General features: G+C 73.9%; 49 protein-coding genes, 1 pseudogene and 1 riboswitch. Of the genes and pseudogenes, 34 read left to right on the top strand and 16 right to left on the bottom strand.

The genetic code is table 11. The features are described from left to right. Positions 1 to 107: 107 nt before the first annotated feature. The 3 genes from AB0P35_RS16355 to AB0P35_RS16365 form a co-directional block, all read right to left on the bottom strand. Complete coding sequence (locus AB0P35_RS16355; RefSeq protein WP_095874069.1) at positions 108 to 782, bottom strand: Crp/Fnr family transcriptional regulator; 675 nt, start codon at positions 780 to 782, stop codon at positions 108 to 110. 147 nt (positions 783 to 929) lie between these two features. Then, positions 930 to 1,811, bottom strand: coding sequence for an aldo/keto reductase (locus AB0P35_RS16360; RefSeq protein WP_363511163.1), 882 nt, complete (start codon positions 1,809 to 1,811; stop codon positions 930 to 932). Position 1,812: 1 nt separating this feature from the next. Further along, a complete protein-coding gene (locus AB0P35_RS16365; protein WP_363511165.1) occupies positions 1,813 to 2,784 on the bottom strand; it encodes an NAD-dependent epimerase/dehydratase family protein in 972 nt (323 codons plus the stop codon). 89 nt (positions 2,785 to 2,873) lie between these two features. Here AB0P35_RS16365 and AB0P35_RS16370 point away from each other — a divergent pair, with 89 nt between their 5' ends. Further along, positions 2,874 to 3,776 (top strand): LysR family transcriptional regulator, encoded by a 903-nt coding sequence (locus AB0P35_RS16370; protein ID WP_363511167.1) that lies wholly within the window; start codon positions 2,874 to 2,876, stop codon positions 3,774 to 3,776. Positions 3,777 to 3,782: 6 nt separating this feature from the next. Here AB0P35_RS16370 and AB0P35_RS16375 read toward each other — a convergent pair whose 3' ends face one another. After that, entirely contained in the window at positions 3,783 to 4,073 is a 291-nt protein-coding gene (locus AB0P35_RS16375) for a hypothetical protein (RefSeq protein WP_363511169.1), read from the bottom strand. A gap of 281 nt (positions 4,074 to 4,354) precedes the next feature. Further along, entirely contained in the window at positions 4,355 to 5,386 is a 1,032-nt protein-coding gene (locus AB0P35_RS16380) for a LacI family DNA-binding transcriptional regulator (protein ID WP_363511171.1), read from the bottom strand. A 130-nt stretch (positions 5,387 to 5,516) separates the two neighbouring features. Here AB0P35_RS16380 and AB0P35_RS16385 point away from each other — a divergent pair, with 130 nt between their 5' ends. The 5 genes from AB0P35_RS16385 to AB0P35_RS16405 all read left to right on the top strand — a co-directional run bounded on the left by AB0P35_RS16385 (position 5,517) and on the right by AB0P35_RS16405 (position 12,054). Continuing rightward, entirely contained in the window at positions 5,517 to 6,827 is a 1,311-nt protein-coding gene (locus AB0P35_RS16385; RefSeq protein WP_363511173.1) for an extracellular solute-binding protein, read from the top strand. Between the two features lie 18 nt (positions 6,828 to 6,845). Next, entirely contained in the window at positions 6,846 to 7,778 is a 933-nt protein-coding gene (locus AB0P35_RS16390) for a sugar ABC transporter permease (RefSeq protein ID WP_363511175.1), read from the top strand. Further along, positions 7,778 to 8,596 (top strand): carbohydrate ABC transporter permease, encoded by an 819-nt coding sequence (locus AB0P35_RS16395; RefSeq protein ID WP_363511177.1) that lies wholly within the window; start codon positions 7,778 to 7,780, stop codon positions 8,594 to 8,596. Before AB0P35_RS16390 ends, AB0P35_RS16395 begins: the two co-directional genes overlap by 1 nt. Positions 8,597 to 8,603: 7 nt before the next feature. Next, positions 8,604 to 10,964, top strand: a complete 2,361-nt coding sequence (locus AB0P35_RS16400) for a glycoside hydrolase family 3 N-terminal domain-containing protein (protein WP_363511179.1) — start codon at positions 8,604 to 8,606, stop codon at positions 10,962 to 10,964. A 124-nt stretch (positions 10,965 to 11,088) separates the two neighbouring features. After that, entirely contained in the window at positions 11,089 to 12,054 is a 966-nt protein-coding gene (locus AB0P35_RS16405) for an acetylxylan esterase (RefSeq protein WP_363511181.1), read from the top strand. Between the two features lie 96 nt (positions 12,055 to 12,150). Here AB0P35_RS16405 and AB0P35_RS16410 read toward each other — a convergent pair whose 3' ends face one another. Next, positions 12,151 to 12,912: a CbtA family protein gene (locus AB0P35_RS16410; protein ID WP_363511183.1), complete on the bottom strand. Its 762-nt coding sequence runs from the start codon at positions 12,910 to 12,912 to the stop codon at positions 12,151 to 12,153. 13 nt (positions 12,913 to 12,925) lie between these two features. Beyond that, a complete protein-coding gene (locus AB0P35_RS16415; RefSeq protein WP_095874081.1) occupies positions 12,926 to 13,147 on the bottom strand; it encodes a CbtB-domain containing protein in 222 nt (73 codons plus the stop codon). A 32-nt stretch (positions 13,148 to 13,179) separates the two neighbouring features. Further along, a riboswitch (cobalamin riboswitch) is annotated at positions 13,180 to 13,341 on the bottom strand. A gap of 139 nt (positions 13,342 to 13,480) precedes the next feature. Here AB0P35_RS16415 and AB0P35_RS16420 point away from each other — a divergent pair. The 5 genes from AB0P35_RS16420 (at position 13,481) to AB0P35_RS16440 (ending at position 17,698) form a co-directional block, all read left to right on the top strand. Next, positions 13,481 to 14,014 carry a histidine phosphatase family protein gene (locus AB0P35_RS16420; protein WP_363511255.1) on the top strand — a complete coding sequence of 178 codons (534 nt, stop codon included), beginning with the start codon at positions 13,481 to 13,483 and terminating at the stop codon, positions 14,012 to 14,014. Between the two features lie 65 nt (positions 14,015 to 14,079). Continuing rightward, complete coding sequence (locus AB0P35_RS16425) at positions 14,080 to 14,730, top strand: DUF1963 domain-containing protein (protein WP_363511185.1); 651 nt, start codon at positions 14,080 to 14,082, stop codon at positions 14,728 to 14,730. Positions 14,731 to 14,875: 145 nt separating this feature from the next. After that, positions 14,876 to 15,739 carry an endonuclease III gene (gene nth / locus AB0P35_RS16430; RefSeq protein ID WP_095875566.1) on the top strand — a complete coding sequence of 288 codons (864 nt, stop codon included), beginning with the start codon at positions 14,876 to 14,878 and terminating at the stop codon, positions 15,737 to 15,739. Continuing rightward, the gene (locus tag AB0P35_RS16435; RefSeq protein WP_363511188.1) at positions 15,736 to 16,455 is read left to right on the top strand and encodes a CoA pyrophosphatase; all 720 of its coding nucleotides are present in this window, start codon (positions 15,736 to 15,738) and stop codon (positions 16,453 to 16,455) included. Before nth ends, AB0P35_RS16435 begins: the two co-directional genes overlap by 4 nt. A 58-nt stretch (positions 16,456 to 16,513) precedes the next feature. Beyond that, positions 16,514 to 17,698, top strand: a complete 1,185-nt coding sequence (locus tag AB0P35_RS16440) for a MarP family serine protease (protein ID WP_095874084.1) — start codon at positions 16,514 to 16,516, stop codon at positions 17,696 to 17,698. A gap of 401 nt (positions 17,699 to 18,099) precedes the next feature. Here AB0P35_RS16440 and AB0P35_RS16445 read toward each other — a convergent pair whose 3' ends face one another. From AB0P35_RS16445 to nhaA, 3 genes are all read right to left on the bottom strand, one after another. Further along, positions 18,100 to 19,119: an alpha/beta hydrolase gene (locus tag AB0P35_RS16445; RefSeq protein WP_363511192.1), complete on the bottom strand. Its 1,020-nt coding sequence runs from the start codon at positions 19,117 to 19,119 to the stop codon at positions 18,100 to 18,102. A gap of 89 nt (positions 19,120 to 19,208) precedes the next feature. Beyond that, entirely contained in the window at positions 19,209 to 19,670 is a 462-nt protein-coding gene (locus AB0P35_RS16450; protein ID WP_095874086.1) for a phage holin family protein, read from the bottom strand. A gap of 113 nt (positions 19,671 to 19,783) precedes the next feature. Further along, complete coding sequence (gene nhaA / locus AB0P35_RS16455; RefSeq protein ID WP_363511257.1) at positions 19,784 to 21,034, bottom strand: Na+/H+ antiporter NhaA; 1,251 nt, start codon at positions 21,032 to 21,034, stop codon at positions 19,784 to 19,786. Between the two features lie 408 nt (positions 21,035 to 21,442). Here nhaA and AB0P35_RS16460 point away from each other — a divergent pair, with 408 nt between their 5' ends. After that, positions 21,443 to 22,174: a serine hydrolase domain-containing protein gene (locus tag AB0P35_RS16460; protein WP_363511194.1), complete on the top strand. Its 732-nt coding sequence runs from the start codon at positions 21,443 to 21,445 to the stop codon at positions 22,172 to 22,174. Next, a complete protein-coding gene (locus tag AB0P35_RS16465; protein WP_363511196.1) occupies positions 22,138 to 22,368 on the top strand; it encodes a hypothetical protein in 231 nt (76 codons plus the stop codon). Before AB0P35_RS16460 ends, AB0P35_RS16465 begins: the two co-directional genes overlap by 37 nt. 110 nt (positions 22,369 to 22,478) lie before the next feature. On the opposite strand, the gene acs is transcribed toward AB0P35_RS16465, so the two are convergent. Then, positions 22,479 to 24,434: an acetate--CoA ligase gene (gene acs / locus AB0P35_RS16470; RefSeq protein WP_363511198.1), complete on the bottom strand. Its 1,956-nt coding sequence runs from the start codon at positions 24,432 to 24,434 to the stop codon at positions 22,479 to 22,481. A gap of 544 nt (positions 24,435 to 24,978) precedes the next feature. Between acs and AB0P35_RS16475 the strand changes: the two genes are divergently transcribed. Beyond that, the gene (locus AB0P35_RS16475) at positions 24,979 to 25,443 is read left to right on the top strand and encodes a hypothetical protein (protein WP_363511259.1); all 465 of its coding nucleotides are present in this window, start codon (positions 24,979 to 24,981) and stop codon (positions 25,441 to 25,443) included. A 28-nt stretch (positions 25,444 to 25,471) separates the two neighbouring features. Here AB0P35_RS16475 and AB0P35_RS16480 read toward each other — a convergent pair whose 3' ends face one another. Then, a complete protein-coding gene (locus tag AB0P35_RS16480; protein WP_363511200.1) occupies positions 25,472 to 27,850 on the bottom strand; it encodes a SulP family inorganic anion transporter in 2,379 nt (792 codons plus the stop codon). 395 nt (positions 27,851 to 28,245) lie between these two features. Beyond that, the gene (locus tag AB0P35_RS16485) at positions 28,246 to 29,259 is read right to left on the bottom strand and encodes an ATP-binding protein (protein WP_363511202.1); all 1,014 of its coding nucleotides are present in this window, start codon (positions 29,257 to 29,259) and stop codon (positions 28,246 to 28,248) included. Positions 29,260 to 29,449: 190 nt separating this feature from the next. Here AB0P35_RS16485 and AB0P35_RS16490 point away from each other — a divergent pair, with 190 nt between their 5' ends. Further along, on the top strand, positions 29,450 to 30,331 hold the full coding sequence (locus AB0P35_RS16490; RefSeq protein ID WP_363511204.1) for an oxidoreductase: 882 nt from the start codon (positions 29,450 to 29,452) through the stop codon (positions 30,329 to 30,331). A gap of 351 nt (positions 30,332 to 30,682) precedes the next feature. Here the strand turns inward: AB0P35_RS16490 and AB0P35_RS16495 are convergent, their stop codons facing one another. Then, positions 30,683 to 31,705: an HAD-IB family hydrolase gene (locus AB0P35_RS16495; protein WP_363511206.1), complete on the bottom strand. Its 1,023-nt coding sequence runs from the start codon at positions 31,703 to 31,705 to the stop codon at positions 30,683 to 30,685. A 639-nt stretch (positions 31,706 to 32,344) separates the two neighbouring features. Here AB0P35_RS16495 and ssd point away from each other — a divergent pair. From ssd to AB0P35_RS16535, 8 genes and pseudogenes are all read left to right on the top strand, one after another. Next, positions 32,345 to 33,457 (top strand): septum site-determining protein Ssd, encoded by a 1,113-nt coding sequence (gene ssd / locus AB0P35_RS16500; protein ID WP_363511208.1) that lies wholly within the window; start codon positions 32,345 to 32,347, stop codon positions 33,455 to 33,457. Further along, complete coding sequence (locus tag AB0P35_RS16505; RefSeq protein ID WP_363511210.1) at positions 33,454 to 34,836, top strand: TadA family conjugal transfer-associated ATPase; 1,383 nt, start codon at positions 33,454 to 33,456, stop codon at positions 34,834 to 34,836. The genes ssd and AB0P35_RS16505 overlap by 4 nt, the downstream gene beginning before the upstream one ends. Further along, positions 34,833 to 34,970, top strand: a complete 138-nt coding sequence (locus AB0P35_RS16510; RefSeq protein WP_363511212.1) for a hypothetical protein — start codon at positions 34,833 to 34,835, stop codon at positions 34,968 to 34,970. Before AB0P35_RS16505 ends, AB0P35_RS16510 begins: the two co-directional genes overlap by 4 nt. A 233-nt stretch (positions 34,971 to 35,203) precedes the next feature. Continuing rightward, the gene (locus tag AB0P35_RS16515; RefSeq protein WP_363511214.1) at positions 35,204 to 36,073 is read left to right on the top strand and encodes a hypothetical protein; all 870 of its coding nucleotides are present in this window, start codon (positions 35,204 to 35,206) and stop codon (positions 36,071 to 36,073) included. A 200-nt stretch (positions 36,074 to 36,273) separates the two neighbouring features. After that, positions 36,274 to 36,861, top strand: a complete 588-nt coding sequence (locus AB0P35_RS16520; protein ID WP_363511216.1) for a type II secretion system F family protein — start codon at positions 36,274 to 36,276, stop codon at positions 36,859 to 36,861. A gap of 265 nt (positions 36,862 to 37,126) precedes the next feature. Beyond that, on the top strand, positions 37,127 to 37,297 hold the full coding sequence (locus AB0P35_RS16525) for a DUF4244 domain-containing protein (RefSeq protein WP_257019304.1): 171 nt from the start codon (positions 37,127 to 37,129) through the stop codon (positions 37,295 to 37,297). A gap of 70 nt (positions 37,298 to 37,367) precedes the next feature. Beyond that, positions 37,368 to 37,724, top strand: coding sequence for a TadE family type IV pilus minor pilin (locus tag AB0P35_RS16530; RefSeq protein WP_363511218.1), 357 nt, complete (start codon positions 37,368 to 37,370; stop codon positions 37,722 to 37,724). After that, positions 37,712 to 38,077: pseudogene (locus AB0P35_RS16535) on the top strand (Rv3654c family TadE-like protein); the annotation flags it as partial. The gene AB0P35_RS16530 and the pseudogene AB0P35_RS16535, both read left to right, overlap by 13 nt. Before the next feature lie 276 nt (positions 38,078 to 38,353). Here AB0P35_RS16535 and AB0P35_RS16540 read toward each other — a convergent pair. After that, positions 38,354 to 40,705, bottom strand: coding sequence for a DEAD/DEAH box helicase (locus tag AB0P35_RS16540; protein ID WP_363511220.1), 2,352 nt, complete (start codon positions 40,703 to 40,705; stop codon positions 38,354 to 38,356). Between the two features lie 218 nt (positions 40,706 to 40,923). Between AB0P35_RS16540 and bldG the strand changes: the two genes are divergently transcribed. From bldG to AB0P35_RS16565, 5 genes are all read left to right on the top strand, one after another. After that, entirely contained in the window at positions 40,924 to 41,265 is a 342-nt protein-coding gene (gene bldG, locus AB0P35_RS16545; protein WP_030272780.1) for an anti-sigma factor antagonist BldG, read from the top strand. A 124-nt stretch (positions 41,266 to 41,389) separates the two neighbouring features. Beyond that, positions 41,390 to 41,809 (top strand): ATP-binding protein, encoded by a 420-nt coding sequence (locus AB0P35_RS16550; RefSeq protein WP_363511222.1) that lies wholly within the window; start codon positions 41,390 to 41,392, stop codon positions 41,807 to 41,809. A 188-nt stretch (positions 41,810 to 41,997) separates the two neighbouring features. Then, a complete protein-coding gene (locus AB0P35_RS16555; RefSeq protein WP_363511224.1) occupies positions 41,998 to 42,366 on the top strand; it encodes a cyclophilin-like fold protein in 369 nt (122 codons plus the stop codon). Between the two features lie 70 nt (positions 42,367 to 42,436). Then, positions 42,437 to 43,204 carry a small secreted protein gene (locus tag AB0P35_RS16560; RefSeq protein WP_363511226.1) on the top strand — a complete coding sequence of 256 codons (768 nt, stop codon included), beginning with the start codon at positions 42,437 to 42,439 and terminating at the stop codon, positions 43,202 to 43,204. A gap of 195 nt (positions 43,205 to 43,399) precedes the next feature. Next, a complete protein-coding gene (locus AB0P35_RS16565; RefSeq protein ID WP_363511228.1) occupies positions 43,400 to 44,935 on the top strand; it encodes a methyltransferase in 1,536 nt (511 codons plus the stop codon). A 120-nt stretch (positions 44,936 to 45,055) separates the two neighbouring features. On the opposite strand, the gene AB0P35_RS16570 is transcribed toward AB0P35_RS16565, so the two are convergent. Then, positions 45,056 to 45,691 carry a hypothetical protein gene (locus tag AB0P35_RS16570; RefSeq protein WP_363511230.1) on the bottom strand — a complete coding sequence of 212 codons (636 nt, stop codon included), beginning with the start codon at positions 45,689 to 45,691 and terminating at the stop codon, positions 45,056 to 45,058. A 366-nt stretch (positions 45,692 to 46,057) separates the two neighbouring features. On the opposite strand from AB0P35_RS16570, the gene AB0P35_RS16575 reads away from it, so the two are divergent. The 6 genes from AB0P35_RS16575 (at position 46,058) to AB0P35_RS16600 (ending at position 57,288) form a co-directional block, all read left to right on the top strand. Continuing rightward, positions 46,058 to 46,573, top strand: coding sequence for a DUF3592 domain-containing protein (locus tag AB0P35_RS16575; protein ID WP_363511232.1), 516 nt, complete (start codon positions 46,058 to 46,060; stop codon positions 46,571 to 46,573). A 437-nt stretch (positions 46,574 to 47,010) separates the two neighbouring features. Then, a complete protein-coding gene (topA, locus tag AB0P35_RS16580) occupies positions 47,011 to 49,872 on the top strand; it encodes a type I DNA topoisomerase (protein ID WP_363511234.1) in 2,862 nt (953 codons plus the stop codon). 129 nt (positions 49,873 to 50,001) lie between these two features. Beyond that, positions 50,002 to 53,265, top strand: a complete 3,264-nt coding sequence (tmk, locus tag AB0P35_RS16585; protein ID WP_363511236.1) for a dTMP kinase — start codon at positions 50,002 to 50,004, stop codon at positions 53,263 to 53,265. A 110-nt stretch (positions 53,266 to 53,375) separates the two neighbouring features. After that, positions 53,376 to 54,638, top strand: a complete 1,263-nt coding sequence (locus AB0P35_RS16590) for an acyltransferase (protein WP_363511238.1) — start codon at positions 53,376 to 53,378, stop codon at positions 54,636 to 54,638. A 60-nt stretch (positions 54,639 to 54,698) separates the two neighbouring features. Further along, on the top strand, positions 54,699 to 55,919 hold the full coding sequence (locus tag AB0P35_RS16595) for a DNA polymerase III subunit delta' (protein WP_363511240.1): 1,221 nt from the start codon (positions 54,699 to 54,701) through the stop codon (positions 55,917 to 55,919). Positions 55,920 to 56,160: 241 nt separating this feature from the next. Continuing rightward, positions 56,161 to 57,288, top strand: a complete 1,128-nt coding sequence (locus AB0P35_RS16600; protein WP_363511242.1) for a hypothetical protein — start codon at positions 56,161 to 56,163, stop codon at positions 57,286 to 57,288. Positions 57,289 to 57,469: the final 181 nt, after the last annotated feature.

Below are 57,469 nucleotides of genomic sequence, written 5' to 3' on the forward strand. Positions count from 1 at the left end.
TACCCCCCCCCCGGAACGCGCCGCCCGGGAACGCCCGGGAACGGCGAAGGGCGGCCCCGGGTGGGGCCGCACCTGTGCGGGCCGTGCGGGCCGTGCCGGGCCGGGCGTCAGCGCGAGCGGCGGGAGAGGCGCTCGACGTCCATCAGGACGACCGCGCGGGCCTCCAGCTTCAGCCAGCCGCGGCCGGCGAAGTCGGCCAGCGCCTTGTTGACGGTCTCGCGGGAGGCGCCGACCAGCTGGGCCAGCTCCTCCTGGGTGAGGTCGTGGGAGACGTGGATGCCCTCCTCCGACTGCACGCCGAAGCGGCGGGAGAGGTCGAGCAGCGCCTTGGCGACACGGCCGGGCACGTCCGAGAAGACCAGGTCGGACATGACGTCGTTGGTGCGGCGCAGCCGGCGGGCGATGGCGCGCAGCAGCGCGATCGACACCTCGGGGCGGGCGTGCAGCAGCGGCAGCAGGTCACCGTGACCGAGGCCGAGCAGCTTGACCTCGGTCAGCGCGGTGGCGGTGGCGGTGCGCGGACCCGGGTCGAAGAGCGACAGCTCGCCGATCATCTCGCTGGGGCCGAGCACGGCGAGCATGTTCTCGCGGCCGTCCGGCGAGGCGCGGTGCAGCTTCACCTTGCCCTCGACCACGACGTACAGCCGGTCGCCCGGGTCGCCCTCGTGGAACAGCGACTCGCCGCGGGCGAGGGTCACCTCGGTCATGGAAGCGCGCAGCTCAGCGGCCTGGTCGTCGTCGAGGGCCGCGAACAGCGCGGCGCGGCGAAGAACGTCGTCCACGTGCTTCCTCCTGCATCGTCCGGTGGTGTTTCTCACCACCAAGGATGGCGCATGTCGCTCCGATCATATGAGGAGGGGTCTGCCGTCGAGCGTCCTACGCGGCCATTCGCACCCGCCCGTACCAGCGCTGCGGCCCCGTTCGGGGCGTCAGCCGCCCGTCCGGGCGGGGAGCAGGGCGATTTCGGCGGGCTCCAGGACGGTGCCGGCGGCAGCCGCGGAGTCACGGATCGTGGCGGGCCGGCTCGCGCCGGGGATCGGGACGGCCACCGGGGAGAGGGCGAGCAGCCAGGCCAGGCAGATCCGCTGCGGCGAGACGCCGCGGGCGGCGGCGACCCGGTGGAAGGGCGTGTCCGCCGGGCCGAGCGCCGACGGGCCGTCCAGGGAGCTGCGGGAGATACCGCCGAGCGGGCTCCACGGCAGGAAGGCGAGGCCGAGCTCCTCGCAGAGCCGTAGCTCCGGCTCACCGGTGCGGTCGGTGGGGGAGTAGCGGTTCTGCACCGAGACCAGGCCGGCGCCCAGGATCGCACGGGCCTCCCGGATCTGCGCGGAGTCGGCGTTGGAGATCCCGGCGGCGCGGATCTTCCCGGCTTCCAGCAGGTCCCGCAGGGCGCCGACCGAGTCGGCCCACGGCACCCGCGGGTCCGGCTTGTGCAGCTGGTACAGGCCGATCGCCTCGGTGCCGAGGCGCCGCAGCGACTCCTCGCAGGCCCGGCGCAGGTGCTCGGGGCGGCCGTCGACCGTCCACGAGCCGTCGCCGGGCCGTCCGCGGCCGCCCTTGGTGGCCACCAGCACCCCCGAGCGGTCGCCGCGGCGGGCCAGCGCGCGGGCGATCAGCAGTTCGTTGTGGCCGCGCTCGCCGGCGTGCCAGTGGTAGGAGTCGGCGGTGTCGATCAGGGTGACGCCCGCGTCCAGGGCGGCGTGGACGGTGGCGATCGCCGCCTCCTCGTCCGGGCGGCCCTCGACGGAGAGCGGCATCGCGCCGAGGCCGATCGCGGAGACGGCGGTGCCGCCGATGGTGCGCCGGCGCATGTCAGCGCTCCCTTCCGGCTGTGACGGCTGCGGCGGCCGCGGCGGCCTCGACGGCCTCGTCGATCGCACCGGGCAGCCAGTCGGCCGTCCGGGCGAGCGGGAAGCCGAGGGCGAGGGCCCGGCCGTTGTCCATGGCGTACGAGCGGTCGAAGGAGAACGGCGAGGCGTCGGCGCCGTCCGCGGCGCGGTAGCGGGCCGTGGTGCCGATCCGTTCGGCGACCAGGTCGGAGATTTCGACGGCGGTGAGTGCGCCGTGCGAGCAGGCGTTGAGCGGGCCGACGGCGTCGGACCCGGCCGCCCGGGCGAGGACGGCGGCGATCTCGCGGTGGTGCACGAAGGAGGTCGGCCGGGCGTCCGGGTGGACCGCGACCGGGTGGCCGGCCGCGACCAGGTCCACGTAGTGCGCCAGCCGGCCGGTGAAGTCCCGGGCGCCGCCGCCGAGCACGTGGGCGCTGCGGACGCTCGCCCAGGAGAACGGCGCGGACCGTGCCAGCACCGCCTCCGCCTGCCGCTTGCCCTCCGCGTAGCCGGTCGCCGCGTCGAAGTGCCGGGCCAGCGCCCGCGGATCGTGCCAGGGCAGCGTGAGGTCGACGGCCCAGCCGGCCGGGTCGACCAGCCCCTCGGCGACGGGCGCGTCCGAGGCCGGGACGAGCGGGGAGGTCGCCGGGTCGTAGACCTCCATGGTCGAGGTCATCACGTAACGCGGGGTGCGGTCGGCGAAGACCCGGCAGGCCACGGCGGCCTGCGCCGGGGTGTAGAGCACCTGGTCGACCACCGCGTCGAAGGTCCGCCCGCCGAGCGCGGCGGTCAGCGCGGCCTCGTCGGAGCGGTCCGCGCGGATGTGCTCGACGCCCGGGGGAGGCGCGGCGGAGCCGCGGTTGACCAGGGTGACCGCGACGCCCGACCGCTGGAGCAGGGAGACCAGGTGCAGACCGAAGTACCGGCTTCCGCCGATGATGCAGACGCTTCTCATGGCTCCACCCTGCTGGCGTACCGTCAGCAGCGGAACTGGCGACCTGCTGAACCGGTCGTAAGCCGAACTGTCGACGAGGGGAGACCGCGGTGATCGACGTCCAACGGCTCAGAGTGCTGCAGGCGGTCGCCGAGCACGGCAGCTTCAACCGGGCGGCGGCCGCGCTGCTGATCACCCCGTCCGCCGTCTCCCAGCAGGTCGCCGCCCTCGAACGGGGCCTCGGCACGCTGGTCGTCGAGCGCTCCACGCGCGGCGTCACGCTGACCGAAGCCGGCCGGCTCATGGTCGAGGCGGCCGCCGCGATCGGCGCCGAACTGCGGCACGCCCGGGAGCAGATCGACCGGCTCGCCGCGCCGCGGCCGCGGCTGACCGTGGCCACCTTCACCACCGGGGGCCGCCACCTGCTGCCGGCCGCCCTGGCCCGGTTCGCCGCCGCGTACCCGGAGGCCGAACTGCACGTGCTGGAACGGGAACCGGAGGACAGCCTGCCGATGGTCCGGCAGGGCGTCGCGGACCTCGCGATCGCCTACCACTTCGACGGGCCGCTGCCCGTGCAGCCCGGCGACCGCTCCGGCCTCGACTGGACGCCGCTGATGGACGACCCGCTCTCCGTGGTGCTCCCGGACACCCACCCGCTGGCCGGCCGCGAGGAACTGGACCTCGCCGAACTCGCCGACGACCGCTGGGTGGTGGGCTGCTCGAAGACCGAAGCCTTTCTGCACCGGCACGCGGAGCTCGCCGGCTTCGACCTGCGGGTCGCCGGCAGTACCACCGACTACTTCTTCGCCCGGTCGCTGGTCGCCGCCGGGGTCGGCGTCTCCCTGGTGCCCTCCGTGGCGCTGGAGCCGGCCTTCCCGGGCACCCGGACGGTGCCGGTGCGGCCGCCGCGGCCCGTCCGGCACTTCGGCATCGCCGTCGCCCGGCGGCGCCGCCCGCAGCCGTACGCCGAGGCGCTGGCCCGGCTGCTGCAGGCGCAGACGGGCACCGGCTGAGGGCGGTCAGCGGTGCAGGACGGCGCTGGCGTTGCGGAAGTCGACACGGGCGCCGCGGCGACGCGTCCGGGCGCTGTCGGCGTGGGCGCGGCGGCCGGCGGTGGCCATCGCGTCCTGCGCGGTGAGGGCGCGGACGGCGAAGCTCTGGGTGCCGGTGCGGCCGTCGTGGTGGGTGGTGGGCACGGTGACCAGCCACAGCGGGTGGTGGTACGCGGGGCGGCCGGCCCGCGGGGCGGTGGCGGCGGTGGTGGCGGCGGGGCGCGGACGCGCCCCGGCCGGTGGGAGGCCGATGGTCATGGGGGGCTGGCCCTCCTCGGACGGCACAGGCGGTCGCGTGGGGGCGCGACCGTCAGCGGGTGGGGCGGCTGACCTGCGGGGATGGCACAGGAGGAGGGGCCGCGCGGGGTGGTGGCGGCGTAGTCCCGACCATGCGCCCGGCCGGTCGGGGAGTCAAGTGTTACTCGGCAGTATGAATGTAACTTTCTGCAAGACCTTGCTGTCGCGTGCCGCGGCGGCCTGCGCCCGCGCCGGAAAGGCGCCGCCGGCCGGGTCGACCGTTTTCGGAAACGGCCGAACGGTCAGGCCCCGGGGGGCGGGGCGGTGCTCTTGCGGACCACCAGGCTGGTGGCGAGCTCCAGGCGGGCGGCGCTGCCGCCCTCGGCGCGCATCCGGATCAGCATCTGCGCCGCCTCCTCGGCCATCTGGCGCAGCGGCTGGTGCACGGTGGTGAGCGCCGGGCTGGTCCACTGGGCGATCGGGACGTCGTCGTAGCCGACCACCGAGAGGTCGTCCGGGACCTTCAGCCCGTGCACCCGGGCGGCCTCCAGCACGCCGAGCGCCTGCAGGTCGCTGCCGGCGAAGATCGCGGTCGGCCGGTCGGGTCGGGCCAGCAGCTCCGTCGCGCGGCGGCGGCCGCCCTCGACGTGGAAGTCGCCGAAGGAGACGTACCCGGCGGGGATCTCCAGCCCGGCCATGCCCATCGCGGAGCGGAAGCCGTCCAGCCGGGCCAGGGAGCAGAGCATGTCCTCGGGTCCGGTGATGATGGCGATCCGGCGGTGCCCGCACTCGATGAGGTGGCGGGTCGCGGCGAGGCCGCCGGCCCAGTTCGCCGAGCCCACCGACGGGACGTCCGGCTCGGGGTCGCCGGCCGGGTCGATGATGACGAACGGGATGGCGCGGGACCGGAGTTGCTGCTTGACCTCGAGCGGCAGGCTGGAGAAGACCAGCACCACGCCGAGCGGCCGGCGGCGCAGCACGCCCTCGATCCAGCTCGGGTCGGGCGCGTGCCGGGTGCCGCTCTCGGTGAGCACCACGCTGGCCTCGTGCTCCTTGGCGACGTTCTCGACGCCGCGGATCAGCTCCATCGCCCAGAGGTTGTCGAGCTCGGGAAAGACGATCTCGACGAGCGGGGCCTCCCAGGCCGATTTGGGCGTCCGCTGGTAGCCGTGGATCTCCAACAGGCGCTCGACCTTGAGGCGGGTCGGCCGGGAGACGTCCTGCCTCCCGTTGAGAACTTTCGAAACCGTGGACACGGAGACGCCGGCCTCCTCGGCCACCTGGGCGAGGGTGACGCGACCGCTCTCCTCCTCTTCTCGCATGGCGTGCAGCATAGGGCACGTGTCCAGGTCACGTTCTGGTAACTGTGCGACCGGGGGTTGACCCCCCTCGGAGCGCGGTTCTAGCGTCGCAGCGCGCCAAGAATTTCGGTAATGATGCCGAAAGATTTCGAAAGGCACCGCGATGAGAAGACACGCTCGGCTCTCCCGTGCACTGGCCGCCGGCAGCGCGGCCGTGGTTCTGGGGATGACCCTGACCGCCTGCGGCAGCGGCTCCGGCTCCTCCGGGGACAGCGGCTCGGGTGAGATCCACGTCCTGGTCTACGGGGACGCCACCAACAAGGTCGAGAAGCAGATCGTCGACACCTTCAACAAGACGTCGAAGGTCAAGGCCGTCCTGGACACCATTCCGGGCGCGGACTACCAGCAGAAGCTGCAGACGATCATCAACACCAAGCAGGCCCCGGACGTCTTCTTCAACTGGGGCGGCGGCAGCATCAAGCCCTTCGTCGACGCCGGCCTGCTGATGCCGCTCGACGACATGATCGCCAAGGACCCGGGTCTCAAGGCCAACTTCCTGCCGTCCGTCTTCGACACCGCCGTGGTCGACGGCAAGGCCTACGGCGTCCCGATGCGCGGCACCCAGCCGGTGCTGCTCTTCAGCAACACCAAGGTCCTCGCCGACGCCGGCGTGGCCGCGCCCAAGACCTTCGACGAACTGCTCGCCACGGTGCAGACGCTCAAGGCCAAGGGCGTCACCCCGATCGCCCTCGGCGGCGGCGACCAGTGGCCGACCCTGATGTGGTTCGAGTACCTCTACGACCGGGTGGCCGGCCCCGAGCTGTTCCAGAAGGCGCTCGGCGGCGACAAGGCGGCCTGGGCGAGCGAGGACAGCCGCAAGGCGCTCGGCATGATCAAGCAGCTGATCGACGCCGGCGCGTTCGGCACCAACTTCGACTCGGTGAAGTTCACCGACGGCGGCTCCCCGGCCCTGCTCGCCCGCGGCAAGGCGGCCTTCGAGCTGATGGGCTCCTGGGAGTACTCCACCCAGCAGGACGCCAACCCGGACTTCACCAAGGCCAGCCTCGGCTACGGCTCCTTCCCGACCGTCGCCGGCGGCAAGGGCGACCCGAAGAACGTGGTCGGCAACACCAACAACTTCTACTCCGTGCTGAAGAAGACCAAGCACCCGGAGGCCGTCGCGGAGTTCCTCAAGCTCCAGTACTCCGACGAGTTCGTGCAGGGGCAGATGGCGATCGGCAACCTGCCGACCACCACCAACACCCCCAAGTTCCTCAGCGGCGCGGCCAACCCCGCCTACTCCACCTTCCAGTTCGACCTGGTGAAGGCCGCGCCGTCGTTCCAGCTGTCGTGGGACCAGGCGTACCCGCCGGCCGCGATCACGCCCATCCACCAGGCCGTCCAGCAGTTCTTCAACGGCCAGATCGACGAGAACGGCTTCGTCAAGGCCATGCAGGCCCTGCCGTCCTCCTGACACCAGACAGGTCGCACCATGACCACAACTCTTGCCACCGGGGCCGTGACACAGCGGCGGCCGGCGAGCCGGGCGGGCACCGCGGTGACCCGCCCCGGCTTCGCCTGGGCCCTGCCCGCCACGGTCTTCTTCGTCCTCTTCGCGATCGTCCCGCTCGTCCTGGTCGCCGTCCTCTCCTTCACCCGCTGGAACGGCCTCGGCTCACCGGAGTTCGCCGGACTGGACAACTGGAGCCGGCTGTTCGACGACCCCGTGATGGTCAAGAGCCTGTGGCTGAGCCTGCTGCTCACCCTGCTCGGCGTGGCCGTCCAGACCCCGATCAGCATCCTGCTCGGGGTCTGGGCGGCCGGGAACCAGCGCAACCGGGCCGTGCTGTCGGCGATCTACTTCGTGCCGCTGCTGCTCTCCGCCACCGCCGTCTCGGTGCTGTGGCGGGCCCTGCTCGACCCGAACTTCGGCATCCCGGCCGAGGCCGAGTGGCTGTTCGGCGACGGCAACCTGTTCGGTACGCAGACCGGCGCGATCGGCGTGCTGGTGCTCGTCGGCGCCTGGCAGTTCACCCCGTTCCACACGCTCATCTACCAGGGCGCCGCCCGCGCCGTCCCGCAGGTGCTCTACCAGGCCGCCGCGATCGACGGGGCCGGCACGGTACGGCAGTTCTTCCACATCACGCTGCCGCAACTGCGCAACGCGATCATCACCTCGGTGATCCTCATGGTGGTCGGCGGCCTCACCACGTTCGACACGGTGCTCATCCTCACCCAGGGCGGGCCCGGCACCGACACCACCATCAGCGCCTACTACATGTACCAAAAGGCCTTCAAGGGCTTCGACTTCGGCACCGGATCGGCGGTCGCCCTGCTGCTCGTCCTGGTGGCCACCGTCATCTCGCTCGTCGTCGTCCGGCTCTCCGGCTACGACCGGATGCGCAGCACCACGGAGGGCCTGTGATGAGACGACGCCCCAACGTCCTGGCCGGATTCGGCTCGCTGGTCTGGCTGTTCGTCGTCGGCCTGCCGCTGTACACCCTGCTCGCCGCCACCCTGCAGAGCCGCGCCGACTACGCGGCGAACGGCCCGCTCGGCCTGCCGACCCACCTGACCCTGCAGAACTACCTGGACGACCTGGACGGCGGCTTCGGCCAGTACTTCCTCAACACCGTCATCGTCACGGTGAGCGTGGTCGCCATCGTGCTGCTGGTCGTCCCGCCGCTGTCGTACGCGATCGTGCGCAGCCGCGGCCGGACGACGAACCTCGCGTTCCGGCTGTTCCTGCTCGGCCTCGCGATCCCCGCCCAGGCCGTGATCGTGCCGATGTTCTACGTCATCAGCAAGGCCGGACTGTACGACAACCTGATCGGTGTGATCCTGCCGACCGCGGCCTTCTCGCTGCCGGTCTGCACCCTCGTCCTCACCGGCGTGATGCGCGACATCACGCCCGAGCTCTACGAGGCGATGGCGATGGACGGCGCCGCACCCTGGCGGGTCTTCCTCCAGCTCGTGCTGCCGCTCTCCAAGGGCGGGCTCTCCACCATCACCGTCTTCTCCGCCCTCCAGGCCTGGAACGGCTTCCTCTTCCCGCTGGTGCTGACCCAGTCCGACGAGACCAAGGTGATCACCCTCGGCCTCTACGACTTCCAGACCCAGTACGGCATCAACGTCCCCGGGCTGCTGGCCGCCGTCGTGCTGTCCATGATCCCGATCCTGCTCGTCTACCTGTTCGCCCGCCGCGCCCTCGTCCAGGGGCTCATGGGCGTCGGAGGAAAGTGACCGACACATGAACCTGGCCGTAGAGACCGCCTCCGCCGTCCCCGCCTGGCAGGACACCGCCCTGGAGCCGGGCGGGCGGGCCGACGCCCTGATCGCCGCCATGACCCTCCGGGAGAAGATCGCCCAGCTGTTCGGCGTCTGGGTCGGCGCCTCCGACGAGGGCGGCGAGGTCGCCCCCTACCAGCACGAGATGGACGAGCCGCCCGCCCTCGACACCCTGCTGCCGCACGGACTCGGCCAGCTCACCCGGCCGTTCGGCACCGCCCCCGTCGACCCGGCCACCGGCGCGCTCTCGCTGATGCGCACCCAGCGGCGGATCGCCGCGGCCAACCGCTTCGGCATCCCCGCCGTCGCCCACGAGGAGTGCCTGGCCGGCTTCGCCGCCTGGAAGGCCACCGCCTACCCCGTGCCGCTCGCCTGGGGCGCCGCCTTCGACCCCGCACTGATCCGCCGCATGGCCGCCGCGATCGGCCGCGACATGCGCTCGGTCGGCGTCCACCAGGGTCTCGCCCCCGTCCTGGACGTCGTCCGCGACGCCCGCTGGGGCCGGGTCGAGGAGACCATCGGCGAGGACCCGTACCTGGTCGGCACCGTCGGTACCGCCTACGTGCAGGGCCTGGAGTCCGCCGGGATCGTCGCCACCCTCAAGCACTTCGCCGGCTACTCCGCCTCCCGCGCGGGCCGCAACCTCGCCCCGGTCGGCATGGGCGCCCGTGAGCGCGCCGACGTCATCCTGCCGCCCTTCGAGATGGCCGTCCGCGAGGGCGGCGCCCGCTCCGTGATGCACGCCTACACCGACACCGACGGCGTGCCTTCCGCCGCCGACGAGCGCCTGCTCACCGAACTCCTCCGCGACACCTGGGGATTCACCGGCACCGTGGTCGCCGACTACTTCGGCATCGGCTTCCTGCGCACCCTGCACGGCGTCGCCGGCAGCTGGGACGAGGCCGCCGGCGCGGCCCTCGAAGCCGGCGTCGACGTCGAACTGCCCACCGTGAAGACCTTCGGCGAACCGCTCGTCGAGGCGGTCGCCGCCGGCCGCGTCCCCGAGCACCTGATCGACCGCGCCCTGCGCCGCGTCCTCGTCCAGAAGGCCGAACTCGGCCTGCTCGACCCCGACTGGACGCCCGTCCCGGCGGTCCTCGCCGGCGCCGACCTCACCGTCCCCGCCGCCCTGCGCGGCAGCGTCGACCTCGACCCGGCCGAGAACCGCGCCCTCGCCCGCGAGATCGCCGAGCGCTCCGTCGTCCTGCTCCGCAACGACGGCACCCTGCCACTGGCCCGGCCCGCCCGGATCGCCCTGATCGGCCCCACCGCCGACGAGGCCACCGCCGTCCTCGGCTGCTACGCCTTCCCGGTGCACGTCGGCCGCCAGCACCCCGACACCCCGGTCGGCCTGCGGCTGCCCACCCTGCGCGAGGCGCTGGCTGCCGAGTTCCCCGACAGCGCGCTCACCGTGCTGCCCGGCGCCGGCATCGACACCGCCGACACCTCCGGCTTCGCCGCGGCCGTCGCCGCCGCCCGCGAGGCCGACGTGGTCGTGCTCGCCCTCGGCGACCGCGCCGGGCTGTTCGGCCGCGGCACCAGCGGCGAGGGCTGCGACGCCGAGTCGCTGGAACTCCCCGGCGTCCAGCAGCAGCTGCTCGACACCCTGCTCGACACCGGCACCCCCGTCGTGGTCGCGCTGCTCGCCGGCCGGCCGTACGCGCTCGGCCGCGCCGTCACCGAGGCCGCCGCGGTCGTCCAGACGTTCTTCCCCGGCGAGGAGGGCACCGGAGCACTCGCCGGCGTGCTGAGCGGCCGGGTCGAGCCGTCCGGCCGACTGCCCGTCAGCGTGCCCCGTCGCCCCGGCGTCCAGCCCTCCTCCTACCTCGCCGCCCGGCTCGCCGGACCGACCGACGTCTCCAGCACCGACCCGACCCCGGCGTACGGCTTCGGCCACGGCCTCACCTACACCTCCTTCGACTGGTCCGACCTCACCGTCGAGACCGGCCGGACGGACACCGCCGGCGAGTTCCGGCTCGCCCTCACCGTGCGCAACAGCGGCGAACGGCCCGGCACCGAGGTCGTCCAGCTCTACCTGCACGACCCGGTCGCCTCCGTGGTGCAGCCCGTCCAGCGGCTGATCGGCTACCTGCGGCTGCCGCTCGCCGCCGGCGAGGAGCGCCGGATCACCGTCACCGTCCCCGCCGACCTGGCCTCCTTCACCGGCCGCGGCGGCCGCCGGATCGTCGAACCCGGCGCCCTGGAGCTCCGCCTCGCCGCTTCCAGCACCGACCCGAGGCTCACTGCCGCGGTCGAGCTCACCGGCCCCGTCCGCACGGTCGACCACACCCGCCGGCTGCACCCCGTCTTCGACGTGCGGTAGCCGCCCCCCGGACCCCACCTGCCCCGGCCCCATGCACCCCGGGACCCGCTTCCCCGGAGTGCGGCGGCCGAGGCCGGGGCAGGTGGACCACGACCGAACGCACCACAGGCCGAAGGAGTCGACGTTGTACACCGACCTGCCCGAGGACGCACTCCGCTCGTACCGCAGCACCCAGACCGAGCCCGCCGACTTCGACGCCTTCTGGCGCAGGACTCTCGACGAGGCCCGGGCCGCGGGCGCCGGGACCACCGCCGTCCCCGTGCCGACCGGCCTCACCACCGTCGACACCTTCGACGTGACCTTCCCCGGCTACGCGGGCGAACCCGTCCGGGCCTGGCTGCGGCTGCCCCGCGGCGCGGACGGCCCGCTGCCCGCCGTCGTCCAGTACGTCGGCTACGGCGGCGGCCGGGGCCACGTCCTGGAGAACCTCGTCTGGGCCTCCGCCGGCTTCGCCCACCTGCAGATGGACACCCGCGGCCAGGGCTCGGTCTGGAGCCGCGGCGACACCCCCGACTCAGGGCCCGCCGGGCCGCAGGTCCCCGGAGTGATGACCCGCGGCATCGAGGACCCGCACGGCTACTACTACCGGCGGCTGTTCACCGACGCAGTCCGCGCCGTGGACGCCGTCCGCACCCTGCCCGCGGTCGACCCGGACCGCGTCGCCGTCATGGGCGACAGCCAGGGCGGCGGCACCGCCCTCGCCGCGGCCGGACTCGTCCCCGACCTCGCCGCGGTCGTCGCCCACGTGCCCTTCCTCTGCGACTTCCCGCGGGCCGTGGTCGTCACCGACGCCCACCCGTTCCGCGAGATCGCCGACTACCTGGCGACTCACCGCGGCCGGGACGAGCAGGTGCACCGCACGCTCTCCTACATGGACGGCGTCCACTTCGCCGCCCGCGCCACCGCCCCGGCCCGCTTCTCCGCCGCGCTCATGGACCAGGTCGTCCCGCCGTCCACCGTGTTCGCCGCCCACAACGCCTACGCCGGACCGAAGGAGATCGACGTCTGGCGCTACAACGGCCACGAGGCCGGCGGCCCGGACGACCACGCGGCCGCCCTCCGCTTCCTCCGCCGTCACCTCGGCGCGTAAGGCCCGGGCAGAGCGAACAGGGGCGCGGGGAACTGCGCAGTCCGTACGGTCACCCACTACCGGACCGCGCAGCTCCCCGCGCCCCTTGGTTGCTCGTCAGGCCGCCGAAGCCACCGCGCCGGGCGCGGCCGCCGCAGCGGGCCTCGGGTTCAGCAGACGCTCCGCCAGGTGGCCGAAGAGCAGGCCGAAGCCCAGCCACAGGGTGGCCTGCACGGCCAGCGTCGCCAGGCGGAACTGCCACAGCAGCGTCGCCGAGAAGTCCGCCGGCACCTCGTTGAAGGACGGCAGGAAGGCGTACGCCAGCCCCACCGCCACCGCGAAGGCGGCGGCCGCCACCACCGTGGCGTTCCAGTTGCCCAGCCGCGGCGCCAGCCGCCGCCCCAGGACCAGCGCCGCCAGCGTCAGCAGCAGCCCCAGCAGCATCATCAGGAAGTACAGCGTGGTGCGCTGCCCGATGGTGTCCGGATTGCCCACCGCCGGCGGGTTGGCCGGGTACTTGAGGAAGGGGACGACGTACAGCGCGACCAGGCCGGTGCCGGAGACCAGCATCGCCGTCGCCCGCGGACCGAACCGGCCGATCCGTCCCAGCGCGAAGCAGTACGCCAGGGCGATGATGCCGCCCAGCGCGATGCCGTACACCAGGATGCCGGTCGCCAGACCGGCCGTGGACTGCATCGACCGGCTGACCAGTTCCACGCCCCCCTCGTGCGAGTGGGGCTGGGACTCCTCGAAGGCGATCGCGGCGTCGACCCGCGGCTCGCCGAGCAGGTAGGCGACCAGCAGGGCGGGCACGGCTGCGCCCAGCCCGCCCAGCATGCCGCGGACGAGCAGGGATCTGACAGGTGTGGAGTTGTTCACGGTTCCCGTCCCATCAGTGGCAGGGGAAGCCGAGCAGGTGACGACCGTCGTGCACCCACTCGTGCACGTTCTCGCCGGAGATCAGGGAGACGGCGCCCTGTTCGGCGCCGACGAAGTAGATGAGGGTCATCATCAGGATGCCGAAGAACACCGCCCACGGCAGGATCGCCTTGACGGAGAGCGGCGCGGACTGGCCGACGGGGGAGACGACCGCGGGTGCGGCGGACTGGGCCATGGCAGAACCTCCTCGGGAACTCGCGTCCCGCTAGATGGTGCACACACGACGGCAGTGGGTCTGACTCACCGTCGGCCCGCCCCGTCGAGGAGCGAACCGTCGGCACACAGTGGCGCGACCGTGCCGGAGTCTCACCGGGCTTCCGTCGTGCCGTCGTACATCGCCAAGAAGGTACCGTCAGCCGCAGGGCCCGCCAAGGGCGTGCGGACGGCGCATTCACCACCCCGGTGCCCGGGGACGCCCCGACAGGACCGACCGCCGGCGGTGACTCGCGTGCCCGGCAATGGAGTTGGGGGAGGACCCGCAGTGCGCGTGACATTGATCTCAGCGGCCATGAGCGAGGCCGCACGGCAGGCCCGCTTCGACGACGGCGGCCCGCTCGACGCCCACGGCCTGCGCGCCGCCGAGGCCGCCGCCGGCACCCTCCGGCCGGCCGGACGCGTCCTGGTCTCCCCGTCCCCCCGGTGCCGGCAGACCGCCGAGGCCCTCGGCCTGCCGGCGCCCGTCGACGAACCCGCGCTGGCCGGCTGCGACGCCGGCCGCTGGCGGGGCCGCACCCTCGACGAGGTCGCCGCCGCCGAACCCGAGGCACTCGCCCGCTGGCTCGCCGACTCCACCGCCGCCCCGCACGGCGGCGAACCCCTCCGGGCCCTGCTGGACCGGGTCGCCGACTGGCTGACCGCCCTCCCCGAGGACACGCCGGCGGTGACCGCCGTCGTCGAACCTGACACCGTCCGCGCCGCCGCCGTGCACGCCCTCGGCGCCCCGCCCGCCGCCTTCTGGCGGCTCGACGTCCGCCCGCTCACCGCCACCCACCTCTCCGGCCGCTCCGGCCGTTGGAACCTCGGCTGCGGCCGACCGCTCTGACATCCCGCCGACCCGTCCGGCCCGGCGGTCCCCGGCGTCGGTGCCCGGCCCTAAGGTGCCGTGCCGTGACGATCCTGATGACCGACGCCGGCCCGGTGGCACCGGACGCCCTGCTCACCCGCACCGGCGGGACACCCCTCGCGCCCGCCGGGACGGCCTGGCCGCACTGCGCGACCTGCGAAGGCCCGATGCAGTTCCTCGCCCAGATCCTGCTGGACGACCTCGGCCGGCACGCCGGCACCGGCGCCTCGGACGGGCGGGGCCTGCTCGCCCTGTTCATGTGCCGGAACAACCCCGGCGGCTGCCAGGAATGGAGCCCGCGCGCAGGCGGCAACCGGGCCCTCCTGCTGCCCGCCGAGGGCGCCCGGCCACTGCCGCTGCCGGACCTCGACGAGCACGCCGACGAGGACGACGACCCCCGACTGCTCGGCGCCGTCCGCGCCGTCTCCCACCAGCCGGCGCCCGGTACCGGCTACGCCCGCGCCCGCCTCCGGCCCACCCCCGGGCGACCGCTCGGGCAACTCGGCGGCGAACCCGGCTGGCTGCAGTACGACGAGACGCCGGAATGCCCCGGCTGCGCCCGCCCGATGCCCTTCGCCGCCCAACTCGAGGAGGGCCCCGACCCCGTCACCGCGATGAACTTCGGGGGCGGCGGCAGCGCGTACGCCTTCGCCTGCGAGCCCTGCGATCACGCGGCCTTCCTCTGGCAGTGCTGACGACGAGCGCCGCCACCGCACCACCGACCCGCGCACCACTGACCCGTGCCGCACCGCCACCCCCGCACTTCCATCGCCGCACTTCCACCGCCGCAGTTCGCCGAGCCGGGCGACCCGCGTCGGCGTGAGCCGTAGTCTGATGAGCATGGCGAAGAGTGGCGGCGCGGCGGCCCGGGGCGGGCCGGGGCTCAAGAAGGCAGCGTTCCCGAAGACGCACCTGGCGACGGTGCGGCAGGCGCGGAGGATCAACCGGGCACTGGCGGAGGTCTACCCCTACGCCCACCCGGAGCTGGACTTCGACAACCCGTTCCAACTGCTGGTGGCCACCGTGCTGTCGGCGCAGACCACCGACCTTCGGGTGAACCAGACCACGCCGGCGCTCTTCGCCAAGTACCCGACACCGGAGGACATGGCGGTGGCGGTGCCGGAGGAGCTGGAGGAGATCATCCGGCCGACCGGCTTCTTCCGGAACAAGGCCAAGTCCCTGCTCGGCCTCTCCGCGGCCCTGCGGGACAACTTCGGCGGCGAGGTCCCCGGCCGCCTGGAGGACCTCGTCACCCTGCCCGGCGTCGGCCGCAAGACCGCCAACGTCGTCCTCGGCAACGCCTTCGGCGTCCCCGGCATCACCGTCGACACCCACTTCGGCCGACTCGTCCGCCGCTTCGGCTGGACGCAGGAGGAGGACCCGGAGAAGGTCGAGGCCGCGGTCGCCGCGATCTTCCCCAAGTCCGAGTGGACGATGCTCTCGCACCGCGTCGTCTTCCACGGCCGCCGCGTCTGCCACTCCCAGAAGCCGGCCTGCGGTGCCTGCCCGATCACCGCGCTCTGCCCCTCCTACGGCGCGGGCGAGACCGACCCGGAGAAGGCCGCGAAGCTGCTCAAGTACGAGCTCGCCGGCAAGCCCGGCCAACGCCTGCGCCCGCCCGCCGACTTCCCGGGGGAGGCCGCGGCCCGGGCCGAGGCCGCCGCGCACGACGGCGAGGTCGCGGACATGGCGGTCGCCGGATGACCGTCGCGATCGAACCGGGTGGCCTGCCCGACTGGCTGCAGCCGGTCCGTGCCGCCGCCGAGACGGTGCTCCCCGAGCAGCTCAGCCGCTTCCTCCCGCCGGCCTCCGGCGGCCGGCCGTCCGCCGTCCTCATGCTCTTCGGCCACGGCGAGGCCGGGCCCGACCTGCTGCTCATCGAGCGGGCCCGCTCGCTGCGGTCGCACGCCGGGCAGCCGTCCTTCCCCGGCGGCGCGCTCGACCCGGAGGACGGCGACCCGGCCGGCCCCGGTCCGGTCGCGGCGGCCCTGCGGGAGGCCCGCGAGGAGACCGGCCTCGACCCGGCGGGCGTGCAGGTCTTCGCGACCCTGCCCGCGCTCTACATCCCGGTCTCCGGCTTCGTGGTCACCACCGTGCTGGGCTGGTGGCGGGAGGAGAGCCCGGTGGAGCCGGTGGACCCGGCCGAGACCGGTGCCGTCTTCCGGGTGCCGCTGACCGACCTCACCGACCCGGCGAACCGCGCCCGGCTGCGCCACCCCTCCGGCCACATCGGTCCGGCCTTCGAGGTGGCGGACCGGCTGGTGTGGGGCTTCACCGCCGGGGTGATCGACCGGGTGCTGCACTACAGCGGCCTGGAACGGCCCTGGGACACCCGGCGTACCCTGACCCTCTCCGACGAGGCCCTGCACCTCACCCGGCCGGACCGGCAGCGCGACCGGGGCTCGCCGGCACCGCGCTGAGCACCCGGACCCGGTGGCCCGTGGAGGTTCCGGTCCCCGTCCATGGGAGGGTATCTGGGTGAATGTCCTGGATCTGCTGTTGATCGCCGCCGCGGTGGGCTTCGCCGTGTCCGGCTACCGACAGGGCTTCGTGGTGGGCGTGCTCTCCGTCCTCGGGTTCCTCGGCGGCGGCCTGATCGCGGTCCAGCTGCTGCCACTGCTGCTGCGCCAGCTCGGTCCGGGCACCACGGCCTCGGTGGTCGCTGTCGTCGTGGTGATCGTGTTCGCCGCGGTCGGCCAGGCGATCACCACGCACTTCGGCTGGAAGCTGCGCGGCCGGATCGGCCGCGGCCGGGCGAAGACCCTGGACGCGATCGGCGGCTCGGTGGTCAACGTGGTCTCGATGCTGCTGGTCGCCTGGCTGATCGGCTCGGCGCTGGCCGGCACCTCGCTGCCCACCGTCTCCAAGCAGGTCCGCACCTCGAAGGTGCTGTCCACCGTCCAGGACGCGCTGCCCGCGGACGCGCCGAACTGGTTCTCCGACTTCAGCAAGGAACTCGCCCGCAACGGCTTCCCGCAGGTCTTCAACCCCTTCGAGCGGGAGCCGATCACCGAGGTCGAGGCGCCGGACCCGGCGCTGGCCGGCAGCGAGGCCGTCCAGCGGGCCCGGCAGAGCCTGGTCAAGGTGGTCGGTACGGCGCCGTCCTGCGGCAAGACCCTGGAGGGCAGCGGCTTCGTGTTCGCCCCGCACCGGGTGATGACCAACGCGCACGTGGTGGGCGGCGTCGACGAGCCCACCGTGCAGATCGGCGGCACCGGCCGGGTCTACGACGCCACCGTGGTCCGCTACGACTGGCAGCGCGACATCGCCGTGCTGGACGTCCCCAAGCTGAACGCCCCGCCGCTCTCCTTCGCCGGCGACGCGCGCACCAACGACAGCGCGATCGTCGCGGGCTTCCCGGAGAACGGCGCGTTCAACGTCCAGCCCGCCCGCATCCGCGGCCGGATCCAGGCCAACGGGCCGGACATCTACCACCGCGGCCAGGTCGTCCGCGACGTGTACTCGGTGCGCTCCCTCGTCCGCCAGGGCAACAGCGGAGGGCCGCTGCTCACCCCGAACGGCGAGGTGTACGGCGTGGTCTTCGCCAAGTCGCTGGACAGCGCCGACACCGGCTACGTGCTCACCGCCGCCGAGGTGCTCCAGGACGCCACCCAGGGAGCGACCGCCACGGCCAGGGTGGACACCGAGGGCTGCGCGCTCTGAGCCGGTCGCCCGGGAACCGTCGGGCCGGACAGTCGTCGGGCCGGGGGGCACCGGGCCCGGATGCCGCCGGGCCGCTGTCGGGTCAGCCCTCGCGGCGGAGCCGGGCGCCCACCCAGCGGGCGCGCCGGCCCAGGATGCGAGGGATGCCGAGGCGGTGCGTTCCCGTGCCGTCCGGCTGTCCCGGGGCGGCTCCGGCGCGCCACTCGGACTGGTGGGACTGGCTCTGCGAGCTGCTGCTCCCACGACGGCGTCGGCGCGGTGCGGCATCGCGATCGGGCATCCAGGTCATACCGGGAGGATGCCCCTGGGCCAGGAGGAGTAACCACCTCCGGACTTCCCACCTGGCTTATGCGACTGTCATATGAGTGATGGTCAGATTTCTGGGACCAGTTCGACGGCGCTCAGTCCTTGTGCTGCCCCACCCAGGCCAGCAGCTCCTCGGTGAACTCCTCGGGAGTCTCCTCGTGCGGGAAGTGCCCGACACCGGGCATCAACCGCCACCGGTACGGCGCCTCCACGTACTCGCCCGCCCCCAGCGCGGTGTGCGCCAGCAACACCGGATCGGCGGCACCCTGGACGTGCAGGGTCGGCGCGGTGATCGGCTTCTTCATCCGGCGCGCGAACTGGATGCCGTCCGGCCGGGCCATCGACCGCAGCAGCCACCGGTACGGCTCGATCGAGCAGTGCGCCGTGGACGGGACCTGGATCGCCTGCCGGTAGGCCTCCACGGCCTCCGGCTCGATGCCGTTCGGGCCGGTCCAGGCGCGCAGGTACTCGCCGACCAGCGCGGCGTCGTCCGCGACCAGCCGCCGCTCCGGGATCCACGGCCGCTGGAAGCCCAGCACGTGCTCGAAGGCGGCGATCTGGCGCCGGTCGGTGAGCAGCGCACGGCGCAGGTGCCGCGGGTGCGCCGCCGAGACGACGGTCAGGCTGCGGATCACCGACGGCCGCATCACGGCCGCCACCCAGGCCAGCGCACCGCCGGTGGCGTGGCCGACGAGATGGGCGTGCCGCTCGCCGAGCGACCGGATCACCCCCGTGATGTCCAGCGCCAGGTTGGCCGGGTCGTAGCCGCGCGGGGTGCGGTCGCTGCCACCGATGCCGCGCAGGTCCAGGGCGACGGCCCGGTACCCGGCCTCGGCGAGCGCGGTCATCTGGTGGCGCCAGGCCCACCAGTACTCCGGCCAGCCGTGCACCAGCAGCACCAGCGGGCCGTCACCGGCCTCGGCGATGTGGAAACGGGCCCCGTTGGCGGCGAGGTCGCGGTGCGTCCACGGGCCCGGCGAGCGGACGTTCCAGGGAGCCCCGGACCCGGCCGGGCCCCCGGCGGAGGCGGACACGGACCGGCCCGCGGCGGGCCGGGACGTCCCGGGTCGGGGCTCGACGGGCTTCGCGGGCACGGGCTTCTGGTCCAGCGGCATACCGAGAGCCTGTCATACGCGTGCTACGAACACGTCTCCGGCACTCGCGTCGCTTCGCAACGATCCGGCACGGATCGCAGACCGAGGGGTCAGGAGATCCGGCCGAGCGCCCGGTCGATCTCCTCCTTGGTGGCCGGCCGCGGGCGCGCGTTCTTCAGCACGTCCGCCGTCGCCTGGGCGCCCTCGATCGCCCGGTGCGGCTTCTCGATCTTCTTGAACGAGCGCATCGCCAGCAGGCCCAGCAGGCCGGCCAGCACCAGGTAGGCGCCGCCGACGATCAGGAAGGACCAGCCGAGGGTCAGTCCGAGCGCCTGCAGGCCGTAGGCCGCGGCGAAGCTGAGCATCGGGATGGACGCGAGCGCCACCACACCCGCGACCGTGACGGAGACACCGCCGGTCACACCGCGCTTGACGTCCGCCCGGATCTCCGCCTTGGCCAGCGCGATCTCGTCGTGCACCAGGGCCGAGAGGTCGGTGGTCGCCGCCGCGAACAGCTCGCCGATGGAACGCTCGCCCTCGTAGGGGGCCCGGCCTGCGGTTCCTGCGGACATCGGCGGTTCTCCTTCTCGGCGGCTGCACTCGTTCGACAGCTCAGCATCATGCCTCCCCGGACACCCGCACACCACTCCGGCCCCCGGTCGGCGGCGTGTCAGGCGACAGCGCGTCAGGTCGGCCGCTGGTAGACGTCCGGGACGCCGTCGTGGTCGGAGTCCGCGTTCTCCTCCTCGTACAGCACCCGGTAGTGCCGGTTGCGGAGCTTCAGCAGAACGGTGGCGAACACCGCGCACAGCACCGAACCCGTCAGCACCGCCTCCTTGGACAGCTCGGCCAGCACATGGTCGTCGGGGAAGGCCAGTTCGCTGATCAGCAGGGAGACGGTGAAACCGATGCCGGCCAGGGTGGAGAGCGCGAACACGTCCCCCCAGCCGAGCTGCGGATTGAGCTCCGCACGGGTGTAGCGCGCCGCCAGCCACGTCCCGCCGAACACCCCGACCGACTTGCCCACCACCAGCCCGATCACCACACCGAGCGGGGTGGCCTGCGAGAACACTTCGCCGAGCGCCTTCCCCGACACCGGGACCCCGGCCGCGAACAGCGCGAACAGCGGCACCGCCACCCCCGCCGACAGCGGCCGCACCAGGTGCTCGATGTGCTCGCCCGGGGAGTGCTCCTCACCCGGGCGGGTGTGGCAGCGCAGCAGCAGACCCATCGCGACACCGGCCACCGTGGCGTGCACCCCGCTCTCGTGCATCAGCGCCCAGATCACCACCGCCAGCGGCACGTACAGATACCAACCGTGCACCCCGCGGCGGTGCAGCAGCCAGAACAGCACCAGGCCGGCCAGCGACAGCCCCAGCGCCCAGAACTTGATGCCGGAGGTGTAGAAGACCGCGATGATCAGGATCGCGATCAGGTCGTCCACCACGGCGAGCGTGAGCAGGAAGGCCCGCAGGGCGGACGGCAGCTGACTGCCCACCACGGCCAGCACGCCGAGCGCGAACGCGATGTCCGTCGCCGTCGGGATCGCCCAACCGTCGGCGCGCCCGCCCGGCGCCAGGTTGACGACGGTGTAGATGACCGCGGGCACCACCACCCCGCTCACCGCAGCCGTCACCGGCAGCAGCGCCGCACTCGGCGATCGCAGCTCGCCCGCCGTGAACTCGCGCTTGAGCTCGATGCCCGCCACGAAGAAGAAGATCGCCAACAACCCGTCCGCGGCCCAGGCCTCCACGGTCAGGTCCAGGTGCAGCGGCGTCGACGGGCCGATGGTGTACTCGGTGACCGACGCGTAGGAACCCGGCCACGCGTTCGCCCAGACAAGGGCGGCGACCGCGGCGAGCAGCAGCAGGACACCGCCGACCGTCTCGGTGCGCAGTGCGTCGAGGATGATCCGGCGCTCGGGCAGCGACAGCAGGCCGAGGAACGTCCGGCGTTGTCCGCCCGCTGCCTCGCCCGGACCGGACCCGGTGGGGCGGGCGGGCTCGGTGGGCCGGTCGGGCTCGGGCGGTGTGCCCACGGCGGGACCTCCTGGGGCTGAGGCGGGCGGTCGGTGCCGGAGACACCGGTGGTGCAGTTGCCGACCAGACTTCCCGGCGCGCCTCGGAGCGGTTCTGATGCCCCGCCCGCATTCTACGGAGCGCGCGACGGCGGTGGAACGGGCGCAGTCTATGCAGCCCGGGGGCGACGGCCGGGCGACGCGACCGGCCCCGAGCAGGCCGGCGGACGCCGTCCCCCGGACGGCGTGCGACCGGATGCGTGACCAGCGGTTCGTCCTTATGGTCGGCATCGCGCACCCGCCCGGGTGGCACGGACGCGACAGTTCATGCAGCGCAGTTCACGCAGCCACCGCACCCACGAGGACGACGTCGCCGTGGCCGTCATCCGCGGCGACGAACGCACCGTTGCCTGCCGCGGCTACGCCGACCGGCCGGGCTCCCGACCCGTCCGCGCCGACAGCCGTTTCGAACTCGGCTCCGTCACCAAGACCTTCACCGCCCTGCTGCTCGCCGCCATGGTCGCCCGAGGCGAAGTCCGGTACGACGACCCGATCGACCGCTACCTGCCGGCCGGCTCCGTTCCCCGGTACCCGCGGGAACGGCCGATCACCTTCAGTGCACCCCACCTGCTGCGCGCCCTGCCGCGGACGCCCGTCCGCGGCACACCCGGTACGCAGGTCCGCTACTCCAACCTCGGCACCGCCCTGCTCGGACTCGTGCTGGAGCACGCCGCCGGCCTCCGCCACGAGGACCTGCTCGCCGCCCGGGTCTGCGAACCGCTCGGACTGATCGACACCACCTGCGGCTCCGGTCGCACCGAGGGCGCCGGCTACCGACGCGACCGCCGGGTGCCCTCGTTCCGTATTCCCGCGCTGCCGGGCGCCGCGGCCCTGCACTCCACCGCCGACGACATGCTCCGCTTCCTGCAGCACATCTGTCGGTCGACGCCGTGCCGATCCCGGAGTGAACGGGCGCTGGGCCCTCGCTGCGGACCGCACTGCGCGACGTGGCCCGACCCCGGGTGGCACACCGCCGGGACGGCTCGGGGATCGGCCTGATCTGGGGTCACCGCACCTCGGAGGAGGGCGAACTGCTCTGCCACCACGGCTCGACCCGCGGCTTCACGGCCTTCGCCGGATTCGACCCGGTGGGCAGGGCTGGGCTGGTCGTCATGGGCAACACCCTGCCGACCACGCGCCGCGCCTTGACCTGGACCGCGTACGCGACCCTCTGCGCCCTGCGCGGCAGCTGAGCCGGCAGCCCGTACGAAGACGGCCCCGGGCCGGCCACCGCGGTCTCGCGGCGGCCGGCCCGGGGCCGTTCGTCTCTCTACTCCCTGCCTTCTCCGCGTCCGGTCCTTGCTCAGTCCTCGCTGCTCGCGCTCGGCAGCTGGGCCTGGATGAGGTTCATGACGGAGGAGTCGGCGAGGGTGGTGACGTCCCCGATCTCACGGTTCTCGGCGACGTCGCGGAGCAGGCGGCGCATGATCTTGCCGGAGCGGGTCTTCGGGAGCTCGTTGACGAGCAGGATCCGCTTGGGCTTGGCGATCGGGCCGAGCGTCCTGCCGACGTGGTCGCGCAGGCCGGCGACCAGGCCGTCGGCGTCGGCGACGCCGCTGCGCAGGATGACGAAGGCGACGATCGCCTGACCGGTGGTCGCGTCGGTGGCGCCGACGACCGCGGACTCGGCGACCGCCGGGTGCGAGACCAGCGCGGACTCGACCTCGGTGGTGGAGATGTTGTGGCCGGAGACCAGCATCACGTCGTCGACCCGGCCGAGCAGCCAGATGTCGCCGTCCTCGTCCTTCTTCGCGCCGTCACCGGCGAAGTAGCGGCCCTCGAAGCGGGACCAGTACGTGTCGAGGTAGCGCTGGTCGTCGCCCCAGACGGTGCGGAGCATGGAGGGCCACGGCTCGGTGAGCACCAGGTAGCCGCCGGAGCCGTCCGGGACCTCGTTGGCCTCGTCGTCGACGACGGTGGCCGCGATGCCGGGCAGGGCGCGCTGGGCGGAGCCGGGCTTGGTCTCGGTGACGCCGGGCAGCGGGCTGATCATGATGGCGCCGGTCTCGGTCTGCCACCAGGTGTCGACGATCGGGCAGCGGCCGCCGCCGATGTGCTCGCGGTACCAGACCCAGGCCTCGGGGTTGATCGGCTCGCCGACGCTGCCGAGCACCCGCAGGCTGGACAGGTCGAACTTGGCGGGGATGTCGTCGCCCCACTTCATGAACGTGCGGATCGCGGTCGGCGCGGTGTAGAGGATGGTGACGCCGTACTTCTGCACGATCTCCCAGAACCGGCCCTGGTGCGGGGTGTCCGGGGTGCCCTCGTAGATGACCTGGGTGGCGCCGTTGGCGAGCGGCCCGTAGACGATGTACGAGTGACCGGTGACCCAGCCGATGTCGGCGGTGCACCAGTAGACGTCGCTCTCCGGCTTGAGGTCGAAGACGGCGTGGTGGGTGTAGGCGGCCTGGGTGAGGTAACCGCCGGTGGTGTGCAGGATGCCCTTGGGCTTCCCGGTGGTGCCGGAGGTGTAGAGGATGAACAGCGGGTGCTCGGCCTCGTGGCCCTCCGGCTCGTGGACGGGGCTCTGCCGGTCGACGATGTCGTGCCACCACACGTCCCGGCCCTCGGTGAATGCGGTGTCCTGGCCGGTGCGGCGCACGACGAGGACGTGCTCGACGCCGGGGCAGCGGGCGAGGGCCTCGTCGATGGCGGGCTTGAGGGCGGAGGGCTTGCCACGGCGGTGGCCGCCGTCCGCGGTGATGACGAGCTTGGCGTCGGCGTCCTGGATACGGGAGACGACGGCGTCGGCGGAGAAGCCGCCGAAGACGACGGAGTGGGTGGCGCCGATCCGGGCGCAGGCGAGCATCGCGACGACGGCCTCGGGGATCATCGGCAGGTAGACGGCGACGCGGTCGCCCTTGCGGACGCCGAGTTCGAGCAGGGCGTTCGCGGCCCGGCTGACCTCGTCCTTCAGGTCGGCGTAGGTGAGGGTGCGGGTGTCACCGCCCTCGCCCTCGAAGTGGATGGCGACGCGGTCGCCGAGGCCGGCCTCGACGTGCCGGTCGACGCAGTTGTACGCGACGTTGATCCGGCCGTCGGCGAACCACTTCGCGAACGGCGGGTTGCTCCAGTCCAGGGTCTCGGTCGGCTCGACGGTCCAGGTGAGGCGGCGGGCCTGCTCCGCCCAGAAAGCGAGCCGGTCCTCGGAGGCCTGCCGGTAGGCGTCAGCGGTCACGTTCGCGGACGCGGCCAGCGCGGCCGGCGGCGCGAAGCGGCGCTCCTCCTTGAGCAGATTGGCCAGGCTCTCGTTGCTCAACGCGCACTCCTCATCGAGTCTCATCTGCCGGGCGATCCCCTGCGGGATTGTCCCGTGTGTCCCAGCACACAGCTCACCAGGCGAATGGGTGTGTTGACAAGTGCCTCCCGATAATTGGTGTAGACCTTTGGCGTGCTGTCGGGCCCGGCGCGGACCTCCGGCGGGACGCCGGGTGAACGGCGGGCGGGGCCCGGGCCGGACACGGCGTGAACGCGGAGTGTCGCGCCCGAAGGGGTGCGTTCGGGCGGGTGCGCTCCCCGGAGCCCGCCGGGGCGGGCGGGCCCGGGCGCCCGGGGCGTCGGGCCGGAGTGCCCGTACGGCGAGGGCGGGCGGGCGGCTGCGGCGCCGCGCGTGACGCGTGCAGCGGCGGAACTGCTGGTGCTGGAGCACTTGACGACCTGGCGCATCGGTACTCCACTGACCAGGCGGGCCTGTGGCGTCGCCACGGGCCCGACCATCGCACCCTCATGCGACGGAGGCCAATGTCGTGTCGGCCACACCTCCTCCCTCCTCTCGGCTCCCCGGCGACTTCGCCGTCGTCCGCATGGACGGCGGGGTCGGCCGCCTCATCCGAATCGGCCAGTGGCTCAACGGCGACGGCTTCGCCGACTACGAGCACGCCTTCGTCTACCTCGGGGGCGGGCAACTGGTCGAGGCGCAGCCCGGCGGCGCCGAACTGCGCCCCCTCTCCGTGTACGACGGCCGGCCGGCGCTCTGGTCCACCGGCAGGTACGCCCTGACGGACGCCCAGCGCGCGGCAATCGCCGCCGCCGCCCGCGGATACATCGGCGTCCCCTACAGCGCGGCCGACTACGTCGCGCTGGCCGCGCACCGCTTCCACCTGCCGGTCGGCCCACTGATCAAGGGCTATGTGGCGAGCAGCCGCCACATGATCTGCTCCCAACTGGTCGACCAGTGCTACCTGGACGCCGGCGTCCACCTGTTCTCGGACGGCCGGTGGCCGGGGTACGTCACACCGGCCGACCTGGCGGGGCTGCTCCGGCCCTGAGGACGGCGGGAGGTGGTGCAGGTGGTCTTCAGGCCGTCACCGGTGTTCGCTCCTGCAGCTGTTCGTCGCGGCGCTCGGCGGACACCGGGGTGAAGCGGCCGGTGCCACCGTCCAGAACGTAGGCCTGGGCGGTCGCGAAGTCGAAGTACATTCCGACCAGGCGCAGCGTCCCGGCGGCGACCCGGCGTTCGACCGCGGGGTTGGCGAGCAGTTGGTCGAGCTGTTGGACGACGTTGGTGATGCAGAGTTCCTCGACCGGGTCGGCGGCCGGCCGGTCGGCGAATCGGGCGGGCGCGCGCTTGGCCCGGGCGAGCGAGCCTCGGCCGTTGCGCAGCCAGCGGACGAGCGGGGTCGGGCTGCCGGGCTGCTGGTGGACACCGTCCAGCAGGGCCTTCATCGCCCCGCAGCCGGAGTGCCCGCAGACCGTGATCGAGCGGACCTCCAGAACCTCGACGGCGTACTGCACGGCGGCCGCGACCGAGTCGTCCGCGGCGCCCGGCTCGTACGGGGCGGGGACGAGATTGCCGACGTTCCGCACGGTGAACAGGTCCCCGGGACCGCTGCTGGTGATCATGCTGGTGACCATCCGGGAGTCGGCGCAGGTCAGGAAGAGCTGCGAGGGAGTCTGGCCCTCGCGGGCGAGCCTCGCCAGCTCCTGACGGACCAGCGGCGCGGTGTGCTCCTGGAAGCCGCGCACCCCGTCGAGCAGCAGGCCGTGCGCGTCGCCGCCGTCCTGTTCGATGCTGTGGTGCCCCATCCACGGCGTCCACGCCCGGAACTGCTGCGAGCCCGCGGCGGGATCCGGATCCAGCGTGCCGTCCGGGTCTAGCACCGCGTGCTGGCTGTGCTGGTCGGTCACCATGGCGACCCGTCCGCCGGCGGCCTGGTACATGGCCCGCCAGGTGTGCAGCGCCTCGTACGCGGCATGGTCGAGGAAAGTCCCGTCGTGGTGGACGGTGACCGCCGCGCCCGGGGGAATCTGGGCGAGCGTGCGGCTGAGCCGGGGGACGGCGGCGAAGGTGAGCGGCCCGTGGGTCCGTACGCGGTGGGTGCCGTCCTGCCCGGTGGTGACCTCGACGCGGGCGCGGGTCAGCCGGTGCAGGGCGAACAGGCCGGCGACCGTTCCGCCGACGGCCACGCCGAGCGGGACGCCCAGGACGACCACGCCGAGCACGGTGACCAGGTAGACCGGGAACTCGCGGTGCCGGTGGATGCGCCGGATGTGGGCGAAGCTGACCATCTGGACGCCGACGACGAGCACCAGGGCGGCCAGGGCGGCGAGCGGGATCCTGCGCAGCCCACCGGCCAGCGCCAGAGCGGCCAGCACCACCCAGCAGCCGTGCAGCACGGCCGACCAGCGGGAGGCCGCGCCTGCCTGCACATTGGCCGTGCTGCGGACGGCGCCGCCGGCCACCGGCAGACCGCCGAGCAGCCCGGAGACCGTGTTGGCGAGGCCCTGGCCGCGCAGCTCCCGGTCCAGGTCGCTGGAGGTGTGCGTCATCCGGTCGACCGCGACCGAGGAGAGCAGCGACTCCACGCCGGCGACCGCCGTGACCGTCAGCACCAGGGCGAGCAGGCCGGGCCACTGCTCGGCGAGCAGCCGGCCGCTCGGGGCAGCCGCCAGCGCGTGGTGCTGCCAGCCGGGCAGCTCCACCCGGGCGAGGTGCAGGCCGAGGACGAGGGAGAGCGTGGTGCCGGCGGCGACGGCGACCAGGGCGGCGGGCAGCCGGGTGAGCCTGGCACCGATCCGGCCGGCGGCGCCGGGCAGCCGGCCGAGGCGGGGCCAGCAGAAGAGCACGGCGATGGCGAGTGCGCCGACGGCGAGGGCCGGCAGGTGCGGCCCGGCCAGCTGATCGGGCATCGCGAGCAGGTTGGCCAGGGCGGAGCTCTGCGGTGAGCCGCCGAGCACGACATGGAGCTGGGCCAGGGCGATGGTGAGGCCGACGCCGGCCAGCATCCCGTGCACGATCGCGGGGGAGACGGCGAGCGCCGCACGGGCCACCCGCAGCGAGCCGAGCAGCAGCTGGAGCAGGCCCGCGGCGACCGTCACCGCGCAGGCGACCTGCCACCCGTACTGCGCGACGATGCCGGCGGTGATCACGGTGAGGGCCGCGGACGGGCCGCTGACCTGCAGGGGGGTGCCACCGAGCAAGCCGGCCACCAGGCCGCCCGCGGCTGCCGCGACGAGGCCCGCGGTGAGCGGGGCGCCGGTGGCGAGGGCGATGCCGAGCGAGAAGGGCACCGCGATCAGGAAGACCGCCAGCGAGGCCGGCAGGTCGTGGAGGAGCACGGAGCGGCCTCGGCCGCTCGCCTTGCGGGACCCGGGCCGGGAGGACCGGCCGCCGCCCGGCGGTGCGTGGTCGGTGGTGTCCGAGGCGATGGGTGCGGAGGAGATGTCGAGCGTCATGGTGTCCCGTCTTTCCGGGGGAACGAACGCAGTCAGGTCCGGCGGTGGTGCTGTCAGCGGATCGGCTGTCGTGGGCCGCGACGGTTTGGCGGGATGGTGCGGGCGCGGCGACTCGGCCGCGAGGCCCAAGGACCATCAGTCCGGTCTACCAAGATTCGGTAAACCGAGAGTAATGAGATCTTTGCACAGCGTGAATCCGAACGACAGGTCGGAGCGTTGGATTCACCTTTATGAGTGGAGGCGGTCCGGTCGGGAACCCGACAGCCGGGAGGGCCGGCGAACACCCAGCTCAAGGGGTGTCCGCCGGCCCTCCCGGCGATGGCGGTGCGCGGTGGTCCGCGAGCTTTCGGCAACCCGGGGGTTGTCCCGCGGGGTGTTCTCCGGGCGGTGCCGGATCAGGCGCGGGCTGCGCCCAGGCCGGCCTCGTCGAGGTCGCCCGCGGTGGCTTCGAGGCCGAGGACGTATTCCGGATCGACCTGCGTGGCGAGGTCGCGGCCGACCTTCGCGTTGCCCCAGCTCTCGGCATTGCGCAGGTGGAAGTGGACCGCCTGGGCGGTGTACTTGCGCGGGTCTCGGAGCCCGATCGCGGCGTCGGCCTCCTCCTTCAGCCGCTCCAGGACGCCGCGGTTGGCCGGCTCCAGCGAGCTCAGCGGTGGCTCGGCGCCCTGCTCCAGCCGGCGCACCCAGTCCGAGTGGCCGAAGGCGGTCAGCAGGTCGTCGCCCACCTCGCGGCGGAGGAAGGCCAGGTCGTCGGGCCCCTGCACCTTGTTGCCGACCACCATGAGGTTGACCCCGAAGTCGCGCGCGTACTCCTTGTACTGGCGGTAGACGGAGATGCCCTTGCGGGTCGGTTCGGCGATCAGGAAGGTCAGGTCGAACCGGGTGAACAGGCCGGAGGCGAAGGAGTCCGACCCGGCGGTCATGTCGGTGACCACGTACTCGTCCTGGGCATCGACGAGGTGGTTGAGCAGCAGCTCGACCGCGCCGACCTTGGAGTGATAGCAGGCCACTCCCAGGTCCTCCTCGGTGAAGGCACCGGTCGCCAGGAGCCGGACTGACCCCTCGTCGAGAGCGATCGGGCGGGCGCAGGTGGCGTAGACCGGGTTCTCCTCGACGATCCGCAGCAGCCGCGAACCCCGACCCGGAGGAGTGGTCTTGATCATCTCGTCGGCCGATCCGATCAGCGGGTTGTCGCCGCGGAGGTACTCCTTGATCTCCGGCAGGTGGGCGCCGAGCGAGGGCAGCTCGGCAGCCTGGCGGTCCGTCAGGCCCAGAGCCGGGCCCAGGTGTTGGTTGATGTCGGCGTCGACGGCGATGACCGGCCGGCCCGCGGCGGCCAGATGGCGGATGAACAGTGCGGACAGCGTGGTCTTGCCGCTGCCGCCCTTGCCGACGAACGCGATCTTCATCTGGGGCTCCGGCTCTCGCGCCGGCGGTCGATGCCGCCGAGGGGATGTTGGAAATCGTTATCGTCATCGATAGCGGTCATGCTAGCGGTGGTTTGGTAGGCCGCACGGGTGGGAAGTGCGGATTGCCTCGAACGGGTGATGGCGGGGTTGCTGTGCGGAGGGTGAAGGGTGGTTCATTACCCTCAGGTACGTGAGCACTGGAACTGATCCCCTCGCCTCGCTGGCCGAGCTGCCCGGGGTGCCCGAGGCCGTGGCCGAGGTGCGCAAGGCCGTCGACCGGCTCTACGGCCACCGTGTGATGCGCCGCCGCGCCGGCGAGGTGACGTCGGAGGCCGCTATTCGCGGCGCCAGGGCGTCCGCCGCCCTGGACGGAGCCGACTGGTCGCTGGAGGAGGTCCGGCGCCGCACCGACTTCGGCGGCGATGCCGAGGCGCGTACGGTGGGCGGCTCGCTGCGGATCTCGGCCGAGGCCGGGCAGCTGCTGGGTGTGTGGCGGCACTCGCCGCTGCAGGTGCTGGCCCGGCTGCACCTGCTGGCGGTGGGTGATCCCGATCCGTCCGCCGGCCGGCCGCGACGCGCGGCCGAGGCGGCCGAGCCGCTCTTCCCGATCGAGCTGGCCGCCTCCGAGGGGCTCGAAAAGCCGGTGGAGGGCGCGGAACTCCCGCCCGCGCCCGGCGCGGAGGAGGCCGCCGCACGCCTCGACCAGCTGGCGCAGGTGCTGGTGGCCCGGTCGGAGAACGCCGCGAACGGCGCGCCCGCCCTGGTGGTGGCCGCGGTGGTGCACGGCGAGCTGCTCGCCCTCCGCCCCTTCACCTCGCACAACGGGGTGATCGCTCGCGCCGCGCAGCGCATCGTCCTGATCTCCGAGGGCCTCGACCCGAAGGCGATCTGCCCGGCCGAGGTCGGGCTCGCCGAACTCGGCACCGGCGCGTACCAGGACGCCCTGGCCGGATACCTCAGCGGCACCGGCGACGGTATGGCGCGCTGGATCCGGCACTGCGGGGAGGCGCTGCGGCTCGGTGTCCGTGAGAGCACCGCGGTCTGCGAGGCGATGCAGCGCGGCATGGTCTGACGGCCTGCGCCCCCGGTGGGTGACATGGAGATGCGGCGGCACCTGATCCTGCTCGGTGCCGCCGCTGGCACAGGTACCGGGGTACCAAGCATGCACCGGAAGTGCCCATCAGGTGGGGATCTGGCCCGTTCACCTGGTGCGGCGGCCCGTCAGCGGGTCGGCTGCATGTGGGTGCCCAGCTGGCTGTGCGCGGTCCGTGGGCCTGAACTGCGTTGTCGGATCGACCCCTTAGGGTCCTGACCGGGTCTCGCGGGCCGTATGTCCTTTCTATCGCGGATCGGTGCAAAGCGGAACCCGAAACAAGAATTTTTTCCGGTTTGTCCGATAAGGCATCCGGCGCTCGCGGCCAGGTCAGACCAGGGGTCGGCGCCGCCGCGCGGAGTACCAGAAAAGGCCCGCCGTGAGCGCTGCCGCGCCGACCGCGACGGCCAGCAGGACCGAGCGGCTCGGGGCGGAGAACTCCGGTAGCCGGCTGCGGAGTTCAACCGGGCGGTTGAAGACCAGCACCGGCCACTCGCGGGCTGCCGCCTCCTTGCGCAGCGCCCGGTCGGGGTTGACCGCCGACGGGTGACCGACCGCCGCCAGCAGCGGGAGGTCGGTGGACGAGTCGCTGTAGGCATAGCACTCGGCCAGGTCGTAGCCCTGCTCCGCGGCGAGCTCGCGGATGGCCGCGGCCTTGTTCTCCGCATAGGCGTAGTACTCGATCTCGCCGGTGTAGCAGCCGTTCTCGACCTTGAGGCGGGTGGCGATCGCATGGTCGGCGCCGAGCAGACGGCCGATCGGCTCGACGACCTCGGAGCCGGAACTGCTGACGATCACCACGTCGCGCCCGGCCGCGTGGTGCTGCTCGATCAGCGACGCGGCCTCCTCGTAGATGATCGGGTCGATCAGCTCGTGCAGGGTCTCCGCGACGATCTCGCGGACCTGCTGGACGTTCCAGCCGCGGGTCAGCGCCGACAGGTACTGCCGCATCTTCTCCATCTGGTCGTGGTCCGCGCCACCGACCAGGAAGACGAACTGGGCGTAGGCGCTCTTCAGCACGGCCCGACGATTGATCAGTCCGCCCTGGTAGAAAGGCCGGCTGAAGGCGAGCGCGCTCGACTTGGCGATGATGGTCTTGTCCAGGTCGAAGAAGGCGGCCGTCCGCGGGCTGCCGTACGCCCTGGCCGGGGCGGCCTGCCCGTCGACCTCGGTGGAAGCGTCGACCGTGCGGTGCGCGGCGGTGGAGTCCTCTGTACCGCCCGGTTCGCTCGTGGCCGCGTCGGCAGGGCTGGTGGCCGCGTCGGCAGGGATCGGCGGGGGCGCGTCAGGGGTGGTCGCGCGCCCCGAGTCGGGACCGTTGTCGACGGCGTCGGCGTTCTCGGTGGTGTCCACGGGACCGAGGATAGAGGGCGGGTCGAAACCCCCCGCCATTCGGCGTACTCGGCGGCGCGTGGGTTTGTGTTTCTGGCCGCTCGGGTACACCATGGAAGTCACGGATCGTTCGCGACCGTGCTAACCCGGTCCGGCTCCTCCCCCCCGAGTCGGGCCGTGGATAGACGACCCCCGCTCTCCCCCCCGGCGGGGGTCGTCGCATGTCCGGGCCCGTTTCGCAGGCCAGTTGACACTCGCGGTGGCCCACCGGAACGCATCGGTGACCGTCTCGCCCGATGAAAGCGCGTGTTTCACCCCCGCGCCACTCCTGTCACTCTGGGTGACTGTTTCACCGGAAATCACAGAGCGTCCGAACGGCGCGTTCGCCTGCCTTCACCGTCAATTCTGCGACACATTGCCCCCCGGGCGAGTGAACAAAGTTATCCACAGCCCCGAGATGTCCACAGCGAATGTCGACGGCGGATGCGGAGCCCTCCGGGTCCGACACGGTGGAGCCCGGGCCACCCGCCCCACCCGTCCGCCGGGCAGGTGAGGCGGCCCCATACCGGCCGCCGGACGCGCTGAGCGCGCGGCCCGGCCCGGCCCGGACCACTCGGACACCGCCCGGAAGCACCGGGCACCGCCCCTGGGGGAGACCACATGTCGACACCCACCACCGATTCCCGCCCGTCGGGCCGGCCCGCGCCCACCGGCCCGCTGATCGTCACCGCGGACGACGCTCTGGCCGACCACTTGGCCCGGATCTGCGCGGCCGCCGGCGCCGAGCCTCGGCTGGTCCGCACCGAACCGCCGCGCGCACTCTGGGAGGACGCACCGCTCGTCCTGGTCGGCGACGACCTCGCCGAGGCCTGCGCGGGGCTGCCGCGGCGGGCGGACGTGCTGCTGCTCGGGCTCGACCTGGACGACGGCAGCGTCTGGGTGCGGGCCGTGCGCCTCGGCGCGGAGCACGTCCTCTTCCTGCCGGACGCGCAGGCATGGCTGCTGGACCGGATCGCCGACGCGGCGGAGGGCGTCGGGCCACCCGCGCTCACCGTCGGCGTGCTCGGCGGCCGAGGCGGCGCCGGCGCCTCGACGCTGGCCTGCGCGCTCGCCTTGACCGCGGCGCGCAGCGGGCACCGGACGATGCTCGTCGACGCGGACCCGCTCGGCGGAGGCCTGGACGTCCTGCTCGGCGGCGAGACCGCCGAAGGGCTCCGCTGGCCCGACCTCGCCGGCTCCCGCGGGCGGGTCAGCGGAGCCGAACTCGTCGGCGCGCTGCCGGAACTGCGAGGTCTCAGCGCCCTCTCCTGGGACCGCAGCGACTGTCTGGCCATCCCACCCGAGGCCATGCGCAGCGTGCTCGCGGCGGCCCGGCGCCGCGGCGGCCTGGTCGTCGTGGACCTGCCCCGCCACCTCGATCCTGCCGCCGCCCAGGCGCTGGAGCAGATCGACACCGCTCTGCTCGTGGTGCCCGCCGAGCTGCGCGCCCTCGCCGCCACGGACCGGGTGGCCACAGCCGCCCGGATGCGGCTGACCGACCTCCGCGCCGTGGTCCGGGTGCCCGGGCCGGTGGGCCTCCCCGCTCCGGAGATCGCCCGCAACCTGCGGCTCGCCTTCGCCGGGGAGCTCCCGCCGGAGCCCGGGCTCGGCCTCGACGTCGAACGCGGACTGCCGCCCGGCCTGCGTGAGCGCGGCCCGCTGGCCCGCTTCTGCAGCGGATTCCTGAACGAGGCCATGCCCCCGGTGGCGGCCGCCGGCGGAGGTGCGTCATGACCGACCGCCTCCCGCGGCGCAGGCTCTCCGCCGGTCCCTGGGCCCAGCCCTCGCAGCACCGCCGACGCCTCGGCACCGGCCTGAGGCTCGGCGCCGGCGGATCCCTGCGCACCGCTGCGGCCCTGCTCCCCGGCCCGCACGGCACCGAGCCGATCGCGGCATCGGGCCCGGTGTCCCAGGACGACACCGCGCACCGGCGCGGCGCCCTGCTCGACGCAGTGCGCCTGCACCTCGCCGAGACCGGGGCCCTGCCCACCACCGGGTCCGTCGCTGCCGCACTGCGGGCGAACCGGCCGACCCTCGGCGGAGACGACGTGCTCGACACGGTGCGGGCCATCCAGGCCGAGCTGGTCGGGGCCGGCCCGCTCCACGAACTGCTCGACCGCCCCGATGTGACGGACGTCCTCGTCAACGGTCCTGACGACGTGTGGATCGACTGCGGCAGCGGCCTCCAGCGGGCACCCGAGGTCAGGTTCCCGGACCGTGAGGCCGTCCGACGGCTCGCCCACCGACTTGCGACCGCCGCCGGCCGCCGACTCGACGACGCCATGCCCTGGGTCGACGCCCGCCTCCCGGACGGCACCCGGCTGCACGCCGTGCTCCCGCCCATCGCCGCCGGCGGCTGCACCCACATCTCCCTGCGGATCTGCCGCGCCCGCCCGTTCACCCCGGACGAGCTCGTCGCCGGCGGCACCCTCACCGAGACCGGTGCCGACCTGCTCCGAGGCGTGCTCCGGGCCCGGCTGTCGCTGCTCATCAGCGGCGGCACCGGCTCCGGCAAGACCACTCTCCTGGCCACCCTGCTCGGCCTGGTCGGACCGGACGAACGGATCGTCATCGCCGAGGACTCGGCCGAACTCCGTCCCGACCACGCGCATGTGGTGCGCCTGCAGAGCCGTCCGCCGAACCAGGAGGGGCTCGGCGAACTCACCCTGCGCGACCTCGTCCGCCAGGCCCTGCGGATGCGCCCGGACAGACTGGTCGTCGGCGAGGTCCGCGGCGCCGAGGTCGTCGACCTGCTCGCCGCCCTCAACACCGGGCACGACGGAGGCTTCGGGACGGTCCACGCCAATGCGGCGGCCGACGTCCCGGCCCGCCTCGAAGCACTCGGGTCGCTCGCGGGGCTCGACCGGCTCTCACTGCACAGCCAGCTCCGCGCCGCCGTCGACCTGGTTGTCCACCTCGTCCGTGACCCGGCCACCGGGCAGCGGCGGGTCGCCGAACTCCACACCGTTGAGGGCGATGCCCGCGGCCTCACCGCCACCCGACCCGCCGTGCTCTTCCGGCCCGGAGGCGGCTGCGAGACCGGGCCGGGCTGGGCCGCCCTGCAGCATGTCTGCGCCGAACGCGGCGTCGTCCTCGCGGGGAGGCCGGAATGACGTTCCGCCAACTGGAGTGCCTCTGGGCGCTGGCGCTGTGCGGGGTGGCCACCCTGGGGTGGCGACTGCTGCAGTCGGCCGCCGCCCGGCCGGAGGACGACCGAACGACGGACCGGCCGTGGAGGCAGCCGTGAGCGCGCCGACCACAGCTGCGGCAGCCGTCGGTGGCCGAGCAACCACGCCGGGCAGCGGCGTTCGACGGCGACCCCACGGCGATACTCGGGCGCGTCGGCTGCTCGGCACCCCGGACCGTGCAGGCGCCCCGGGCAAGCGCACCACCCGGCGCTGGGGCAGGGCCGGACTCCGCGCCGTCCTCGAGCGGATCGCCCGGTGTGCCGGTTCGGGAGGACGTCGGCCGCGATGGCTGGTGCCCGAGCTCGTCCTCCTGCCCATCGGGCTCGCGGCCAGCCACATCGTCCGATCGCCGGTGCCGCTCCTCGCCGCCGCTGTCGGCGTCGTGCCGCTGCGCCGGCAGCGCAGTCGGCGCCGGACGGCTCAGGAAGCGCGTCGCCGCTCGGCCGCCGTGATCGATCTCTGTACGGGCCTGGTCGGCGAGCTGCGCAGTGGTGCCACGCCGGAGCTTGCCCTGCAGACCGTCATCGGCCGTGGCAGTACGCTCCGCGACGCCCTCGGCGCCGAACCGTCCGCCCGCCTCGCGGCAGCACGCTACGGAGCCGACGTCCCGATGGCCCTCCGTCTGGTCGCCGAACTGCCCGGAGGTCGGGGCGCGGCAGCCGTGGCCGCCTGCTGGCAGGTCAGCTCCGACAGCGGCACCGGACTCTTGGTCGGGCTGGACCAGCTCGCCGACGCCCTGCGCGCTGAACGCGCCCTGGCGGAGGAGGTCGCCGGAGAGCTCGCCGGGTCACGGGCGACGGTTGCCCTCCTCGCGGTACTCCCCGGCTTCGGCCTGCTGCTCGGAACGGCCCTCGGCGCCCACCCGCTGCCGACCCTGCTGCACACTCCCGCAGGGCTGGCCTGCCTCGGCCTCGGCACCCTGCTGGAGGCCGCCGGACTGCTCTGGACGGCCCGGATCGTCCGGGCCGCCGAGGACGGGCCACGGACGGCCGAGGGCCAGGCGGTGGCGACCGTACCGCAGACAGTCGGCGGACCGGTGGATCCGGCCGACGGGCCGCGCTCGGAGCGGCCCGCGTGCGGGCTGTCCCGCCGCAGGGCGGACCGTGGGCGAGGTCTGGAGTGGCCCGGGGATCGTGCTGCGTGGCAGGAGAGAGCCCGATGAACGCCGCGATCGCCGCACTGTCGGTCGTCCTCGCCCTGGTGTCAGTTCTGCCCGGGCCGGCCCGGCGGCGCGAACTCAGGAGACGCCTCCGCCGATGCCTGCCCGGCCACGGGTCGGCCAGGTCCGTAGTGCGCGGTCTCGGATCCGCCCGTCCCCGTCGGCCTCGGCGGAGCCTTCCCGGCCGCGCATGGTGGGGCCCGGTGGCGGTCGGCGTCGGTACGGCCGCCGCCACAGGCGGCGCGGTGGGCCTGGTCGCCGGTGCGATGGCGGCCGCCGCGGCCTACCGCTGGCTGCCACGCCCGATGTCGCCCGGCGCTCGGCGCGCGGTGGCCGAGGAGGAGCATCTGCTGCGCCAACTGCCGCTCACCGCGGAGCTGCTGGCCGCCTGCCTCGGGTCGGCCTCCGCGCCCGGCCGGGCTGCCGCCGCCGTGGCCGCCGGCGTCGACTCCCCGATGCGGGAGCGGCTGAGCACGGCAGCCGCACAACTCGCGCTGGGAGCACCGCCCGAGGTCTGCTGGGAACAGCTCGGCGCGGCCAGCCCCGCACTGGCCCCGCTGGCTCGCTGCCTGGTCAGGACCAGCCGCAGCGGCACGCCGCCGGGCGCCGCACTCAGCGGCCTCGCCCAGGCCCAGCGGGCCGCCGCGGCCCGAGCCGCACACGCCAGGGTCCGACGCGCCGGAGTGCTCGCCACCGCCCCGCTCGGGCTCTGCTTCCTCCCGGCCTTCGTCCTGATCGGCGTGGCGCCCGTCGTCATGGGCCTCGCCGCCCTCTACACCCACCGGATCTGATGCCTCGTCCGTCGAGACGCAGGCGATCCGGCACTCAGAGCCCTACCCGAAGGAGTCTGTGATGTTCGTGCCCGCTCTCCGTCCCTCCGACGCCCCCACCCCGTCCCCGGAGGACCGCGCCGTCGAGGTGGACTCCCGCCCCGAAGCCCCGGTGCCCGCCGCGACGACAACCACCCTGGTCCGCGCCGCGCCGGCGGGCCGCCGGTTCGGGCTGCGGCGCCTCGCCGTCGCCCGAGCGCGTCTCGCCCGGCGTCTCGCCCGGCGAATTCTCCGCGCAACCGCCGGGCCGCCGGACGCCGGCATGACGACCGCCGAATACGCGATCGGCACCGTCGCGGCATGCGCGCTCGCGGCGATCCTCTACCGCGTGGTGACCAGCGGGACGGTCTCCGGGGCGCTCGCCGAACTGCTCGATCGGGCCCTCCATGCGGTCTGAGAAGCGCCGTCGGCCCCGACGGCTCCCGAGGGAGCGGGGCCGGCCGGCACGGGTCAAGGACGCAGGGACGGTGACTGCCGAGACGGCGGTGGCGATGCCGGCCATGGTGCTGCTCGCGGCCATGCTCATCTGGGGCGTCGTCGCGGCTGCAGGTCAGATCCGCTGCGTGGACGCGGCGCGGATCGCAGCACGGGCGGCGGCCCGTGGTGACACCGACGCGGTGGCGGCGGCCCGCGCGGCCGCCCCGCCCGGTGCGTCGGTGGAGATCGCCCAGGACGCCGAGACCGTGCGGGTGACCGTCGAGGCGCCGTTCCTCGCACCTGGCCGGATCGGGGCCGGCCTGTCCGTCCGGCTCGGCGCCTCCGCCGTCGCCGCGCGCGAGGACGTCCCGGGCGGCCCGGAGGGCGGTGCGCCATGGCCGTCCTGAGAGCGGGACCCGCCGCGCCCGACAGGGTCCGCGACACGGGCTCGGCGACTGTCTGGCTGCTCGCCCTCGGGATGCTGGGTTGTGCGGTCTTCGCCGTCGCCCTGGCGATGGGTGAGGCGGTCGCAGCCCGCCACCGCGCCGAGTCCGCCGCCGATCTCGCGGCGCTGGCGGCCGCCGAGCGTCTGCTGATCGACACCGACGGCGGCTGCGGCCGGGCGGCCCGGATCACGCAGGCGCACGGCGCCGCGCTGGTGTCCTGTACCCCTCGGCTTGAGGAGGATGCCGTCGAGGTGGTCGTGGAGGTGACGGCAGGTCACCTCGCCCTGCCGGTCGGCCCGGCCAGGGCACGCGCCCGGGCAGGCCCGGTCTGGGCATCCACCGGAGCCCCGGACGAGGCGGAGGAGGCAGCTGACGAAGCCGACGCGAGCACCACGATCCGGGCGCGTCCAGGGGCGCGTCCAGAGCCCGTTTCAGAGACCGGAGCAGGGGACCGGGTCTATGCAGGGACCCGGATCCGTACGGTGGCCTGGACCGGTGCGGTGACCCGGACCGGTGGGGTGAAGGCCGCTGCCGCCCCGATCCTTCGGCCCGCTCCTCGGTCCACCCCGCGCCGCCGGCAGCCGGCGTCCCTACCGCGGTATCGCCTCACCCACCCCGGCACCACCGGTCGGGGCCCCGGCGAGCAGCACGTCCAGCAGCCGCACGGCAGCCGCCTTGTCCAACGGGTCGTTCCCGTTGCCGCACTTGGGGGACTGGACGCACGACGGGCAGCCACGCTCGCACTCACAGGCGGCGATGGCGTCCCGCGTGGCCGTGAGCCACTGGACGGCCCGCGTGTACCCGCGCTCGGCGAAGCCGGCCCCGCCCGAGTGGCCGTCGTAGACGAACACGGTGGGCAGGCCGGTGTCGGGATGCAACGGCACCGAGACACCGCCGATGTCCCACCGGTCGCAGGTCGCGAACAGCGGCAGCAGACCGATCGAGGCGTGCTCAGCGGCATGTGCGGCGCCGGGCAGCTGGTCGAACGGGATCTCGGCATCGAACAGCTGGTCCTCCGTCACCGACCACCACACCCCCCGCGTCCGCAGCGTCCGAGGCGGCAGATCGAGTTTGGTCTCCCCGAGGACCTCGCCGGTGGAGATGCGCTTGCGCAGAAAACCCACCACCTGGTTGACCACCTCGACCGAACCGAAGCTCAGCCGGGCCTCGCCCCACTGCTCGGTCCGGTCGGTCGACAGCACCGAGATGGACGTGATGTCGCGGGCAGCCGTGGTGTAGGGCGGGTCGGCTGCCTCCACCAGGGCGACCGAGGTCTCCAGATCGAGGTCCTGCACCAGGAAGGTCCGTCCCTGGTGCAGGTGCACCGCGCCGGTGTGCACGGTGGTGTGCGCGGCGGCCGCGTCGACCGTGCCGAGCAGTCGCCCGGTGGAGGCCTCCACGATCTGGACGGGATTGCCGCCGCTGCCGCGCAGGTCGACCCCGTCGACGGCGCGCTCCCGCCGGGTCCAGTACCAGGATCCGTCCACGCGGCGCCGCAGCAGCCCGCGCCGCTCCAGGACGGGGAGCAGCTGGGCGGTGGACGGGCCGAAGAGGTCCAGGTCGGCCTCGGTGATCGGCAGCTCGGCCGCCGCGGCGCACAGGTGCGGAGCCAGGACGTGCGGGTTGTCCGGGTCGAGCACCGTCGCCTCCACCGGGTTGGCGAAGAGCGCCTCCGGGTGGTGCACCAGATAGGTGTCGAGCGGGTCGTCGCGCGCGATCAGCACGGCCAGCGCACCCTGCGCCTCCCGCCCGGCCCGTCCGGCTTGCTGCCAGAGCGAGGCGCGGGTGCCCGGGTAGCCGGCCAGCAGCACGGCGTCCAGCCCGGAGACGTCGACTCCGAGTTCCAGCGCCGAGGTGGAGGCGAGGCCGAGCAGCCGGCCGGAGTGCAGGTCGCGTTCCAGCGCCCGTCGTTCCTCGGCCAGATAGCCACCGCGGTAGGCCGCGACCCGCCCGGCCAAGGGGTTGCCCAGCAGATCCTGCGCCTGCAGTGCGACCAGCTCGGCCGCCCGCCGGGAACGGACGAACGCGACGGTGCGCGTCCCCGACTCCACCAGGTCGGTGAGCAGGTAGCCGGCCTCGGCGGTCGCCGTGCGTCGGACGGGCGCGCCCTGCTCGCCGACGTGCTCGGTGAGCGGTGGCTCCCACAGCGCGAACACCAGCGGGCCGCGGGGCGAGGCGTCCTCGGTGACGGCGACCGCGGGCAGTCCGGTCAGCCGCTCCGCGGTGACGGCAGGCTCCGCGGTCGTGGCGGAGGCGAGCAGGAAGGTCGGCTGTGTCCCGTAGCGCGCGCAGAGCCGCCGCAGCCGCCGCAGCACCTGTGCGACGTGCGAGCCGAACACACCGCGATAGCTGTGGCACTCGTCGACCACCACGTACCGCAGCGCCTTGAGGAAGGAGGACCAGCGCGCGTGCGCCGGCAGGATGCCCCGGTGCAGCATGTCCGGGTTGGTGAGCACGTACGAGGCGTACTGGCGGACCCACTCGCGTTCCTCGGGCGGGGTGTCGCCGTCGTACAGCGCGACCCGCACCCGCGGCGGCACCAGTTCGGCGGCCCGCCTGCGCTGGTCGGCGGCCAGCGCCTTGGTCGGGGCGAGGTAGAGCGCGGTGGCGCCGCGGCCGTTGCGGGCCTCGGTGCCGTCGAGCAGGCTGCTCAGCACCGGCGCCAGATACCCGAGGGACTTCCCCGACGCGGTGCCGGTGGCGATCACCACGGTCCGGCCGGCCAGGGCGGACTCCATCGCCTCGGTCTGGTGCGCCCACGGCTCGCCCACACCGAGTTCCCTCGCGGCCTCCCGGATTTCCGGACGGATTCCTTCCGGCCAGGAGGAATGGCGCGCGGGACGGGAGGGAAGGTGCTCCGTATGGGTGAGGCGGTCCGACCGGCCCCGGTTGGTGGACAGGGTCTTCAGCAGCGCTTCGGGCGAGGTATGACGGGGCGGCATGAGGACCCAGTGTGTCACCGGCGTGACGGAGAATCGCTGCAAGCCATCGTGCGGGCATGGTCACAGGTGGTTCAATGAGGCCGTGACGGCCGCACGGCCGAGGGACGCACGCTGTAGCTGCTCAGCAGCGGCTTGCCTCGCCCGGCCTGCGACCACGCGGTGGCGGCCGCCCGGCCGAGGATCGCAATGACGTAGCAAGGCAAGGTGCTGGAGGTTCCGTGGACCTGTCCCTGTCGACCCGTACAGTCGGCGATCGCACGGTCGTCGAAGTCGGCGGCGAGATCGATGTGTACACCGCCCCCAAGCTGCGCGAGCAGCTTGTCGAGCTCGTCAACGACGGCAACTACCACCTCGTCGTCGACATGGAGGGCGTTGACTTCCTCGACTCCACCGGTCTCGGCGTGCTGGTGGGCGGGCTCAAGCGGGTTCGTGCGCACGAGGGCTCGCTGCGCCTGGTCTGCAACCAGGAGCGCATTCTGAAGATCTTCCGGATCACGGGCCTGACCAAGGTCTTCCCGATCCACAACTCGGTGGACGACGCCGTCGCCTCCACCGACTGACAGCTTTGCCCGCACCGGCGGGGCCTGCTGTGGCCCCGCCGGTCCGGCGGGGCCCGTGACGGCCCCGCGCCGGGATGCGCGTGCGCACCCCGGCCCACCAGGGAGCAACCCCGGAGGGGGAGGAATGGCAACCGTCGAACTTCGATTCAGTGCGCTTCCCGAGCACGTGCGCACGGCCCGGCTGGTCGCCGCCGCCGTGGCCAGACGCGTGGGGGTCGACGAGTCGGTGCTCGACGAGGTCCGCCTCGCCGTGGGTGAGGCCTGTTCGCGGGCCGTCGGCCTGCACCAGCGCGGCGCCGCCCACGGGGCGATCCGGGTCGCGCTGATCGAGCAGGAGAAGCGTTTCCTCATCGAGGTCGCCGACGAGGCCGGCGACACCTCCGTGTCCTCCCCGGGCTCCGGAGAGAGCGCAGACCCCGGCGAGGACGCCCTCGGCCTGGCCGTGATCACCGGCCTGGTGGAGGACGTCGAGGTCACCAACGGTGGCGAGGGCGGTCTGATCAGGATGAGCTGGCCGGTCTCCACCGCGCCCGTCGCGGTCTGACGCACCTCGTCCATCGGCCCGGCCGATCGGTCGCTTCGCCCGGTTCCGGCGCCCGTCTCGTTCCGCGCGCCCTCTGAGCCTGTCCTCACCGGCCCCCGCCCGGCATTGACAATGTGTTGAAGAGGGCTGTTTCCTGCATCCCGGCGCGACCGGTTTCGGTTCGAGAACGACGGGACGAGTGACACCTCATGCGCATGCGCATCCTCTGGCCGGCCGGACAGGCGACGGCCGAGCTCCGGTCGACGCCCACCTCGGAGAAGCTGTGGGCCGCCCTGCCGATCAGCTCCACCGCCCGTACCTGGGGCGACGAGGTCTACTTCGACGCCGGTGTGAGCGTGCCGCGGGAGCCGGACGCGGCACAGGTCGTGGAGCCCGGCACCGTGGCGTTCTGGACGGACGGGGACAGCCTCGCGCTGCCCTTCGGCCCGACCCCGATCTCCCGCGACGGCGAGTGCCGACTGGCGAGCCCGTGCAACCTGCTCGGGGCGCTGGACGGGGACCCGGCAGTGCTGCGGACCGTCCGCGACGGGGACGCGATCCGGGTCGAGCGGGCATGAGGGCCGTCGGCGGCCACGGCGGGTGGCCGTGTAGGTTCGCAGATCGACGTCCGCGACCGAAAGGCACCCGGTGAACAAGCGACTGCTGACCGTCCCCGCGCTCGGCGCGCTGCTCGCGTTCGGCGCCGTCGCGTGCAGCGACGACAACACGAAGCAGCTCGACGGCTGGGCGAAGAACGTCTGCGACGCCGCGCAGAGCCCGATAGGCCAGTCGCGTGCCGCCCTCGCCGACACCGCCAAGGTGACGGCGGGCGAGGCGCCCGTCGATCTGCAGAAGCGGCTGTCGACCGACCTGGCCGCGCTGGCCAAGGCCAATCAGGGCATCGCCGACGCCGTGGACAAGGCCGGTGCGCCGAAGTCCGAGAACGGGGAGACGGCTCGGACGGACGCGGTGAGCGAGCTCCGGAAGGCCGCCGAGGGCTACCTGGACGTCCAGAAGAAGCTGGACGGTCTGGCCACCACCGACCAGGCGAAGTTCGCGGACGGGCTGCGCAGCGTGGGCGACCAGGTCCAGCAGCTCGCCCAGCTCTCCACCCAGGGGCTGAACCGCCTGCAGACCGGTGAGGCGGGCGACGCGATGAAGCGCCAGCCGGGCTGCAAGGCGGGCGCCGCCCCGGCCCCGGCCGCCACCGGTGCCGTGCCCGCGGGTACCGACCAGGCCGGCTCGGGCGGGGCGGGAACGCAGTCCGCCGCCCCGTCCGGCAACGGCTCCGGCAAGGCCACCGGCAAGCCCTCGGGCGCCGCGTCCGGCAAGGCCTCGGGTGCCGCCGCCTCGCCGTCCGCCGGTGCCTCGGCACAGCAGTCCGACGCCGCCTCGCCGAGCGCCTCCTCGAACTGACCGGGCTGCTTCCCGCCTGATCGGGCTGCTCCCCGCCGGGCGGCGGGCCGGGCCGTTCCCCTTTGCCCGGCGGGTCGGGTCGCTCCGGAACACCCGAGCGGCCTGGCGGGCAGGCCGGGGCGCGCCGGTGCCGCGCGCTTCGGCGGGCGCGGCGGCTGCGCTCGTCACCGGCCGCAGCCGCGCGACAATGGCGGGGTGACCAACAGCCCTACCCCCGATCCCGCCCGCCTCGCCAGGCTCCGTGAGGCGCTGCTAGCCGCCCAGTACACCGCCGACGGCTGCCTCGACCTGCTCGGCCCCACCGCGTACGCCGCCCTCGCGCGCAGCGAGACGGTGCCCGCCCTGCGGGCGACCCGGGGCGGCAGCCCGCTGGAGACCCTGGTGCGGCTGTTCCTGCTGCAGCAGCCCGTCCCGCGGGCGGCCGCCGAGGTCGCCCTTCCGGTCGAGGACTGCCTGGCCGACGGCTGGCTCGCCGAGGACGGCGGCGAGGTACGGGCGACGGTCGACGTGCGCCCGTACGCCAACGAGGTCGCCGGGCTGCCGAGTGCCGACGCCTGGGTCGTCTCCGACCTCGGCTGCGCGGTGGGCGGGGCCGGCGGCATCGGCGCCGGCGACAGCAGCGGTGGCGTGGCGCGCCGCGACCTGGTGCTCGGTGTGGGCGGCGCCTCCACCACGTTGGCCAACCTGGCGGTGCGGCGGCCCGTCCGGTCGGCGCTGGACCTCGGGACCGGCTCCGGTGTGCAGGCGTTGCACGCGGCCCGGCACGCCCAGCACGTCACCGCGACCGACCTGAACGCTCGGGCGCTGCAGTTCGCACGGCTCACCCTGGCACTCTCCGGCTTCGATAACACCGAGACCGCCGAGGGCAGCCTCTTCGAGCCGGTCGCGGACAAGCGGTACGACCTGATCGTCTCCAACCCGCCGTTCGTGATCTCGCCGGGCAGCCGCTTCGTCTACCGGGACGGCGGCATGGCCGGCGACGACCTGTGCCGGAGCATCGTCCGTGGTGCCGCCGCCCACCTGGAGCCGGGCGGCTACTGCCAGCTGCTGGCGAACTGGCAGCACGTCAAGGGCGAGGACTGGCACGAGCGGCTGGCCGGCTGGGTGGCCGGCACCGGCCTGGACGCCTGGGTGGTGCAGCGGCAGGTCCAGGACATCGCCGAGTACGCCGAACTGTGGCTGCGCGACGGCGGCGACCACCTGGGCCGGGGCGCCGACTACCGGGCGCGGTACGGCGAGTGGCTGGACGGCTTCGAGGCGGCCGGTGTCGAGGGCGTCGGCTTCGGCTGGATCACCCTGCGGGCGGGCGGTGCGGCCGAGCCGACCGTGCGGATCGAGGAGTGGCCGCACCCGGTCGAGCAGCCGCTCGGCCCGCACATCGAGGAGTGGTTCGCCCGTCAGGACTTCCTCCGCGCGCACGACGACGCGGCGCTGCTCTCGGCCCGCTACGTGCTCGCCGAGGAGGTCGTCCAGGAGCAGGTCGGCGCGCCGGGTGCGGAGGACCCCGAGCATGTGATCCTGCGTCACAACCGGGGCATGCGGCGGGCGACCAAGGTGGACACGGTCGGTGCCGGCTTCGTGGGCGCCTGCGACGGCAGCCTCGCGGCGGGCGACATCGTGGACGCGATCGCCCACCTGCTGGGGGAGGAGCGCGTCGTGCTGCGCGACCGGGTCCCGGAGTCGCTGCGTTTGCTCACCGAGCAGGGCTTTGTGGCACCGGTCGCCCCCTGACCCGGTGCCGCGGCGGCGAGGCGACGCGACCGGTCGGCAGTACAGCGGGCAGGCAGCACAGCGGGGCGGCCGGTGCCGTGGTGGCCGCCCCGGGTGCGCCCGACGCGCGGGCCGGCGGGGTCACGGGTGGAACAGCTCGCTGATCCTGGTGATCCGGCCGGCGGAGTCCACGGTGATGTCGTAGGCGCCGCCGTAGCAGGAGTACGGGGCGGCGACCTCGCGGTTGTGCGCGCAGTCCTCGGCGTGCGCGGCGAACTCGGCCAGGCTCACGGCCTTGGGCGCCATCGTGCTGCTCATGGCGAACAGCTCGGCGGTGGCGCTCGGGGCGAAGGTGTAGGCGGAGGCCGCGCCGGTGGGCTCGTAGTAGCCGTCGTCGTCGATGTCGGGCCCGCAGACCAGGCGGGTCTGCGTCGCGGTGACCTTGGCCGCGGTGGCGGCGGTGACGTTGACGACCTTGTGGCCGGGCCGCTGGGCGGCGGCGGTGCAGTCGGCGGCCGGCTTGCCGCTGCCGGAGGGCTTGGCCGTGCCGCTGTGCGAGGCGGACGGCCTGGTGCTCGCCTTGGCCGTCCCGCTCGGCCGGGCCGAGGGCGAGGAGGAGGACGAGGCGGCGGACGAGGGGCTCGCGGAGGCGGAAGCCGGGTCGCTCGCGGCCGGGGCGGCGGTGTCCGCGCCGGAACCGTTCGGGTCGCAGGCGGTGAGGGCCAGGGTAGCCGCGCCGAGCAGGGCGGCGGTGGCGATGAGACGGCGTGCGGACATGGTGGTTCTCCCCCCGAGTTCGGCCGACGGGCACCGGCCGGTGTGGTGTCGGTACTGGTGTACCCGCCGCAGGCCCGGTGCGGGGCGGTCGTAGCGGGGCTGTGACAGCCCGGGCGGAGCCGTTACGCGGGCGGCGCGCCCGTGACGTTCCGCGACTCCTCGCGGCCCCCGGCAGCCACTGCAGCCCCTGCCGGAACTCCGTCCACAGGCCTCGTTCACCTTGCCGTCCCCGGGATGTTCCCCGTCGTACGTCGAACGTCAGTCCGGGGTTGTCCGCGGGCTGCCAGGCTCCGTCCACAGCTTGTGGACGAGCGCGCTCGGGACGGCGCGGCGTACCGGTGGACTGAGGCCAGGGAGGGCGGGACGGTGGAGACGCCGACGGCGGTCGCGGCAGGTGCGGTACTGACGTTCTTCGGCAGCGCACTGCTGCTCTGGTGCGCCGCCGAGTTGCGCCTTCGCCACCACCTGCGCCGGCACGGCATACCGGCGACCGCCCGCGTCGTCGCGGACGGCGACCCGTACGGCGAGCTCTACGGCGACACCTTCGGCGAACTCGACAGCGCGCCGCTGCTCTCCTACACCGCGCTCCCCGAGGTCGAGGTCCTGCCGGTGTCCGGTGCCGAGGCCGGACGGGCCCGCCCCGTCCGGGCCGCCGAGACCGTGCTGGCCCGCCCCCGCGGGAGCACCCCGCTGCGCCGCCCGTCCCGGCTGGTGCCGGGTGCGATGGTGCAGGTCATGTACGACGCGCGGCGCCCGAGCCGGGTCGTCCTGGCCGGTACCGACATGCTGCCGACGCTGGCCACCGACGTGTTCTGGGCAGTGCTCGGCACCGGCGCGCTGGCCGGAGGCCTCGGCCTCTTCGCCTCGCTGCTGGCCGACTGACCCGCCCGCAGCCCCGCAGCCCGGCAGCCCCGCAGCCTGCCCGACGGCCCGGCTGCCCGACCCACCCGACCTCGGGCCGGAGACGGCAAGGCGGGTGGGCCGGAGACCGCAAGGCGCGTCCGGTCCCTTCGTCCACAGCTGGTCCGGCGCCGTTCCGGGCGGCGTGGATCCGTCCGGATCCGGCCTCCGCACTGGCCGGCAACCCCCTCCGTGGGGCGCGCGGCCTCGTGGTCGGGTTACCGTTCGAGTGGCGTCGGTCGGCCTTGCCGGTGAAAAAGCCGGAACCGTCCGTTTGACAAGGGTGGCCAGGGTACGGTCACACTCCGCTGGTGGGGTCGTCGCGCAGCGACAGCCCCGGACGGCGGAAGGACGGGCGGAGTTCCTCCCCCGCCGCCCGCGCCGCCAGCACACATAACGACCGGGAGAGAAGAGCGAAGGTGTCCCCGAGCAGCGAGACCGCGCACGGCAAGCGACTCGTCATTGTCGAGTCGCCGGCCAAGGCCAAGACGATCAAGGGCTACCTCGGCCCCGGCTACATCGTCGAGGCCAGCGTCGGGCACATCCGGGACCTGCCCGGCACAGCCGCCGAGGTACCGGACCGCTACACCGGCGAGGTACGCCGGCTCGGGGTCGACGTCGACCACGACTTCGCCCCCATCTATGTGGTCAACCCCGACAAGAAGTCGCAGGTGACCAAGCTCAAGTCGCTGCTCGCGGAGTCCGACGAGCTCTTCCTCGCCACCGATGAGGACCGCGAGGGCGAGGCCATCGCCTGGCACCTGCAGCAGGTGCTGAAGCCCAAGGTGCCGGTGCACCGGATGGTCTTCCACGAGATCACCAAGGACGCCATCCAGGAGGCCGTCCGCAACCCGCGCGACCTGAACCAGCGCCTGGTCGACGCCCAGGAGACCCGCCGCATCCTCGACCGCCTGTACGGCTACGAGGTCTCCCCGGTGCTGTGGAAGAAGGTCATGCCGAAGCTGTCGGCGGGCCGCGTGCAGTCGGTCGCCACCCGGCTGATCGTCGAGCGCGAGCGGGAGCGGATCGCGTTCCGCTCCGCCTCCTACTGGGACCTGGTCGGCACCTTCTCCACAGGCCGCACCGCGGCCGACGCCGCCAACCCGGAGAACTTCGGCGCCCGGCTGGTCGCCGTCGACGGCAAGCGCATCGCGACCGGCCGCGACTTCGGCCCGGACGGACGACTGCGTGACACCGCCCAGGCCGCGAACACCCTGCACCTCGACGAGCAGGCCGCCCGCGCGCTGGCCGCCGCCCTGGAGCAGACCGCGTTCGCCGTCCGCAGCGTCGAGTCCAAGCCCTACCGCCGCTCCCCGTACGCTCCGTTCCGCACCACCACCCTCCAGCAGGAGGCCAGCCGCAAGCTGGGCTTCGGCGCCAAGCGGACGATGCAGGTCGCGCAGAAGCTGTACGAGAACGGCTTCATCACCTACATGCGCACCGACTCGACCACGCTGTCGGAGACCGCGGTCACCGCCGCCCGCGCCCAGGTCACCCAGCTGTACGGCGCCGACTACCTGCCGGACGCGCCGCGCGTCTACGCCAGCAAGGTCAAGAACGCCCAGGAGGCGCACGAGGCGATCCGCCCCTCCGGCGACCGCTTCCGCACCCCCGCCGAGACCGGCCTGTCCGGCGACGACTTCCGGCTGTACGAGCTGATCTGGATGCGCACGGTCGCCTCCCAGATGAAGGACGCGGTCGGCCAGTCCGTCACCGTCCGGGTCGGCGGTCGCTCCGCCGACGGCCGGGACGCCGAGTTCTCCGCCTCCGGCAAGATCATCACCTTCCACGGCTTCCTCAAGGCCTACGTCGAGGGCGCCGACGACCCCAACGCCGAACTCGACGACCGCGAGCGCCGACTGCCGCGCGTCGCCGAGGGCGACCCGCTCGCCGCCGAGCGGCTCACCCCCGAGGGCCACGCCACCAAGCCCCCGGCGCGTTACACCGAGGCCTCGCTGGTCAAGGAGCTGGAGGACCGCGAGATCGGCCGCCCCTCCACCTACGCCTCGATCATCGACACGATCATCAACCGCAAGTACGTCTTCAAGAAGGGCACGGCGCTCGTCCCGTCCTTCCTCTCCTTCGCCGTGGTGAACCTGCTGGAGAAGCACTTCGGCCGGCTCGTCGACTACGACTTCACCGCCAAGATGGAGGACGACCTCGACCGGATCGCGGCCGGCCAGGCCGAGTCCGTGCCGTGGCTGAAGCGCTTCTACTTCGGCGAGGTCGCGGGCACCGCCGCGGGCAGCGCCGCCGAGGCCGGCAACGGCGACGGCGACCACCTGGGCGGCCTGAAGGAGCTCGTCACCGACCTCGGCGCGATCGACGCCCGGGAGATCAGCTCCTTCCCGCTGAGCGACGAGATCACCCTGCGGGTCGGCCGCTACGGCCCGTACGTCGAGAAGGCCGCCGCGGTCGAGGGCGAGCCGGGCCAGCGCGCCGACGTCCCCGACGACCTGCCGCCGGACGAGCTCACCGTCGAGCTCGCCGAGGAGCTGCTCGCCAAGCCCAGCGGCGAGCGCGTGCTCGGCACCGACCCGGAGGGCGGCCACCCGCTCGTCGCCAAGGACGGCCGCTACGGCCCCTACGTCACCGAGGTGCTGCCCGAGGGCACCCCGAAGACCGGCAAGAACGCGGTCAAGCCGCGCACCGCCTCGCTCTTCAAGACGATGTCGCTGGACACCGTCACCCTCGAGGACGCGCTGAGGCTGCTCTCGCTGCCCCGCGTGGTCGGCACCGACCCAGAGGGCAACGAGATCACCGCGCAGAACGGCCGCTACGGCCCCTACCTCAAGCGCGGCACCGACTCCCGGTCGCTGACCGACGAGGACCAGCTGTTCACCATCACCCTGGACGAGGCGCTGGTCATCTACGCCCAGCCCAAGCAGCGCGGGCGCGCGGCCGCCGCCGCCCCGCTCAAGGAGCTCGGCACCGACCCGGTCAGCGAGCGCCCGGTGGTCGTCAAGGACGGTCGCTTCGGCCCGTACGTGACCGACGGCGAGACCAACGCGACGCTCCGCAAGGACGATGACGTCGAGACGATCACCCCGGAGCGCGGCTACGAGCTCCTCGCCGAGAAGCGCGCCCGAGGGCCGGTGAAGAAGACGGCCAAGAAGGCACCCGCCAAGAAGGTCGCGGCCAAGAAGACGACGGCGAAGAAGACGGCCGTCAAGAAGACGGCCGCCGCCAAGACCACGGCTGCCAAGACGACGGCCACGAAGACGGCCGCGAAGAAGACGGCCGCCAAGAAGGCCGCGGCTCCCGCCCCCGACGAGGACTGAGCCGGAACTCCGCCACGCGGGCCCGCACCTTCGGGTGCGGGCCCGCGCTGCGTCACAACCGTGTCATGACCGGCTTCCGGAACCCCGTCCGCCCCTTGGGCCCTGGGGCCCGACCGCTACGCTGACGGTATGACGAGTGAGGAGCAGACCACCGGTCCCAGCCCTGCCCCGCCCGACCGTCCGGAGGTCTCGCCGGCCGGGACACCCGGTGAACGGGCCCGGGCGCTGCTCAGGCTCCGGCCCTACCGCCGACTGTGGACGGCCCAGCTCGTCGGCGGCACCGCGGACCGCCTCGCGCTGCTGGTCCTCGTCCCGCTGACGGTGGTCGCCGCTGCGCTCGGCGGCCAGTTCGGCGACGGGTACCGGGCATTCGCGCTCGCCGTCGCCGCCGTGTTCACCGCGCGGATGCTCGCCACCGTCCTGTTCGGCGCCGCCCTGCTCGGCCCGGTGCACACCCTGGTCGGCGAGAAGCTCGACCGTCGCTGGGTGCTCGTCGGGGCGGACGTGCTGCGCGCCGTGCTGATCGGCGTCGCAGCCTGGTGGTCGACCTGGATGCCCGGCACCGCCACCTGGCTGCTGCTCGGCACCGTGTTCCTCACCGGCGCCGCCGAGCGGGTCTGGGCGATCGCGAAGGCCGCCGCCGTCCCCGGCCTGCTGCCGCCCGCCGACCCGTACGCCCCCGCCGAGCGGCGCAAGCCCTCGCCCGCCTCGCTGGACGCCGTCCGCACCGTGGACGACCGGACCGGCTGGGGCACCGTGCCGCTCGCCGCGACCGCCCTGATCGTCTTCACCCTGCTCAACAACGTCCTCGCCGCGCTCGGCACGGACTGGCTGAGGGTCCATCAGACGACCTCCGCCGCGGTCGGCGCCGCCCTGCTGTTCGCCGCCTCCGCCGTCCTGCTCTTCCTGCAGGAGCTGCCGGCCGGCCCCGCCGCCGCCCCGCACTCCCCGCTGCAGGGCCTGCGCGCCCCCGTCGACGCCACCCCCGGCAAGGCGCTCGGCAAGGGCCGCACCGGCTCCGCCCCGTACTTCACCTTCGCCGTCGCCGCCGCGTACGCCTCGATGGCGGGCGTCGCCTCGCTCGGCCTGCTGACCGCGCTGGAGCACCGGGCCGGCCCGATCGGCTACGGCCTGGTCGTCCTCGCCGCGGGCCTCGCCCCGGCCGCCGGCGTCCGGCTCACCCGGGCCACCCTGCCCGCGTTCTCCCGCCGCCGTCTGCTCACGCTCGCCCTCCTCGTCGAGGGCGTGGCGCTGATCCTGGCCGGCCTCGTGCTGGACTTCGTCCTCGTCCTGCTGCTCACCGTGCTGGCCGGCGTCGCCGCCGGGCTGACCGTGTCGGTCGGCCGCACCCTGCTCGCGCAGGAGGTCGAGGAGGCCCGGCTGCCCAAGGTCACCGAGCACCTCTACGCGGTGCTGCGGGCCGTCGTCGGCAGCGCGCTGATCGCCGTCCCTCTGATCGCCGCCGCGTACGGCGAGGTCACCCTCGGCCGGGTCGAGCCCGGCAGCTTCACCTTCATCCACGACGGCGCCGCACTCGCGGTCTCCACGGCCGGCCTGCTCACCCTGGTGCTGGCCGCGGTCGTGCTGCTGCGCACCGACGACCGCCGCGGGGTGACCCGGTTCAGCAAGGAGCTGTTCCAGGCCGTCCGCGGCGGCACCGAGCCGGCCCCGCACCGCACCACCGGCACCGGCTTCTTCATCGCATTGGAGGGCGGCGACGGCGCCGGCAAGTCCACCCAGGCCCAGGCACTGGCCGAGTGGATCCGCGCCAAGGGCCACGAGGTGGTGCTCACCCGGGAGCCCGGCGGCAGCCCGGTCGGCCAGCGGCTGCGCGGCCTCGTCCTGGACGTCGGCAACACCGGCCTCTCGCACCGCGCCGAGGCGCTGATCTACGCCGCCGACCGCGCCGAGCACGTCGAGAACGTCATCCGGCCCGCCCTGGCCCGCGGCGCAGTGGTGATCACCGACCGCTACATGGACTCGTCCATCGCCTACCAGGGCGCCGGCCGCGACCTCGCCGCCACCGAGATCGCCCGGATCTCCCGCTGGGCCACCGGCGGGCTCGTCCCGGACCTCACCGTGGTGCTGGACGTCGACCCGGCCGCCGCCCGCGAGCGGTTCACCGAGGCGCTGGACCGGCTGGAGTCCGAGCCGACCGAGTTCCACGCCCGGGTCCGGGCCGGCTTCCTGGCACTGGCCGCCGCCGACCCCGCCCGGTACCTGATCGTCGACGCCGGCCAGCAGCCCGCCCAGGTGACCACCGCGATCCGCCACCGGCTCGACCGCGAGCTGCCGCTCTCCGACCAGGAGAAGGCCGCCCGCGTCGAGCAGGATCGCCTCGCCCGCGAGGCCGCCGAACGCCGGGCCGCCGAGGAGGCCCGCCTCAAGGCCGAGGCCGAGGAGGCCGAGCGGAAGCGGCAGGCGCTGCTGGAGGAACTGCGCGCCGAGCAGGCCGAGAAGGAGCGACTCGCCAAGCTGGAGGCCGAGCGGGCCGCCGCCGAGGAGGCCCGCAAGGCCGCCGAGGCCGCCCGTCTCCGGGCCGAGGCGGAGGCGAAGGAACTCGCCGAGGTGGAGGCCCACCGCCGCGCCGCCGAGGAGGCCCGGCTGAAGGTCGAGGCCGCCGAGCGCGAGCGCCGGGAGGCGGAGGCCGCCGCCCAGGCCGAGATCCAGCGGCAGCGGGAGCTGCAGCGGGCCGAGCAGCGCCGCCGTGCGGAGGAGGCCCTGCAGCGCGCCGAGGAGGCCCGGCTGAAGGCCGAGACGGAGGCTGCCGCCGCGTCCGCCGCCGTGACCGCGGAGCTGCCGCAGGTCGCGCCCGCCGGGGACGGCGAGACCACTCGCGAGATTCCGGAGCCGGAGCGCCGGGCTGCGGTGCGGGCGGCCGAGGAGAACGGGTCGGCCGACCCGACGGCCGTCCTGCCGACCGTCCCCGCCGTGGACGAGACGGCCGTGCTGCCCAAGGCGGAGCGGGCGGACTTCCGCAAGGCGCCGCAGGTCGACGAGACGGCCGTGCTGCCGAAGGCGGACGAGACCGCGGTGCTGCCGAAGGCCGAGCGGGCGGACTTCCGCAAGGCGCCGCTGCCCGACGAGACGGCCGTGCTGCCGAAGGCGGACGAGACCGCGGTGCTGCCCAAGGCCGGTCCGGCGGGTGTCGACCCGGTGCCGCCCGGGCTGTGGCGGGAGGAGTCGTCCCCCGAGACCACCCGGGAACTCACGCCGGTCGACCGGCCGCGCCCGTCCTGGGCCGAGGAGACGCCGATGGACGATCTCCCGAGCCTCACCGACAGCCTGCTGGGCTCGCGCGACCAGTGGTCCCAGTGGGAGCCCGACGAGGACGACGACGGCGGCGAGGGCCCGGACCGCCGCGGCTGGGGCCGTAAGCGCCGCCGCGACTGAGCCGCCCCCGGCCGCGCGGCCGGGGAGCGACGGCAACGGACGGGCACCGTGGTCTGAAAGACTGCGGTGCCCGTTTCGACGTCCGCAGCCCCCTGAGGAAGCCCGTACCCGTGACCGTCGCCGCAGCCGCTCCGCCCGTTCGTGCCACCGAGGCCGCCGCACCGGGAGCGGCCCGCAGAGCCGGCACCGGTCGGCTGCAGGCACTGGACGGCCTGCGGTTCGTGGCCGTCCTGCTGGTCGTCTTCTACCACTACGTCGCGTTCGGCTCCGACTGGGGCCGTCCGCGCGCCGAGCTCTTCCCGCTGCTCCACCTGCCGGCCGCCTACGGCTGGATGGGTGTGCAGCTGTTCTTCCTGATCAGCGGCTTCGTGATCTGCCTGAGCTGCTGGGGACGCTCGCTCGCCGACTTCCTGAGCTCGCGGGTGGTGCGGCTGTTCCCGGCGTACTGGTTCGCGGTGCTGCTCACCACGGCGGTGCTGGCCGCGGTTCCCGGTGGCAGCCGGCCGCGGGCGGCACGGGACGTGCTGACCAACCTGACGATGATGGAGTACCCGTTCGGGGCACCCTACGTCGACGGCGTGTACTGGAGCCTGTGGGTCGAGGGCCGCTTCTACCTGATCTTCGCCGTGGTGGTGGCGCTCGGCCTCACCTACCGCCGGGTGCTCGCCTTCTGCCTGCTCTGGTCCGCGGCCGGGGTGCTCGCCGTGGCGGCGCCCGGCGAGCAGCTGCTGCAGGTGCTGGCGATGCCCGAGTACTGCTGGTTCTTCATCGGCGGCCTGGCCTTCTACCTGATCCGGCGGTTCGGCCCGGACCTGCTGCTCTGGCTGCTGGTCGGGTTCACCTTCCTGGCGGGCTGCCGGTCCGTGCTGCCCACCTACCGCTTCGTCGCCGCCCAGGCCGGCTACCCGGTGCCGGAGTGGGGTGTGGTGGCGCTGCTCGCGGTGTTCTACCTGCTGATGGCCGCCGTCGCACTGGACTGGTTCCGTGCCGTGCAGTGGCGCTGGCTGACCACCGCCGGCGCCGTCACCTACCCGCTGTACCTGCTGCACGAGTACATCGGCTGGGAGGTCATCGGCACCGTCGGCACCAGGGTCGACCCCGGGCTGCTGATCGGCGCCCTGCTGGTCGCGATGATCGCCGCCTCGTGGCTGGTGCACCGCTTCGTGGAGCGGCCCGCCGCCCGCTGGCTGCGGCCCCGGCTGGCGGCCTCATTCGCCAAGGTGCGCGGCGTGCCGATGCCGACCCGGCGCCCCGTCGCCGGGTCGCACACCCCGGTGGAGGGGCCCGCCCGCACACCCGGGGACGGCCACGCCGGGCCCGCCGGGGACCGCGGGATCCCGGTGTCCCACCACGGTGTCGGCGACGGGCGTTAGGCTCGGGGGACCCGGCGGGCAGGCGGCCGGGACGGACGGTGGGCAGGCAGGGAGTACGGCGTGAGCGTGTGGGACGACCTGGTCGGCCAGGACCGCGTGGTCGAGCAGCTGTCTGCGGCCGCCCGCGCGGCACGGGCCACCGTCGCCGCCGGACGGGCCGCCGGCACGAGTGCCGCCGAGTCCGGCGGCAACGCCTCGATGATGACCCACGCCTGGCTGTTCACCGGTCCGCCCGGCGCCGGCCAGACCACCGCGGCCCGCGCCTTCGCGGCCGCCCTCCAGTGCACCAGCCCAGACCTCGAACTCGGCGGCACACCCGGCTGCGGTTTCTGCGACGGCTGCCACACCGTCCTCTCCGGCAGCCACGCCGACGTGAAGTACGTCCGCACCGACGGCCTCTCCATCGGCGTCGGCGACATGCGCGACCTGGTGCTGCGTGCCGCCAGCTACCCGACCGGCGGCCGCTGGTCGGTGATCCTCGTCGACGCCGCCCACCGGCTCACCGAGGCCGCCGCCAACGCCCTGCTCAAGGGCGTCGAGGAGCCCTCGCCGCGCACCGTCTGGCTGCTGTGCGCGCCCTCCGTCCAGGACGTACTGCCCACCATCCGCTCCCGCTGCCGGCTGCTGGTGCTGCGCACCCCGTCCGCCGAGGCGGTCGCCGACATGCTGGTCCGCCGGGACGGCGTCGACCCCGGCCCAGCCCACGCCGCCGCCCTCGCCGGCCAGGGTGACATCGACCGGTCCCGCCGGCTCGCCGTCGACGAGCAGGCCCGCGCCCGCCGGGCCGAGGTGCTGCGCATCCCGCTGGAGGTCGCCGACGTCGGAGGCTGCCTCGCCGCGGCGCAGCGCCTCGTCGACACCGCCAAGGCCGACGCCGAGGCCCTCGCCGAGACCCAGGACGCCAAGGAGACCGAGGACCTGCGGGCCGCGTACGGCGCCGCGGAGGGCAGCCGGGCCCCGCGGGGCATGGCCGGTGCGGTCAAGGAACTGGAGAAGCGGCAGAAGAGCCGCGCCACCCGCACCCGGCGGGAGACCCTCAACAGCGCCCTGCTCGACCTGCTCGGCTTCTACCGGGACGTCCTCGCCCTGCAGTTCGGCGCCGCCGGGCCGCTCGCCAACGAGGACCACCGGCCCGCCCTCGACCGGGTCGCCGCCGCCGGGCCGGCCGAGTCCACCCTCCGCAGGATCGAGGCCGTCCTCGCCTGCCGCGAGGCGCTCGACCGCAACGTCGACCCGCTGCTCGCCGTCGAGGCGATGACGCTCGCCCTCCGGGCCGGCTGACCCGCCCGCCGGGCCCTCCGCGCCGGCCGATTCGCGCGCCCGGCGTGCGGAGTTGACCCGGCGTCGGCCGGGTGTCGGAGCGGGCTTCTGGGTGACGGCATGTCACCTCGCTCGTTCGAGTGAACGTCGGACGGCGCCCGCCCGGCCCCCGCCGCCTCGCGCGGCCCGTTGTGCACCCTGTGGACGGTCGGTCCGAAAGCCGTGGTCCGGCGACCGTGCTCCCCCTGAGGTGGTGCGCCCCATGTCCCGTCCGCTCCTCGTCGTACCCCTGCTGGCCGCCGCCGCGGCCGGGCTCCGGTTCGGCCGCTCCACCCTCACCGGCTGGCGCGACCTCCGGGCCGCCCGCACCTACGGACTCACCGCCGAGCAGCGCCCGCTGCTGCTGCGCGCCGCTGCCGCCCTGGTCTGCCTGGTCGGTGCCGCGGTCCTGGCCGCCGCCGTCCTGCCCGGCCGCGCACCCGGCGGCTGGGGCCGGGCGAAGCACGTCCGGGCCGAGGCGGCGCCCATTCCGGCTCCCGCCGCTCCGACCCCTGCTGCTGCCGTGGCCGACCAGGGCGGGCCGGTCACGGCACCGACCTCCGCAAGCACCCGGCCGCTGCCGCCCGAGGCCACCGCCTTCACCTCGATCGGGCACCCCGCCGAGGGCGAGCTGATGGAGGCCAAGGTCCCCGGGCCGGACGGCCGGCCCCGCACCGTCCGGGTCTGGCTCCCCGCCCAGTACCGCACCGACCAGCAGGCCCGCTTCCCGGTGATCGTCCTGCACTCCGGCACCCCCCGGAAGACCGCGGACACCGAGCTGCCCGACATCTTCGACGGCGTCGCCTCCGCGGTGAACCTCGGCCGCTCCCGGCCCTTCGTGGTGGTCGCCCCGGAGGCCCCGAACGGCACCGAACACCCCTGCGACCTCGTCGCCGCCGCACCGCAGGCCGTCGCCGACGACGCCGCGCTGCGCACCGCCGTGACCACCGCCTTCCGCACCCTGCCCGCCGGCCCCGGCGACTGGGGCGCGCTCGGCGTCGAGGCCGGCGCCCCCTGCGCGGCCGCCGCCGGGCTGGCCCGGCCCGACCTGTACGGTGCGGCCGCCGCGGTCTCCGGGCGCTACGACACCGACGCCCTCGCCGAAGCCGGTGCCGAGGCCCCCGCCGACACCGCCGGCCGGCTGCTGCTGGCCGCCGCCAAGGCCGACGGCGCGGGCGTCGGCGCCGCCCGCGCCCTGCAGACCGCACTGCACGGCGGCAAGGGCCCCGCCGCCAAGGCCGAGGTCAAGGTCTCCGACATCGTGCAGGACTACACCCACGAGCGGGAGCGCCTGCGGCTCGTCCGGGTGGCCGTGCAGTACCTCGCCGAGAGCCTCGCCCGGCCGAACTGAACCCCGCCCTGGCCGACCGCCCCGGGCGGTCGGCGGACCCCGGACCCGCCGGGGTGTCGGCACCGGGGCGCCCCGGGGAGCGACCGATACGCTGGGGACGGACCGGCGATCACACCGCCGACCCCGCGACCGGCCCGCGCCAGCACCGCCGTTCCGCGCCGCGCCGCGCCCGAGGGAGACC

It is taken from the genome of Kitasatospora sp. NPDC085879, assembly GCF_040686255.1.
Classification (GTDB): domain Bacteria; phylum Actinomycetota; class Actinomycetes; order Streptomycetales; family Streptomycetaceae; genus Kitasatospora.

What these genes read in the sequence shown, in the direction of transcription:
- AB0P35_RS16435 (WP_363511188.1), top strand. Translation starts at nt 15,736, where the DNA reads ATGACCGTCGCGATCGAACCGGGTGGCCTGCCCGACTGGCTGCAGCCG.
- AB0P35_RS16510 (WP_363511212.1), top strand. Translation starts at nt 34,833, where the DNA reads ATGACGTTCCGCCAACTGGAGTGCCTCTGGGCGCTGGCGCTGTGCGGG.
- nth (WP_095875566.1), top strand. Translation starts at nt 14,876, where the DNA reads ATGGCGAAGAGTGGCGGCGCGGCGGCCCGGGGCGGGCCGGGGCTCAAG.
- ssd (WP_363511208.1), top strand. Translation starts at nt 32,345, where the DNA reads ATGTCGACACCCACCACCGATTCCCGCCCGTCGGGCCGGCCCGCGCCC.
- AB0P35_RS16485 (WP_363511202.1), bottom strand. Translation starts at nt 29,259, where the DNA reads ATGAAGATCGCGTTCGTCGGCAAGGGCGGCAGCGGCAAGACCACGCTG.
- AB0P35_RS16375 (WP_363511169.1), bottom strand. Translation starts at nt 4,073, where the DNA reads ATGACCATCGGCCTCCCACCGGCCGGGGCGCGTCCGCGCCCCGCCGCC.
- AB0P35_RS16360 (WP_363511163.1), bottom strand. Translation starts at nt 1,811, where the DNA reads ATGCGCCGGCGCACCATCGGCGGCACCGCCGTCTCCGCGATCGGCCTC.
- AB0P35_RS16400 (WP_363511179.1), top strand. Translation starts at nt 8,604, where the DNA reads ATGAACCTGGCCGTAGAGACCGCCTCCGCCGTCCCCGCCTGGCAGGAC.
- AB0P35_RS16390 (WP_363511175.1), top strand. Translation starts at nt 6,846, where the DNA reads ATGACCACAACTCTTGCCACCGGGGCCGTGACACAGCGGCGGCCGGCG.
- AB0P35_RS16395 (WP_363511177.1), top strand. Translation starts at nt 7,778, where the DNA reads ATGAGACGACGCCCCAACGTCCTGGCCGGATTCGGCTCGCTGGTCTGG.
- AB0P35_RS16480 (WP_363511200.1), bottom strand. Translation starts at nt 27,850, where the DNA reads ATGACGCTCGACATCTCCTCCGCACCCATCGCCTCGGACACCACCGAC.
- AB0P35_RS16385 (WP_363511173.1), top strand. Translation starts at nt 5,517, where the DNA reads ATGAGAAGACACGCTCGGCTCTCCCGTGCACTGGCCGCCGGCAGCGCG.
- AB0P35_RS16570 (WP_363511230.1), bottom strand. Translation starts at nt 45,691, where the DNA reads ATGTCCGCACGCCGTCTCATCGCCACCGCCGCCCTGCTCGGCGCGGCT.
- AB0P35_RS16550 (WP_363511222.1), top strand. Translation starts at nt 41,390, where the DNA reads ATGGCAACCGTCGAACTTCGATTCAGTGCGCTTCCCGAGCACGTGCGC.
- AB0P35_RS16460 (WP_363511194.1), top strand. Translation starts at nt 21,443, where the DNA reads ATGCAGCGCAGTTCACGCAGCCACCGCACCCACGAGGACGACGTCGCC.
- AB0P35_RS16365 (WP_363511165.1), bottom strand. Translation starts at nt 2,784, where the DNA reads ATGAGAAGCGTCTGCATCATCGGCGGAAGCCGGTACTTCGGTCTGCAC.
- AB0P35_RS16450 (WP_095874086.1), bottom strand. Translation starts at nt 19,670, where the DNA reads ATGTCCGCAGGAACCGCAGGCCGGGCCCCCTACGAGGGCGAGCGTTCC.
- AB0P35_RS16415 (WP_095874081.1), bottom strand. Translation starts at nt 13,147, where the DNA reads ATGGCCCAGTCCGCCGCACCCGCGGTCGTCTCCCCCGTCGGCCAGTCC.
- AB0P35_RS16420 (WP_363511255.1), top strand. Translation starts at nt 13,481, where the DNA reads ATGAGCGAGGCCGCACGGCAGGCCCGCTTCGACGACGGCGGCCCGCTC.
- AB0P35_RS16540 (WP_363511220.1), bottom strand. Translation starts at nt 40,705, where the DNA reads ATGCCGCCCCGTCATACCTCGCCCGAAGCGCTGCTGAAGACCCTGTCC.
- AB0P35_RS16600 (WP_363511242.1), top strand. Translation starts at nt 56,161, where the DNA reads ATGTCCCGTCCGCTCCTCGTCGTACCCCTGCTGGCCGCCGCCGCGGCC.
- AB0P35_RS16555 (WP_363511224.1), top strand. Translation starts at nt 41,998, where the DNA reads ATGCGCATGCGCATCCTCTGGCCGGCCGGACAGGCGACGGCCGAGCTC.
- AB0P35_RS16445 (WP_363511192.1), bottom strand. Translation starts at nt 19,119, where the DNA reads ATGCCGCTGGACCAGAAGCCCGTGCCCGCGAAGCCCGTCGAGCCCCGA.
- AB0P35_RS16380 (WP_363511171.1), bottom strand. Translation starts at nt 5,386, where the DNA reads ATGCTGCACGCCATGCGAGAAGAGGAGGAGAGCGGTCGCGTCACCCTC.
- tmk (WP_363511236.1), top strand. Translation starts at nt 50,002, where the DNA reads ATGACGAGTGAGGAGCAGACCACCGGTCCCAGCCCTGCCCCGCCCGAC.
- AB0P35_RS16475 (WP_363511259.1), top strand. Translation starts at nt 24,979, where the DNA reads ATGGACGGCGGGGTCGGCCGCCTCATCCGAATCGGCCAGTGGCTCAAC.
- AB0P35_RS16505 (WP_363511210.1), top strand. Translation starts at nt 33,454, where the DNA reads ATGACCGACCGCCTCCCGCGGCGCAGGCTCTCCGCCGGTCCCTGGGCC.